General features: G+C 71.2%; 59 protein-coding genes (1 of these 59 running past the window's edge). 43 read left to right on the top strand and 16 right to left on the bottom strand.

Annotated features, from left to right (window positions below):
• Together flgK and QRN30_RS15905 are read right to left on the bottom strand one after the other, a co-directional pair.
• Positions 1–1,378 carry the 5' portion of a flagellar hook-associated protein FlgK gene (gene flgK, locus QRN30_RS15910; RefSeq protein WP_284761369.1) on the bottom strand. It extends 44 nt beyond the left edge of the window, so 1,378 of the gene's 1,422 nt are visible here — the first part of the coding sequence; the start codon lies at positions 1,376–1,378; the stop codon falls past the left edge of the window.
• Positions 1,379–1,382: 4 nt separating this feature from the next.
• Complete coding sequence (locus tag QRN30_RS15905) at positions 1,383–1,868, bottom strand: flagellar protein FlgN (RefSeq protein ID WP_017886129.1); 486 nt, start codon at positions 1,866–1,868, stop codon at positions 1,383–1,385.
• 442 nt (positions 1,869–2,310) lie between these two features.
• Between QRN30_RS15905 and QRN30_RS15900 the strand changes: the two genes are divergently transcribed.
• From QRN30_RS15900 to QRN30_RS15805, 20 genes are all read left to right on the top strand, one after another.
• On the top strand, positions 2,311–3,126 hold the full coding sequence (locus tag QRN30_RS15900; RefSeq protein WP_040419087.1) for a sigma-70 family RNA polymerase sigma factor: 816 nt from the start codon (positions 2,311–2,313) through the stop codon (positions 3,124–3,126).
• 118 nt (positions 3,127–3,244) lie between these two features.
• A complete protein-coding gene (locus QRN30_RS15895; protein WP_284761367.1) occupies positions 3,245–4,084 on the top strand; it encodes a flagellin N-terminal helical domain-containing protein in 840 nt (279 codons plus the stop codon).
• A gap of 104 nt (positions 4,085–4,188) precedes the next feature.
• On the top strand, positions 4,189–5,577 hold the full coding sequence (gene fliD, locus QRN30_RS15890) for a flagellar filament capping protein FliD (RefSeq protein WP_231564021.1): 1,389 nt from the start codon (positions 4,189–4,191) through the stop codon (positions 5,575–5,577).
• Between the two features lie 11 nt (positions 5,578–5,588).
• The gene (locus QRN30_RS15885) at positions 5,589–6,062 is read left to right on the top strand and encodes a flagellar export chaperone FliS (RefSeq protein WP_017886133.1); all 474 of its coding nucleotides are present in this window, start codon (positions 5,589–5,591) and stop codon (positions 6,060–6,062) included.
• A complete protein-coding gene (locus QRN30_RS15880) occupies positions 6,052–6,354 on the top strand; it encodes a hypothetical protein (RefSeq protein ID WP_284761365.1) in 303 nt (100 codons plus the stop codon). The genes QRN30_RS15885 and QRN30_RS15880 overlap by 11 nt, the downstream gene beginning before the upstream one ends.
• A 247-nt stretch (positions 6,355–6,601) precedes the next feature.
• Entirely contained in the window at positions 6,602–6,946 is a 345-nt protein-coding gene (locus QRN30_RS15875; RefSeq protein ID WP_017886135.1) for a flagellar basal body protein, read from the top strand.
• Complete coding sequence (locus QRN30_RS15870) at positions 6,943–7,338, top strand: flagellar basal body rod protein FlgC (RefSeq protein ID WP_017886136.1); 396 nt, start codon at positions 6,943–6,945, stop codon at positions 7,336–7,338. The genes QRN30_RS15875 and QRN30_RS15870 overlap by 4 nt, the downstream gene beginning before the upstream one ends.
• Entirely contained in the window at positions 7,338–7,673 is a 336-nt protein-coding gene (gene fliE, locus QRN30_RS15865) for a flagellar hook-basal body complex protein FliE (RefSeq protein ID WP_017886137.1), read from the top strand. Before QRN30_RS15870 ends, fliE begins: the two co-directional genes overlap by 1 nt.
• Complete coding sequence (gene fliF / locus QRN30_RS15860; RefSeq protein WP_042537076.1) at positions 7,673–9,343, top strand: flagellar basal-body MS-ring/collar protein FliF; 1,671 nt, start codon at positions 7,673–7,675, stop codon at positions 9,341–9,343. The genes fliE and fliF overlap by 1 nt, the downstream gene beginning before the upstream one ends.
• Positions 9,344–9,351: 8 nt before the next feature.
• The gene (fliG, locus tag QRN30_RS15855; RefSeq protein WP_042537259.1) at positions 9,352–10,392 is read left to right on the top strand and encodes a flagellar motor switch protein FliG; all 1,041 of its coding nucleotides are present in this window, start codon (positions 9,352–9,354) and stop codon (positions 10,390–10,392) included.
• Positions 10,385–11,050, top strand: a complete 666-nt coding sequence (locus tag QRN30_RS15850) for a FliH/SctL family protein (protein WP_042537077.1) — start codon at positions 10,385–10,387, stop codon at positions 11,048–11,050. The genes fliG and QRN30_RS15850 overlap by 8 nt, the downstream gene beginning before the upstream one ends.
• Positions 11,047–12,390 (top strand): FliI/YscN family ATPase, encoded by a 1,344-nt coding sequence (locus tag QRN30_RS15845; protein ID WP_284761363.1) that lies wholly within the window; start codon positions 11,047–11,049, stop codon positions 12,388–12,390. Before QRN30_RS15850 ends, QRN30_RS15845 begins: the two co-directional genes overlap by 4 nt.
• A complete protein-coding gene (locus tag QRN30_RS15840) occupies positions 12,390–12,821 on the top strand; it encodes a flagellar FliJ family protein (RefSeq protein ID WP_194590875.1) in 432 nt (143 codons plus the stop codon). Before QRN30_RS15845 ends, QRN30_RS15840 begins: the two co-directional genes overlap by 1 nt.
• The gene (locus tag QRN30_RS15835) at positions 12,818–13,555 is read left to right on the top strand and encodes a C40 family peptidase (protein ID WP_284761362.1); all 738 of its coding nucleotides are present in this window, start codon (positions 12,818–12,820) and stop codon (positions 13,553–13,555) included. The genes QRN30_RS15840 and QRN30_RS15835 overlap by 4 nt, the downstream gene beginning before the upstream one ends.
• The gene (locus QRN30_RS15830) at positions 13,552–14,940 is read left to right on the top strand and encodes a flagellar hook-length control protein FliK (RefSeq protein WP_056068512.1); all 1,389 of its coding nucleotides are present in this window, start codon (positions 13,552–13,554) and stop codon (positions 14,938–14,940) included. The genes QRN30_RS15835 and QRN30_RS15830 overlap by 4 nt, the downstream gene beginning before the upstream one ends.
• Positions 14,941–14,965: 25 nt before the next feature.
• Positions 14,966–15,409: a flagellar hook assembly protein FlgD gene (locus tag QRN30_RS15825; protein ID WP_042537086.1), complete on the top strand. Its 444-nt coding sequence runs from the start codon at positions 14,966–14,968 to the stop codon at positions 15,407–15,409.
• Between the two features lie 70 nt (positions 15,410–15,479).
• Positions 15,480–16,655, top strand: coding sequence for a flagellar hook protein FlgE (locus QRN30_RS15820; RefSeq protein ID WP_017887465.1), 1,176 nt, complete (start codon positions 15,480–15,482; stop codon positions 16,653–16,655).
• Positions 16,656–16,830: 175 nt separating this feature from the next.
• Complete coding sequence (locus QRN30_RS15815) at positions 16,831–17,004, top strand: hypothetical protein (protein WP_156155264.1); 174 nt, start codon at positions 16,831–16,833, stop codon at positions 17,002–17,004.
• Positions 17,005–17,082: 78 nt separating this feature from the next.
• Positions 17,083–17,442: a Cd(II)/Pb(II)-sensing metalloregulatory transcriptional regulator CmtR gene (gene cmtR, locus QRN30_RS15810; RefSeq protein WP_284761361.1), complete on the top strand. Its 360-nt coding sequence runs from the start codon at positions 17,083–17,085 to the stop codon at positions 17,440–17,442.
• Positions 17,439–18,113: a cation efflux transmembrane domain-containing protein gene (locus QRN30_RS15805; protein WP_017887462.1), complete on the top strand. Its 675-nt coding sequence runs from the start codon at positions 17,439–17,441 to the stop codon at positions 18,111–18,113. The genes cmtR and QRN30_RS15805 overlap by 4 nt, the downstream gene beginning before the upstream one ends.
• Before the next feature lie 25 nt (positions 18,114–18,138).
• Here the strand turns inward: QRN30_RS15805 and QRN30_RS15800 are convergent, their stop codons facing one another.
• From QRN30_RS15800 to QRN30_RS15765, 8 genes are all read right to left on the bottom strand, one after another.
• Entirely contained in the window at positions 18,139–18,435 is a 297-nt protein-coding gene (locus QRN30_RS15800) for an ArsR/SmtB family transcription factor (RefSeq protein WP_017887461.1), read from the bottom strand.
• Positions 18,436–18,555: 120 nt separating this feature from the next.
• Positions 18,556–18,711, bottom strand: coding sequence for a hypothetical protein (locus tag QRN30_RS15795; protein ID WP_017887460.1), 156 nt, complete (start codon positions 18,709–18,711; stop codon positions 18,556–18,558).
• Positions 18,712–18,800: 89 nt separating this feature from the next.
• Complete coding sequence (locus tag QRN30_RS15790; RefSeq protein ID WP_140448026.1) at positions 18,801–19,673, bottom strand: pentapeptide repeat-containing protein; 873 nt, start codon at positions 19,671–19,673, stop codon at positions 18,801–18,803.
• Between the two features lie 267 nt (positions 19,674–19,940).
• Positions 19,941–21,542, bottom strand: coding sequence for a Na+/H+ antiporter (locus tag QRN30_RS15785; RefSeq protein WP_262159858.1), 1,602 nt, complete (start codon positions 21,540–21,542; stop codon positions 19,941–19,943).
• Positions 21,543–21,691: 149 nt separating this feature from the next.
• Positions 21,692–22,825, bottom strand: a complete 1,134-nt coding sequence (locus tag QRN30_RS15780) for a DUF475 domain-containing protein (RefSeq protein WP_284761359.1) — start codon at positions 22,823–22,825, stop codon at positions 21,692–21,694.
• 214 nt (positions 22,826–23,039) lie between these two features.
• Positions 23,040–24,608 carry a helix-turn-helix domain-containing protein gene (locus QRN30_RS15775; protein ID WP_284761358.1) on the bottom strand — a complete coding sequence of 523 codons (1,569 nt, stop codon included), beginning with the start codon at positions 24,606–24,608 and terminating at the stop codon, positions 23,040–23,042.
• 108 nt (positions 24,609–24,716) lie between these two features.
• On the bottom strand, positions 24,717–25,391 hold the full coding sequence (locus QRN30_RS15770; RefSeq protein WP_017887455.1) for an ABC transporter ATP-binding protein: 675 nt from the start codon (positions 25,389–25,391) through the stop codon (positions 24,717–24,719).
• Positions 25,388–26,473 (bottom strand): FtsX-like permease family protein, encoded by a 1,086-nt coding sequence (locus QRN30_RS15765; protein WP_017887454.1) that lies wholly within the window; start codon positions 26,471–26,473, stop codon positions 25,388–25,390. Before QRN30_RS15765 ends, QRN30_RS15770 begins: the two co-directional genes overlap by 4 nt.
• A 151-nt stretch (positions 26,474–26,624) precedes the next feature.
• On the opposite strand from QRN30_RS15765, the gene QRN30_RS15760 reads away from it, so the two are divergent.
• A complete protein-coding gene (locus QRN30_RS15760; RefSeq protein ID WP_017887453.1) occupies positions 26,625–27,803 on the top strand; it encodes a sensor histidine kinase in 1,179 nt (392 codons plus the stop codon).
• On the top strand, positions 27,800–28,420 hold the full coding sequence (locus QRN30_RS15755) for a response regulator (RefSeq protein WP_042537093.1): 621 nt from the start codon (positions 27,800–27,802) through the stop codon (positions 28,418–28,420). The genes QRN30_RS15760 and QRN30_RS15755 overlap by 4 nt, the downstream gene beginning before the upstream one ends.
• Before the next feature lie 85 nt (positions 28,421–28,505).
• On the opposite strand, the gene QRN30_RS15750 is transcribed toward QRN30_RS15755, so the two are convergent.
• Together QRN30_RS15750 and QRN30_RS15745 are read right to left on the bottom strand one after the other, a co-directional pair.
• Positions 28,506–29,978, bottom strand: a complete 1,473-nt coding sequence (locus tag QRN30_RS15750; RefSeq protein WP_042537094.1) for a glycoside hydrolase family protein — start codon at positions 29,976–29,978, stop codon at positions 28,506–28,508.
• On the bottom strand, positions 29,979–31,022 hold the full coding sequence (locus tag QRN30_RS15745) for a LacI family DNA-binding transcriptional regulator (RefSeq protein ID WP_017887450.1): 1,044 nt from the start codon (positions 31,020–31,022) through the stop codon (positions 29,979–29,981).
• A gap of 137 nt (positions 31,023–31,159) precedes the next feature.
• Here QRN30_RS15745 and QRN30_RS15740 point away from each other — a divergent pair, with 137 nt between their 5' ends.
• The 7 genes from QRN30_RS15740 (at position 31,160) to QRN30_RS15710 (ending at position 39,344) form a co-directional block, all read left to right on the top strand.
• Entirely contained in the window at positions 31,160–32,563 is a 1,404-nt protein-coding gene (locus QRN30_RS15740) for an ABC transporter substrate-binding protein (RefSeq protein ID WP_017887449.1), read from the top strand.
• Positions 32,563–33,510, top strand: a complete 948-nt coding sequence (locus QRN30_RS15735; protein ID WP_017887448.1) for a carbohydrate ABC transporter permease — start codon at positions 32,563–32,565, stop codon at positions 33,508–33,510. Before QRN30_RS15740 ends, QRN30_RS15735 begins: the two co-directional genes overlap by 1 nt.
• Entirely contained in the window at positions 33,507–34,415 is a 909-nt protein-coding gene (locus tag QRN30_RS15730) for a carbohydrate ABC transporter permease (RefSeq protein WP_284761355.1), read from the top strand. The genes QRN30_RS15735 and QRN30_RS15730 overlap by 4 nt, the downstream gene beginning before the upstream one ends.
• A complete protein-coding gene (locus tag QRN30_RS15725) occupies positions 34,412–35,749 on the top strand; it encodes a glycoside hydrolase family 32 protein (RefSeq protein ID WP_159556344.1) in 1,338 nt (445 codons plus the stop codon). The genes QRN30_RS15730 and QRN30_RS15725 overlap by 4 nt, the downstream gene beginning before the upstream one ends.
• Positions 35,746–36,705, top strand: coding sequence for a carbohydrate kinase family protein (locus QRN30_RS15720; protein WP_274007301.1), 960 nt, complete (start codon positions 35,746–35,748; stop codon positions 36,703–36,705). The genes QRN30_RS15725 and QRN30_RS15720 overlap by 4 nt, the downstream gene beginning before the upstream one ends.
• A complete protein-coding gene (locus tag QRN30_RS15715; RefSeq protein ID WP_284761353.1) occupies positions 36,695–38,299 on the top strand; it encodes a glycoside hydrolase family 32 protein in 1,605 nt (534 codons plus the stop codon). The genes QRN30_RS15720 and QRN30_RS15715 overlap by 11 nt, the downstream gene beginning before the upstream one ends.
• Positions 38,300–38,501: 202 nt before the next feature.
• A complete protein-coding gene (locus QRN30_RS15710) occupies positions 38,502–39,344 on the top strand; it encodes an alpha/beta hydrolase (RefSeq protein WP_284761351.1) in 843 nt (280 codons plus the stop codon).
• A 13-nt stretch (positions 39,345–39,357) separates the two neighbouring features.
• On the opposite strand, the gene QRN30_RS15705 is transcribed toward QRN30_RS15710, so the two are convergent.
• Together QRN30_RS15705 and QRN30_RS15700 are read right to left on the bottom strand one after the other, a co-directional pair.
• Entirely contained in the window at positions 39,358–39,555 is a 198-nt protein-coding gene (locus tag QRN30_RS15705) for a hypothetical protein (RefSeq protein ID WP_139179668.1), read from the bottom strand.
• 560 nt (positions 39,556–40,115) lie between these two features.
• A complete protein-coding gene (locus QRN30_RS15700) occupies positions 40,116–41,195 on the bottom strand; it encodes a hypothetical protein (RefSeq protein ID WP_284761350.1) in 1,080 nt (359 codons plus the stop codon).
• Between the two features lie 167 nt (positions 41,196–41,362).
• On the opposite strand from QRN30_RS15700, the gene QRN30_RS15695 reads away from it, so the two are divergent.
• From QRN30_RS15695 to csrA, 13 genes are all read left to right on the top strand, one after another.
• Positions 41,363–41,626, top strand: a complete 264-nt coding sequence (locus QRN30_RS15695; RefSeq protein WP_411512259.1) for a flagellar FlbD family protein — start codon at positions 41,363–41,365, stop codon at positions 41,624–41,626.
• Position 41,627: 1 nt separating this feature from the next.
• On the top strand, positions 41,628–42,461 hold the full coding sequence (locus tag QRN30_RS15690; protein WP_263137427.1) for a motility protein A: 834 nt from the start codon (positions 41,628–41,630) through the stop codon (positions 42,459–42,461).
• 2 nt (positions 42,462–42,463) lie between these two features.
• A complete protein-coding gene (locus tag QRN30_RS15685) occupies positions 42,464–43,393 on the top strand; it encodes an OmpA/MotB family protein (protein ID WP_017887438.1) in 930 nt (309 codons plus the stop codon).
• A 161-nt stretch (positions 43,394–43,554) separates the two neighbouring features.
• Positions 43,555–44,433, top strand: coding sequence for a flagellar motor switch protein FliM (locus QRN30_RS15680; RefSeq protein ID WP_017887437.1), 879 nt, complete (start codon positions 43,555–43,557; stop codon positions 44,431–44,433).
• A complete protein-coding gene (gene fliN / locus QRN30_RS15675) occupies positions 44,433–45,137 on the top strand; it encodes a flagellar motor switch protein FliN (protein ID WP_017887436.1) in 705 nt (234 codons plus the stop codon). The genes QRN30_RS15680 and fliN overlap by 1 nt, the downstream gene beginning before the upstream one ends.
• A gap of 7 nt (positions 45,138–45,144) precedes the next feature.
• Positions 45,145–45,765, top strand: coding sequence for a FliO/MopB family protein (locus QRN30_RS15670; protein WP_017887435.1), 621 nt, complete (start codon positions 45,145–45,147; stop codon positions 45,763–45,765).
• The gene (fliP, locus tag QRN30_RS15665) at positions 45,762–46,598 is read left to right on the top strand and encodes a flagellar type III secretion system pore protein FliP (RefSeq protein WP_017887434.1); all 837 of its coding nucleotides are present in this window, start codon (positions 45,762–45,764) and stop codon (positions 46,596–46,598) included. Before QRN30_RS15670 ends, fliP begins: the two co-directional genes overlap by 4 nt.
• Positions 46,599–46,607: 9 nt before the next feature.
• Complete coding sequence (locus QRN30_RS15660; protein ID WP_284761348.1) at positions 46,608–46,883, top strand: flagellar biosynthetic protein FliQ; 276 nt, start codon at positions 46,608–46,610, stop codon at positions 46,881–46,883.
• Positions 46,883–47,641, top strand: coding sequence for a flagellar biosynthetic protein FliR (locus QRN30_RS15655; RefSeq protein WP_042537113.1), 759 nt, complete (start codon positions 46,883–46,885; stop codon positions 47,639–47,641). The genes QRN30_RS15660 and QRN30_RS15655 overlap by 1 nt, the downstream gene beginning before the upstream one ends.
• 4 nt (positions 47,642–47,645) lie before the next feature.
• The gene (locus tag QRN30_RS15650; protein ID WP_017887431.1) at positions 47,646–48,839 is read left to right on the top strand and encodes an EscU/YscU/HrcU family type III secretion system export apparatus switch protein; all 1,194 of its coding nucleotides are present in this window, start codon (positions 47,646–47,648) and stop codon (positions 48,837–48,839) included.
• A complete protein-coding gene (locus QRN30_RS15645) occupies positions 48,836–50,890 on the top strand; it encodes a flagellar biosynthesis protein FlhA (protein WP_284761347.1) in 2,055 nt (684 codons plus the stop codon). The genes QRN30_RS15650 and QRN30_RS15645 overlap by 4 nt, the downstream gene beginning before the upstream one ends.
• A complete protein-coding gene (locus QRN30_RS15640) occupies positions 50,865–51,788 on the top strand; it encodes a hypothetical protein (protein ID WP_214562088.1) in 924 nt (307 codons plus the stop codon). Before QRN30_RS15645 ends, QRN30_RS15640 begins: the two co-directional genes overlap by 26 nt.
• Before the next feature lie 4 nt (positions 51,789–51,792).
• Complete coding sequence (gene csrA, locus QRN30_RS15635; protein ID WP_056068561.1) at positions 51,793–52,086, top strand: carbon storage regulator CsrA; 294 nt, start codon at positions 51,793–51,795, stop codon at positions 52,084–52,086.
• A 68-nt stretch (positions 52,087–52,154) separates the two neighbouring features.
• On the opposite strand, the gene QRN30_RS15630 is transcribed toward csrA, so the two are convergent.
• Entirely contained in the window at positions 52,155–54,305 is a 2,151-nt protein-coding gene (locus QRN30_RS15630; protein WP_017887428.1) for an acyl-CoA dehydrogenase family protein, read from the bottom strand.
• 198 nt (positions 54,306–54,503) lie between these two features.
• On the opposite strand from QRN30_RS15630, the gene QRN30_RS15625 reads away from it, so the two are divergent.
• Positions 54,504–55,970 carry a peptide MFS transporter gene (locus QRN30_RS15625; protein ID WP_017887427.1) on the top strand — a complete coding sequence of 489 codons (1,467 nt, stop codon included), beginning with the start codon at positions 54,504–54,506 and terminating at the stop codon, positions 55,968–55,970.
• Between the two features lie 166 nt (positions 55,971–56,136).
• Here QRN30_RS15625 and QRN30_RS15620 read toward each other — a convergent pair whose 3' ends face one another.
• Positions 56,137–56,424 (bottom strand): hypothetical protein, encoded by a 288-nt coding sequence (locus tag QRN30_RS15620; RefSeq protein ID WP_052481620.1) that lies wholly within the window; start codon positions 56,422–56,424, stop codon positions 56,137–56,139.
• Positions 56,425–56,729 lie beyond the last annotated feature (305 nt).

Genomic DNA, 56,729 nt, shown 5'->3' with positions numbered 1-56,729 from the left:
GCATCTCGTCGACGGCGGTCAGGACGCGCGCGGCGCCCTGGTACGCGTGCTGGTAGCTCAGCAGGTTCACGTTCTCCTCGTCGAGGTCGACGCCGGCGCTCGACTGCTGCTGGGTGCGTGCGTTGGTGAGCGCGAGTCCGGTCAGCGTCGATTCCGACGTCGCCGACCTGGAGGCGGTGCCCACCCCCGTCACGAACGTCGCCCAGACCTGGTCGGCACCGTCGGACGACGCCCCGAGTCGCGCGAGCGCGTCGGCGAACGAGTCGTCGAGTTCGCCCGCCGCGTTCCGCGTCGCCAGGCCGCCGGCGTCCGTGGGGACGACGCCGAGCGCCTGGGCGGCGGGCACACCGGTCGCGAGTGAGAAGAACGGTGCGCCCGTGGCGCCGGCCGGGGTGGTCCCGGTGGCGTGCAGGGCGTTCACGGTGGTGGCGAGTCGGGTGGCCACGGCGTCGTAGGACGCGGACGCCTCGGCGAGTGCCCCGCCGGTGCCGGTGCCGGACGCGGGCGCCAGGACGGCGAGGGCTCCGCCGATCGACCCGCCGCTCAGCCCGACGGCCCCGGCCGTGCCGGTGGTCCAGGTCAGGGTGACCGCGGTGCCGTCGGCCAGACGCTCGCCGCCGCCGAGGGCGACCGAGCGGGCGTCGGTGCCCTGCACGAGCGGGTTGCCACCGAGGAGCACGTCGACCGTGCCGTCGGCGTTGGTCCGGGTGGTGCCGCCGGCGAGCGTGGCGATCTGCTGCGTGAGCTGGTCGCGCTGGTCGAGCAGCTCGTTGGCGGTGCCGCCCGACGCCAGTGCGGTGCGGATCCGGCCGTTCAGGTCCGCGACCTGCTCCGCGGCGCCGTTCAGCTGGGCGACCTGGCCGGTCAGGGAGCCGCGCACCGACGACCACTGCGCATCGACGGCCTTCGATCCGGCGGCCAGGGCGGAGACGACGGTGCCCGCGGCCCCGAGCACCGCGCTCGCGGCACCGGGGTCGTCGGGGTGGCTGGCGAGCTCGCTCCAGGACGACCAGAACGCATCCAGCTTGGCGCTCAGACCGTCCTTGCCGGGCTCGTGCAATCCGGTCTCGAGGGCGGAGAGTGCGCTGGCGCGGGCGTCGGCGTACGCCGACGAACCGGCGGCGACGCGGACGCCGGCGTCGAGCGTCAGGGACGCCAGGCGGGCGATGCCGTCGACGGAGACGCCCTGGCCGGCGAGGGCCGCGGTGCCCCGCATGAAGCCGGTCTGGGTCGCGGGGACCGAGTTCTGCATGACGCGCTGCCGCGTGTACCCGGCGGTGCCGGCGTTGGCGATGTTCTGGCCGGTGACGTCGATGCCGGCCCGGGCCGCGGCGAGGCCGGAGTACGCCGTCGCGAGGGATCCGAAGGTGCTGACCACGGTGTTACAGCGTCCCCTCGAACAGGCGGGCGCCGTCCGCGCCGGCACCCGACGTGCCGGTGGCGTCGTAGGTGGCGGCGCCGGTGACGGTCCCGGCCAGGGTCTCCTCGGTGGCCTGGGCGGCGGCACGGAGGAACCGGTCGTTCTCGTCGCGCAGCGCGCCGATCTGGGTGGTCAGCTCGACCATCGCGGTGAGGTGCGACGACAGGATCTCGCCCCACGGGCCGTTCGGCGCCGCGGCGACGACGTCCCGCAGGGGAGCGTCGGCGGGCACGCCCCACTCCTCGGCGACCTCGGCACTCTGCGCGGCGCGCTCGAGTCCGGTGCTGCGGAGCCGGTCGAGGACCTGCTCGACCTCGCGGCTGGCGTGCGACACCCAGCGGGAGCGGCCCGCGGTGAGCAGGAGCTGCTCCTCCTCGAGCTTGAAGGTGAGCAGTTCGAGCAGCTCGCGTTCGCGCCAGAGCACGGCGGACAGGTCGTTCACGCTCATCAGCTCCTCCCAGGTGGTGGTTCGTCGGGGTGGCCCCCGGTCCGTCATCCTGCGGACACCGGGACCTATCGACTCGGTGGTCGCGACCGTAAGCCCCGGCGGCCGAGTGCCGACTCAGTACTCGCCGAGACTGTGACCCGATGAGCCCTGTCGGGGGACAAGAACGGTCGTTCCCCACCCGGAGTCCCCAGAAATGCCGACCGGATCCGGGCCCTGACACCCCCGCACTGGGGACGCATGTGGACCCACTCAGCCCATTGCCAGCCGATACATTCAGAACGCACCCCGGGGGACGCCCGGAACTGCTCGGGAACGACACGGGGTGCTCCGCTCGGAGGGACCCGGGCGGTTCTTCGGCGTACGCACCGGCCATCCGAGGCCGGCGCTCGTCGCGCCCACGGACGGGTGAGCCGACACACGTCAGGTCGACCAGGGGATGAGCATGGACCGCACCGAACGCAACGCGATGATCGTGGAGCACCTCCCGCTCGTGGGCTACATCGTGGCCGACGTCCGCTCCCGGGCGACGCACCTGGACCGCGACGACCTCGCCGCCGTCGGGTCCCTCGCCCTCGTCGCCGCGGCCGATGCGTTCGACCCCACCCTCGGCGTCCCGTTCGGCGCCTACGCCCGCACCCGGATCACCGGGGCACTGGCCGACGACATGCGCTCGGCCGACTGGGCCTCCCGCGGCACCCGCAAGCGCATCCGCGAGACCCTGGCCACGCAGGAGGCCCTGTCGGCGCGACTCGGCCGGACCGTCGGTGCGCAGGAGATCGCCGACGCGATGGGCGTCGACAAGCAGACCGCGGTGGACGCGATGAGCGACGCCGCCCGCACCGTCGCGCCCCTCGACGAGACCGTGCACGACCTGGTCGCGGCCGACCTGCCGCTCCCGGGGGACGACCTGCTCGAGACCGAGAAACGCCGGTACCTCCGCGCCGCGGTCGAGGCCCTGCCCGAGCGGATGCGCTTCATCGTCGAGGCCGTGTACTTCGGCGACCGATCGGTCACCGACGTCGCCGCCGAGCTCGGCATCACGCACTCCGCCGTCTCGCAGCAGCGCTCCGAGGCGATGCGCCTGCTCCACGACGGTCTCGCCGCCCACTACGGCGACGGCACCACCGTCGAGCCCGCCAGCCGCACCACCGCGGCCCGTCGCAGTGCGTACCTGGCCCGTGTCGCCACGAACGCCGCCGCCGGTGTCGCCCGCGCGGTGCACGACGCTGCAGCAGGACCGGCCGTCGCGGCGAGTTGAGACGTCGGCGGAAACTTCTCCGCCGATCCCCTAACGACTCCCGGCGACCGGCCGAGAGTCATCCATGTCAGCCCACGGACGGGCAGACGCACGACCCACGTTCACGGAGGAAACCACCATGGGTATGTCCATCAACACCAACCTCTCGGCACTCAACACGTACCGGAACCTGAACTCGACGCAGAACGACCTGTCGAAGTCCCTCGAGAAGCTCTCGAGCGGCCTCCGCATCAACCGTGCTGCCGACGACGCTTCCGGTCTGACGATCTCCGAGGGGCTGAAGTCCCAGGTCGGTGGCCTCACGGTCGCCGCCCGCAACGCGCAGGACGGCATCTCCGTCGTGCAGACCGCTGAAGGTGGCCTCACCGAGACCCACTCGATCCTCCAGCGCATGCGCGACCTGGCCGTCCAGGCCGGCAACGACTCGAACAACGAGGACTCGCGGAAGGCGATCACCACCGAGGTCGGCGAGCTCACCAAGGAGCTCACCCGCATCTCGGCGTCGACCAACTTCAACGGCTTCAAGCTGCTCGACGGCTCCGCCGGCGCCGCAGGGGTGCTGAAGTTCCAGGTCGGCGCGAACGGTGACGCGGCGAGCCAGATCGACGTGGACCTGTCGAAGTCGAACGTGGAGTCCGTGTCGACCGCGGTCGGCGCGCTCACCTTCGACTCGGCCACGAACGCTCAGGCTGCCATCACCGCGATCGACGAGCAGATCAAGTACGTCTCCTCCGCTCGTTCGACCATCGGTGCCATCCAGAACCGCTTCGACCACGCCATCAACGTGACGAACGTGGCCAAGGAGAACCTGACGGCTGCCGGTTCGCGCATCACCGACGTCGACATGGCACAGGAGATGGTCAAGTACACGCGCGACAACATCCTGAGCCAGGCCGGCACCTCGATGCTCGCGCAGGCGAACCAGAGCACCCAGGGCGTGCTCTCGCTCCTGCGCTAGCCATCACGCGGTCCGCCCTCCGGGCCCCCTGCGGGCACGGAGGGCGGACCTCGCCGTCCTGACCACCTCCACGACGCCAGGGAGTGTCGACGATGTCCTCGTCCGTGTCCTCGAGCACCAGCCTCGCGATCGACGGTCTGGTCAGCGGTCTCAAGACGACCGACCTCATCAACTCGCTGATGAGCGTCGAGGGCGTCCCGCAGACCCTGCTCAAGAACAAGCTCACCACCACCAACTCGTTCATCTCGTCACTGCAGACGCTCAACGGGTTGATCCAGGGGCTCGCCACCAAGGCCGCGGACGCCGCGAAGGCCTCGTCGCTGGACCTCTTCGCCGCGACGAGCAGCGCTGCCGGCGTCACGGCCCTCACCGGCACCGGCGCGACCGCCGGGTCCATCAGCTTCACCGTCGGATCGACCGCCTCGGCCCAGGTCGGTGTCACGGCTGCGATGTCGACGTGGTCCAGCGATGCGCAGCCGATCACGATCGTCGGCGCGGACGGCAAGTCGACCACGGTGACGCCGACGTCCGGCTCCCTCGACGACGTCGTGTCCGCCCTGAACAAGTCCGGTGCGGGCGTCACCGCGACGAAGGTCTCCGCCGGTACCGACGCCGACGGCACCAAGCTCTCCCGCCTGCAGCTCACGTCCGCGAAGACCGGGGCGGCCGGCGGGTTCCAGGTGTACCGGGGTGGCGCGGACGCCGTGGCAGCAGGCACCGCGACGAACGTCCTGACCGAGACCGGTGCCGCGGTCGTGACCGCGGCGACCGATGCCAGTGTCACCCTCTGGGCCGGCACCGCCGCCGCGCAGACGGTCACGAGCGCCACCAACACCTTCACGGGCCTCGTCCCCGGGGTCGACGTCACGGTGTCGAAGACCACCGCCGAGCCGGTCACCGTCACCGTCGCGCAGGACACCACGAAGGCCCAGTCCGTGGCCTCCGGGCTCGTCGACGCGATGAACGCGATCGCGGCCTACTACAAGACGAACACCACGGTCTCGAGCACGACCAGTGCCACGTCCGGCACCACGACGACCAAGGCCGGTGTCCTGACCGGCGACGGCGCCTCCCGCGACGCGGTGCAGCGCCTGACGAGCACGATGTCCGCCCCCGTCGACGGCAAGTCGCCGTCGACCATCGGCATCGTGATCATGAAGGACGGCACTTTCACCTTCGACCCCGAGGTCTTCCAGAAAGCCCTCGCGACCGACCCGAAGGCCACCCAGGCGATGCTCTCCGGCGTGGCCGCCAACGTCGGCGCCGCAGCCACCGCCGCGTCCGACAAGTACGACGGCTCCGTCACGACCTCCATCACCGGCCAGCAGGCCGTCGCGAAGGACCTGACCACCCAGATCGACAGCTGGACCGACCGGTTGGCGATGCGCCGGGCCTCGCTGCAGACCCTCTACGCATCACTCGAGACCAGCCTCAGCAAGCTCCAGTCGCAGTCGAGCTGGCTCGCCAGCCAGCTCGCCTCGACGTCGAGCTGACGGGAACGACCATGACCTTCGACTTCCAGGCCGCCGCCTTCCGCCAGGCCGCCCAGCCCCGCACCGTCACCGACCAGCGACGTGCCCAGTACACGAACGAGGCCGTGCTCTCGGCGACCCCGGCCCAGCTCGTGACGATGCTCTACGACCGACTGCTGCTCGACCTGCACCGGGCCGAGGCTGCGCAGGTCGCCGCCGACTGGGCGGCGGCACGCGAACAGCTCCTGCACGCCCAGGCCATCGTGGGGGAGCTGTCCAGCACGCTCCGGATCGACGTCTGGGACGGCGGCGAGGGCCTGCTCGCCGTGTACAACTACGCGTCCACCTCGCTCATCACCGCCAACGTGCACCGCGACGTGCAGGCGACCCGCGACTGCATCCGGATCCTCGAGCCGCTGCGTCAGTCGTGGCACGAGGCGGCCGCGTCGCTGCCAGCGACGCCCGCCACGCAGCAGCCGACCGGGGGAGCCCTCGGTGTCGCCTGAGCAGCCCGACGGGCGAGCCGTCTGGGAGGCCCTGCTCACGTCCCTGGAACGCGACGCCGCCGGGCAGGCGGCCGGTTCCACGGCCGTGGCCGGGTGGTCGGAGCCAGCCGGGCTGGGACCGCTGCCGCGCGACCTGGTGGGACGGGCCTCCCGGCTGCTCGCCGCGCAGCGGGACCGCATGACGACGCTCGAGGCGGACCGCCGCTCGACGCTGGAGCACCTCGGTGCCCTGCGCGCCGTCGACGCCACGCGCGAGCCCCGCGGGTCCGTGTACCTCGACGCGTCCGCCTGACCCGCGCCCCCGCACCAGTTCTGCGACAGAGCACCCGTCGACCGACGGGTGCTCTGTCGCATCTCGGGTGCTCCGCCCCGTGCAGCGCCGCCCGCCCCCCGTTCGGGGCGACGCCTAACGCGGCCGACGACGGGCTCCGATAGCGCCCCACGAGCACGGATCGCTCACCAGTTCGGCCAGGGATCGGCCACCACCGCACGGCGACGTCGTCAGCACGACGACACGCCCTGACGAGGGGGACCCTTCCGTGTTCGATTCCGTGACGAGCGTCGCGCTGCAGAGTGCACTCGACGGCCTGTCGATGCGCCAGAAGGTGATCGCGAACAACATCGCGAACATCAACACGACGAACTACCACGCCGAGAAGGTCCAGTTCGAGGACGCCCTGGCGAAGTCGATCGTGGACGGCGACGGCGCCACCACGCCGACGATGGCGCGCAGCCTCGAGCCGACGAACACGAACGGCAACAACGTCAACCTCGACGAGGAGACGCTGTCGAACATCGACACGGTGCTGCGGTACCAGTTCGCGACGCAGGCGATGAACTCCGAACTCACCAGCGTCCGTGCGGCGATGCGGACGAACTCGTGACGACCTTCGACGCGATCGGCATCGCGAGCACCGGTCTGACCGTGCACCGGAAGTGGCTCGACGCCGTCTCGGACAACATCGCCAACGCGAACACCGTGAAGTCGATGGACGACACCGCGTTCCAGGCGCGGTACGTCGAGGTGCAGGAAGGCGCCGGCGTCTCCGGTGCCTACGTCAAGGGCGCCGCGTTCGGCAGCGCCGCCGGCCGTGTCACCTACGACCCGGACAACCCGCTCGCGAACGAGGAGGGCTACGTCCGCATGCCCGACATCGACCTCGGCACGCAGATGGCGGACCTCATCATGGCCCAGCGCGGCTACCAGGCGAACGCCGCCGTGGTCGACCGTGCCAAGACCGCCTACGAGGCGGCACTGCAGATCGGGAAGAACTGATGCCCATCGACGCCGTCAACGGTGTGACCACCAACGCGATGACGAACGCACTGACCGGTGTGTCCGGCACGTCCGGCGACGTCGCCGGCGCTGCGGGCGCGACGAGCACCGACGGCAGCGGGTTCGCCGCGAGCCTCGGCAACGCCGTCGACGGGCTGCAGTCGCTGCAGAGCGATTCGAAGACCCTCGCGCTCAAGGCCGTCACCGGCAACCTCGACGACATCCACGACGCCACGATCGCCGCCACCCGCGCGCAGGTCACGCTCGAGCTCGTCTCCGCCGTCCGCAACAAGGGCGTCGACGCCTTCAACGAGATCATGAGGATGCAGGCCTGATGCCCGTCGCCGTCAAGAACGTCCTCGCGCGCCTGTCCGCGTACGTCAAGGGCTTCTCCGCCGCCCAGCGCACCATCGCGATCCTGGCGATCGCGGCACTCGTGCTCGGCGGGATCGCCCTGGCGTCCTGGCTCGGCAAGGCGTCCTACGCGCCGCTCTTCACCGGGCTCGCCGCGGCCGACGCGAGCTCCATCACAGACCAGCTGCAGACCGACGGCGTGCCGTTCCAGCTCACCGACGGCGGTGCGACGATCCTCGTGCCGCAGGCGCAGGTGTACTCCGAGCGGCTCAAGGCGGCGTCGAACGGCCTGCCGTCGTCGAACGAGGGCGGCTACTCGCTGCTCGACAAGATGGGCGTGACGAGCTCGGAGTTCCAGCAGGACGTCACGTACAAGCGTGCGATGGAGGGCGAGCTCGCCAAGACCATCGGCGCGATGGACGGCGTGCAGACCGCCACCGTGCAGCTCGCGATCCCGGAGAAGTCCGTGTTCGTGTCCGAGGAGAAGGACCCGACCGCGTCGGTGTTCATCGCGACCGAGAACGGCACGCAGCTCAGCACCGACCAGGTGCAGGCCGTCGTGCACCTGACGAGCGCCTCGGTCGAGGGCATGCAGCCCACCGACGTCTCCGTCGTCGACGCGAAGGGCCAGACCCTGTCGGCGGTGGGCACCGGTGCGACCGGCAGCGGCGCGGACCAGGCCGCCGACTACGACGCGGCGACGAGCAAGAAGATCCAGGACCTCCTCGACACCACGCTCGGGGCCGGCAACGCGACCGTCGTGGTCTCGGGGACGATGAACCAGGAGTCCGGCACCCGGACGTCGGAGAGCTACACGAGCCCGACCTCGGGCCCGGTCGCGCTGAACGAGTCGAGCACCACCGAGGAGTACGGCGCCGGTGCCGGCGCAGGGAAGGGTGCCACCGGCGTCCTCGGCCCGGACAACATCGCCGTCCCGAACGGCACCGCCACGAGCGGCGCCGGCGACGACGGGTACAAGAACGAGTCGGCGACGAAGAACAACGCCGTCGACCACACCACCGAGACCACGCAGATCCCCTCGGGCGGGCTCGACCGGCAGACCATCTCGGTCGCGCTGAACTCGAAGGCCGACGCCGTGCAGAACGCGAACCTGCAGAGCATCAACGACCTGGTGTCCGCCGCTGCAGGAGTCGACCAGGCCCGTGGCGACCAGGTCAAGGTGGCGATGATGGACTTCGACACGAGTGCTTCCGACCAGGCCGCGAAGGCGCTCGAGGAGCAGCAGAAGGCCGACCAGCAGGAAGCACTGTGGTCGTCGATCCGCACCGCCGGCATCGTGATCGGCATCGTCCTGGCCGTCATCGCGATCATGTTCTTCGTCGCCCGCCGCAACCGCAAGCAGGAGCGCGAGGCCGTCGACCTCGGCGAGCTCGACGCCTTCGCCGGCGAGACGTTCCAGCTGCCCCTCGCGATGGACGGGCTCGACGACCGGGCGACGCTCGGTGCCGGTGACGCCCCGACCGCCGTGCTCTCGGCGATGCCTGCCGGGGACGCCCCGACCGAGGTGCTGACCACCGAGGAGATCACGGCAGAGCGCCGCCGTCAGGACATCTCCGCCCTGGCCGAGCGCGACCCGAAGCGCACCGCCGAGCTCCTGCGCGGGCTGCTGGACGACCGGGCGCCGGTGTGAGCGCGCTGATGCCGAGCCCCGGCGGCGGAACCGGCCCGAGCGACCGTGCCCTGACCGGCGCGCAGAAGGTCGCGCTCATCCTCATGCAGATGGAGACCGAGCGCGCGAGCGCGGTGATGAAGCAGTTCACCGAGATGGAGGCCGAGGAGATCTCCGCCGAGATCGTCCGGATGCGCCGCCTCGAGGACACCGTCGTCGACCAGACCATGAGCGAGTTCCACCGCCTCACGATGAGCGGCCGCACGCAGAAGCGCGGCGGCAAGGAGACCGCCCTCGGGCTGCTCGAGGCGTCGTTCGGCGCCGAGCGGGCCGCCGGCGTGATGGACCGTCTGGCCTCGAACCTCGCCGGGCAGTCGTTCGACTTCCTCGACGACGCCGAACCCGGCCAGGTCGTCACCCTGCTCGAGGGCGAGCTGCCGCAGACCATCGCCCTCGTGCTGGCGCACCTGGGCCCGGGGCAGGCCAGCGCCGTGCTCGCCGGCGTCGACGAGCGTGTCCGCACCGACGTCGCCCAGGCGTTCGCCACCATGGGCAGCGCGACGCCCGAGGCCGTCGGCATCGTGGCCGGGGTGCTGCGCCAGCGTGCCGGTGCGGTCGTCTCGCCGCGCGAGAGCGTCGAGGTCGTCGGCGGCATCGCACCCCTGGTCGACATCATCAACCGCTCCGACGTCGCGACCGAGAAGGCCGTGCTCGAGGGACTCGAGGCCCGCGACCCGGAGCTCGCCGAGGACATCCGCTCCCGCATGCTCACCTTCGAGGACATCGTGAAGCTCGAGTCCCGCGACATCCAGCAGGTGCTGCGCGGCATCGACTCCAAGATCCTCGCGACCGCCATGAAGGGCGCCGCCGGGCCGGTCGTCGAGACCATCCGCGCGAACGTGTCCGAGCGCAACCGCGAACTGCTCGACGACGAGCTGCAGGCCATGGGCCCGGTGCGGGTCTCGCAGGTCGAGGAAGCGCGTGCCGAGGTCGTCCGTTCCGTGCGGGAACTCGAGGCCCAGGGCATCGTCACCGTGCACCGCGCCGAGGAGGACGAGCTCGTTGACTGACACCGTCGTGCACCGCGTCGCCTTCCCGGCGATCACCGCCACCGCCGGACGCGACCGCGCGTCGAGCGCCGACGTCCGCGGGCACGCGGCCGGCTACACCGCCGGGCTGCGTGCTGCGCAGGCCGAGACCGAGGCCCTGCGCGCCCGGCTCGAAGCCGAGCACGCCGCCCGGGTCACCGCGTTGCAGGCCGACACGGCACGTCGCATCGCGGTCCTCGACGCCGCCACGAACGCCCTGCTGTCCGCGGTCGCACCCGTCCTGGCGGACGCCGAGGCGTCGGTCGCGAGCGCGGCAGTCGACCTGGCCGAGGCGATCGTCGGCAACGTGGTCCGCGCCTCCAGGCCCGCGCACGACGCGACCGTCCTCGACGGACCGGGCAGCCGGGAGGCCCGGATCACCTCCGGCGCCGAGGCCACCGTCCGGCGGGCGCTCGCGTCCGTCGACCGCACGGTCCCGGTGGCCGTCCGGCTCAGCCCGGCGGACGCTGCGCGCGTCGCCGGGCTCGACCTGCCGGTCCCGGTGATGGCGGACGGCACGCTGCGCGACGGCGACGCCGTCGTCGACCTGCCGGACGGCATCCTCGACGCGCGCATCGCGACGGCGCTCGACCGCGCACGCACCGCGCTCGGTGTCGACGCGACGGGAGCCGACCGGTGACCGCCACCCTGCTCCGCCCGCGCGGCCTCGACGAGGCGCTGCTGCGCGCCGCACCCCAGCGGGTGGGCGTCGTGACGAGCGCCGTCGGCCTGGGGCTGACGATCGCCGGGCTCGACGCCCGCGTCGGCGACGTCGTCACGGTGGGCGCCGAGGACGGCGAACAGACCGCGGTCGAGGTCGTCGCCACCGATGCCTCGGGCATCCGCTGCATGCCGCTCGGACGTCTGATCGGGGTCACCGCCGGCACACCGGCGCGTCCGACCGGCCGCCCGGTGCTCGTGCCGACCGGTTCCGGACTGTTCGGCCGGGTGCTCGACGGGCTCGGCCGGCCGATCGACGACCGCGGCCCGCTCGAAGGCCCCCGGGGCGAACCCGTCACCTGGGTCCCGCTCGACCACGACACCCCGAGCGCGATGGCGCGGACCCGCATCGACACGCCCATGCAGCTCGGCGTGCGGGTCCTCGACACCCTGACCACGGTCGGCCGTGGGCAGCGCATGGGCCTGTTCGCCGGGTCCGGCGTGGGCAAGTCCTCGCTGCTCTCGATGATCGCGCGGGGCAGCGACGCGGCCGTCAACGTCATCGCCCTGGTGGGGGAGCGCGGCCGCGAGGTCCGGGAGTTCCTGGAGGACGACCTGGGACCCGAGGGGCTCGCCCGCTCGATCGTCGTCGTGTCGACCTCGGACGAACCCGCGCTCATGCGCCTGCGTGCCGCGTTCGTGGCCACCCGCATCGCGGAGTCGTTCCGCGACGCCGGCCAGGACGTCGTGCTCATGATGGACTCACTCACGCGCGTCGCCATGGCGCAGCGCGAGATCGGCCTGTCGGTGGGGGAGCCGCCGGCCACCCGGGGCTACCCGCCGTCGACGTTCTCGGTGCTCGCCGGCCTGCTCGAGCGCGCCGGGACCGACCGCATCGGCAGCATCACCGGCATGTACACCGTGCTGGTCGACGGCGACGACCACAACGAGCCGATCGCGGACGCCGCCCGCAGCATCCTGGACGGTCACGTCGTGCTCGACCGCAAGCTCGCGATCACCGGGCACTTCCCGTCGGTCGACGCCCTCGGCTCGGTCTCCCGTGTCGCCTCGAAGGTCACCCGACCGGAGCAGCGAGCCGCGGCCACCGTGCTGCGGAAGGTGATGGCCGCGCGCGCCGGTGCCCAGGACCTGCTCGACGTCGGCGCCTACCAGCGCGGGTCGAACCCCCTGGTGGACGCCGCGGTCGACCACCAGGGATCGATCGACGCCTTCCTGCGCCAGGGCATGGACGAGCGCGCCACCGCAGATGCGTCCTGGCAGCGCCTCGGCGGCCTCGTGCAGCAGCTGGGGGTGTCGTGATGGCCCGCCGTTTCCCGCTCGCCGGGCTCCTGCGCCTGCGGCACACCCAGCAGGACCGTGCCGCCGCCACGCTCGCCACCGCGAACGAGCGTGTGCGTGACGCGGCCGACGCCCGGATCGCCGCACGCCGGAGCCTCGCCGACAGCGAGGACGCCCGGCCGATCCAGGACGCCGCCACCCTGAGCGCCGTCGCCGCAGCACGTGCCGCGACGCGCGGGATGCTCGAGGAGCTCGACGCCGTCGTGCAGAACCGCCGCGCGGACGCCGACCGGGCGCAGCAGGACTACACCGCCGCCCGCCGTGCCGCCGTCGGACTCGAGAAGCTCGAGGGCAAGCACACCGAGCAGCAGGCGGCCGAGGAACTCCGGACCGAACAGAACGCCCTCGACGAGATCGCGGCACGACGCCGCACGGAAGGTGGTGCCCGATGAGTGTCGAAGCGGTGCTCTCCCGGATCTCGGAGATCCGGTCCCAGATCGACACGCTGCGCGGCGGGACGGCCACGGCTGCCCCGAGCGCCTCCGCCGCCAGCGGTGCCGCGGGGTCCGCGGCCTTCGCGGACGCCCTCGCCACCACCGACGGCACGACCGGCGCCGCGACCGCTGCCGGTGCGACGGCCTCGGCCACCCCGACGGCCACCCGTGCCCCCGCGACCTCGGTCGACGCCGGGGCCGGCACCCTCGCCACCGGCAGCGGTGCCACCGGGGCTGACGTCGTGGCCGACGCGAAGAAGTACCTCGGCGTGCCGTACGTGTTCGGCGGGGAGACGACCGCGGGCATGGACTGCTCGGGCCTGGTGCAGACGGTCTTCAAGGACCTCGGGGTCACGATGCCCCGGGTTGTGCCGGACCAGGCGAAGATGGGCGTCGAGGTCGGCTCCCTCAAGGACGCCCAGCCCGGGGACCTGATCATCCCGAAGGGCGAGGGCCACGTCGTCATCTACGTCGGCGACGGCAAGGTGCTGCACGCGCCGCGCCCCGGCAAGGACGTCCGGATCGTCGACAACTGGTACTCCGACGGCGACATCGCGACGATCCGGCGGATCGTCCCCGCGCAGGCGGCCCCGGCGGCCGTCACCGCGCCGAGCGCCTCGGTTGCGCGTTCCGCGACCGACCTGCAGACCGCCGCGCTGCTGTCCATGATGCAGTCCGGGAGCGCCGCATGAGCCTGACCATCGCCACCCAGCCGTCCGTGCCCACCGCACCGAGCCCCACCCGGGGTGCAGCGTCCGACCCTGCGGCTGCCGGGTCCTTCGGTGCGGCACTGACCGCCGCCGTCGCGACCGAGCGGCGAGCCGGCGACGGTGCTGCCGAGCGGGACGACACCGAGGGCCGCACAGCGGACGGTTCGGCCGCGACGCCGAGCACCGCTGTCACGCCGTCCGCGTCGACCTCGACCTCGACGTCGGACCGGTCGGTGCCGGCGACCGATCCCACGTCCGTCGACGCGCAGTCGCTGCTCGCCGTCGGGCTCACGGCCACGCCAGCCGCACCGGCCGCTCCGGCTGCCGTCGCCACGAGCACGACGGCGGGCCAGGCCGCCGTCCGCACGGGGGAGCCGTCCGTGGCTGGCCCGCACGCAACCGACGGGACCGCTGCGATCCCGACGACCACACCGAAGCCGGTGCCGGTGCCGGCCGCGGACACGGCGTCACAGACCTCGTCCGCCCCGACGCCGACGAGCGGAACCGCTTCCGTCGCCCCGCAGCAGGCACCGGCGACGGCGCCGGCCGTGCCCGCGGTGACGGCGACCGCTCCGTCGGCGCCCGCGGTGCCGCCGAGGGGCACCGCGTCGCCGGCAGCTGCCTCCGAGGCCGCTCCGGGCACCGCCCCCGCGCCGACCGCGGTCGCCGGCGCCACCGTCGCTGTCCCGGCGGCGGCGATCCCGGCCGCGGCACCGACGCGGACCGACGAAGCCACCTCCACCGGCACCCCGGCCCCGCTGCCGGCCGTCGCAGCGGGTGCCGCCCCGGCAGCCGGCACCGGCTCCCGAGCCGGCCACGGGACCCAGCAGCAGGCGTCGACGCCGGGCGATCCGGGCCTCCCGGCCGTCGTCCCCAGCCGCGGTGGCGAGACCCCGTTCGTCATGTCGACGACGCCGACCGCCGCGCCCGCCGCGGCGACCGCGCCGGCCCCGGCGCCGCTCGCCCAGCAGCTGGCGCGACCGGTGTTCACGCTCGCACAGGCCGGCCCCGGCGAGCACGTCGTCACCGTGCAGGTCGTGCCGGACAGCCTCGGCCCGGTCACGGTGCGCGCGCACGTCACCGCGCACGGCATGCACGTCGAGCTGTTCGCCGCGTCGGACGCCGGCCGCGAGGCCGTCCGCCAGGTGCTGCCGGACCTGCGACGCGACGCCGGCGGCACCGGTGTGAGCACCACGCTCGACCTGTCGTCGCAGAACCAGCCGCAGGACGCGCCGGGTCGCGACGAGCGCCCGGCCGCACGTGTGCTGCCTGGCGACCCCGGACTGGAGGCGCGGGGCACCCCGCGCACGCAGCCCGCCACCCACACGCCCTCCATCCGCACCGCGGGACTCGACGTCCTCGCCTGATCCGGCTCACGAACAGGAACGCACCATGCCCATCGACGGCATCACCGGCAGCGTGGACCCGACCGCGCAGGCCGCGGCCCTCGCCGCGAACTCCACCGCACAGAAGTCCCAGACGATGGACTCCGAGGTCTTCATGAAGCTGCTCGTCACGCAGCTGCGCAACCAGGACCCGTCGTCGCCGATGGACACCAACCAGATGATCGGCCAGCAGACGCAGCTCGCGATGATGGAGCAGATCACCAACCAGACCACGACGGGGAACGAGAACTTCTCGCTCCAGATGCGCATCGCCGCGGCGAACCTCGTCGGCAAGCAGGTCAGTTACACCGACGCCGACTCGGGCGGGTCCGTCACCGGGACCGCCTCGGCCGTGTCGTACGCGAAGAGCGTGCCCACGGTCACCGTGAACGGGAAGGAGGTCGCTCTCGACGTGATCTCCGGCATCACCACCACCGCTCCGGCGTCCTGACGCCCGCTGCTCCGTTCTTCGCTGTTCCTCGTTCTCCCTCGATCTCCCTGCCTCTCCGAAAGGACGCACCATGCTCCGCTCGCTCTACTCCGGGATCTCCGGCCTCCGCTCCCACCAGCAGATGCTCGACGTCACCGGCAACAACATCGCCAACGTCAACACCGTCGGCTTCAAGTCGTCGACCACCGTGTTCCAGGACACCCTGTCGCAGATGACCCAGGGTGCCGGCGGACCGCAGACCGGCATCGGCGGCACGAACCCGGCCCAGATCGGCCTGGGCGTGCAGGTCGCCGGGGTCTCCACGAACTTCTCGCAGGGGTCGGCGCAGGCCACCGGCAAGGCCACCGACCTGATGATCTCGGGCGACGGGTTCTTCGTCACCCGCCTGGGCAACGACACCGTCTACACCCGCGCCGGGGCGTTCGACTTCGACGCGAACGGCCGCCTGGTCACCGCCGACGGCAAGATCGTGCAGGGCTACCCGGCCACGAACGGCGTCGTCAACGAGAACGGGCAGCTGTCCGACATCACGCTGCCGCTCGAAGCAGCAGCCCCGGCGGTCCGCACCACCGCGGCCACCGTCGCGGGCAACCTGCCGTCCGAGACCGCCGTCGGCCAGACCATCACGCGCGAGGCCACCGTGTACGACGCCTCCGGTGCCAAGCACACGATGTCGCTCGCCTACACGCGCACCGCCGGCGGCTGGGACGTCACCGGGCGCAACGGACAGGGCACCACGGCGACCACCTCGCTGACCTTCGGCACCGACGGCAAGCTGACCGCCGGCGGCACCCTCGCCGTCGGCGGCATCCGGGTCGACATGGGTGACCTGACCGGGTTCGCCTCGCTCAACACCGCGGCGATCGGCTCGCAGAACGGCCGCGAGGCCGGGGCGCTGCAGGGCTACTCGATCTCGAAGGACGGCACCGTGACCGGCACGTTCTCGAACGGTGCGTCGCTCGCGCTCGGCCGCATCGCGCTGGCCACCTTCGCCAACCCCGCCGGCCTGGAGAAGACCGGGGCGTCGGGCTACCGCGCGACCGCGAACTCGGGCGGTGCGACGGTCGGGGGCCCCGGTTCGGCCGGCGTCGGTTCGCTCGCGGCAGGGACGCTCGAGATGTCGAACGTCGACCTGTCGCAGGAGTTCACGAACCTGATCGTGGCGCAGCGTGGGTTCCAGGCGAACGCCCGCATCATCACGACCTCGGACGAGGTGCTGCAGGAGCTCACGAACCTCAAGCGCTAGGCGCTAGGCGCGGGGTCGCGGGCGCGGGCTTCGCTCGCGTCGCGAGCGGTTGGTGAGCAGGAACGGTCGGGTGCTGAAGGGGGACTCGACCGTTCCTGCTCACCATCGTTCGTGGTGCAGGGAGTTCGGCGCCGGTTCGTGACGAAACGCTGCGTCGTGACGTCTCATCGGTGCGATGCACGAGAACCACGACACCGACCACCGACCCGACCACCGCTGCTGCAGCGTCTTCGACCGCTGGCGCTGCGATCGACCGAGCGGCCACGACGGCGTGCACGAGTCGCGTGCTCCCGGCGGACGCACGAGCTGGAACGACGGGCTGACCGGGCGGCGGCTCGGGGACGTCTGAGCTCGCGCGATGTCCGAGGGCGAGACGTGTCGTCCGGACTTGTGGCGGTCTGGGCGCGGCCCGATGTATGGTCAGCGCATGCTGACCATTGCCCCGCGGCTCGATGTCCTGAACCGGCTCGGACGGGCACTGTCCGACCCGACCCGAGCGCGGATCCTGCTCCGACTGCTCGACGACCCCGGCTACCCGGCGCGGCTGTCCGAGGAACTCGAGCTGACCCGGACCAATGTGTCGAACCACCTGGCGTGCCTGCGCGGCTGCGGGATCGTCGTCGCCGTGCCCGAGGGACGGCGGACCCGCTACGAGATCGCGGACGGCAACATCACCCGCGCGCTCGAGTCCCTGGTCGACGTGGTGCTGGCAGTCGACGTCGACGGCGACGGCGATGGTGACGGTGACGGCTGCGCCGTGGACGTCGGCTGCGGGGCAGAGCGGTGACCGCCGCCGTGGTTTCGCTCACGCCGGTCCGTGCTGGCGTCCTCCGGCGACGGATCCGCTGGATCGTCGCGGCGACCATCGCCTACAACGTGCTCGAGGCCGTCGTGGCGATCGCCGCCGGTTCGGTGGCGTCGTCCACCGCGCTGATCGGCTTCGGGCTCGACTCGATCGTCGAGGTCCTGTCGGCAGCGGCCGTCGCGTGGCAGTTCGCCGCGCGGGACCCGGAGGCGCGGGAGCGGACGGCGCTCCGGGTGATCGCGGTCTCGTTCTTCGGGCTCGCTGCCGTGGTCAGCATCGACGCCGTCCTGACGTTCACGGGTGTCCGCTCACCGGAGCACAGCCCGGTCGGCATCGTCCTCGCCGCGGTGAGCCTGGCGGTCATGCCGTTCCTGAGCCTCGTCGAACGGCGGACCGGACGTGAGCTCGGTTCGGCCTCCGCGATCGCCGACTCGAAGCAGACGCTGATCTGCAGTTACCTGTCGGCGGCGGTGCTGCTCGGCCTGCTGGCGAACACGCTGTTCGGCTGGTGGTGGGCCGATCCGCTCGCCGGCCTCGTCGTGGTCGGGTTCGCCGTGCGTGAGGGGCTCGAAGCCTGGCGCGGCGACGCGTGCAAGCAGCCCGTCGCCGCGCTGACGGGGGAGCGTGCAGCTGTCGGTTGCGAGTGCTGCTGAGCGGTGTCTGGCAGCAGCAGCCGGTTCAGTCGGTGTCGGTTCCGGCTTCGCTGACGTGACTGACCGCGTCGCCGACGATGTGGGCGATGTGCTCGTCGTGGAGCGAGTAGACGGCGTTCCGCCCGATGCGCTCGACCTGCACGATGCCTGCGAGCCGCAGCGTGCGCAGGTGCTGGGAGACGAGCGGCTGCGAGAGCTCGGTCGCGTCGGCGAGCGAGCCGACGTCGGACGGTCCGGCGATCAACGCGGAGAGGATCCGCAGTCGCGCCGGCGAGGAGAGCGCCTTGAAGAGGTCCGCCGCTGCTTCGATCCCGTCTGACATGGACTCATGTAAGCGCACGCGCATACGTGCATGCAACACGACGGCCCCGGCGCGGTGCGTCGGGGCCGTCGTGCAGGTCCGTTGATCGGTGCTGATCACGGGCCTGCGCTGATCAGGAGATCAGTGCTCGTCGTAGTGGTCGCCGTGCTGGGCGTGCTTGTGGCCGTCGTGGACGAAGTCCACGTGGTCCTCGTGCTGGACCGTCTCGTGGCCGCAGCCGTCCTGGTGGGTGTGCTCGGCGACGGTGTGCTCTGCGCTGTTCTCGTGCTCGGCCATGGTGACCTCCTGCTGATCGACGGTTGGGATGCCCTCAGCGTAGGCCACGCATGCAGAAGTTGCAATACATTTATAGATGAGAACGGATGTCAGTTCCGGGGGATCCGGTGCACGGTCCGCTCGACCACCTCCGATACCCAGTGCGACGGTCGGTCGATCCCGTCGGGCAGCATCGTGGCGGTGTCACCGCCTGCCGCGTTCACCTGCGCCTGCGTGAGGAACAGCGCGGTGGACAGATCCGCTCCGTCGAGCCGGGCGTCCCGCAGATCGACCCCGAGCAAGTCGACGCCGGACAGGTCCACGCCGCGCAGGTCCGCCCCGATCGCGGTGGCACCCCGCAGGTCGGCGCCGGCCATCGGCCGGCCCCGCAGATCACGACCGGCGAGGTCGGCCCCCGGTCGCAGCAATCCGGCCCGTGAATCGTCCTGGCCGGCGCGGTACCTGGCCCGGACCTCGCCGCTCAGCTCGACCAGGACGTCCCGGACGCGTTCGTGCAGCGGCTCGACGTCGAGCGCCAGGAGCGTCGGGCGACCTGCGACGAGCACGCGCCGGATCTCCCGCGTCAGGAGCCCGGCGTCCTCCGCCGAGTCGGGCGTGACCGCACGGTCCTGCGCCTCGGCGAGGTGCCAGAGCATCTCGTGCAGCAGGCGGACGATCGGGAACACCCGGAACATCTCCGCGCGGGAGTCAGGGTGGTCACGCCAACTGACCCCGTCGTAGAGGGTCTGCGACACGTACTGGCCCGCACCGGAGCAGTCGAAGACGGTGCACCCCCGGAACCCCCGCGGCCGGAGCGTCTGGTGGATGGTGCAGGAGAAGTCGTCAGCGAGGTTCCCGCACGGGGTGCCGGCGGGCTTGTCGATCGGGAAGTCGGCGGAACGCTGGAACCCGAAGGCGGTGCAGCAGAGCGCGAAGCAGTTGCCGCAGTCCGCGCGCAGGGCGGACCGGTCGGTGGTCGTCATGGAGTGGTCTTCCTCTGGTGGTCTGGATGGTGTGCCGGGTGTGGGGGAGCTCCTGATGGAGTTCCCCGTCCGGGCGCACGAGACCACCCCCGCGCGTCGGCGGGGCGAACCGGTGGTGCTGGGCGACCAGTGGGTCACCGAGAGAGACGGAGGATCACTGTGGCCAGGCTAGCGTTCCCGCTGCGACGGGAACCGGAAACGGGCGTCCCTGGTGAGCACAACAGACCGGGTACGCCGGCTTCGACCAGGTGTGCCCGGGAGGGCGCCCTACGACGACGTGGGCGGTGACGCCACCGACTCGATGCCGTCCAACCGCGCCTCCTCCGCGTCGTACCCGGCGCGCACCTGCCGCAGCACCAGGTCGTCGATCTCGTCGGCGTCGCGCAGGCGCAGCAGGGTCTTCGCCTTGTGCTGCACCAGTGCGAGCTCGAGGGCGACCGCGTTGTCGTGCCGCTGGAGTGCGGGGTGGTCGTCGTCGTCCCCCTCGCGGGCCTCGATCACGTCGAGGTGGGCCTCGTAGTCCTTCCGCAGACGAGCGACCGTCGCACGGTCGGCGCCTGTCGACCGTGCGAGGCGGGGGAGTGCGTCGAGGGCCTCCTCGATCGCGGTGCGTTCGGCGTAGCGACGTTCGTCGCTGACCGACTCGTCCTCGGGCAGCGCGGCGCGGCGCAGGACGGCCGGCAGCACCAGGGCCTGCCCGACGATCGTGACGATGACCACCCCCGCGGTGACGAAGACGATGAGGTCGCGCTCGGGGAAGCCCCCGCCGGACTCGAGGGTGCGCGGCACGGCGACGGCCATGGCGAGCGACACGGCGCCGCGGAACCCGGCGAAGCCGCTGACCAGCCGGTCACGGTGTCCCTCACGGGGTTCTCCGCCGGTGCGTCGGGTGACGAGCCAGATCGTCCCACCCGCAGCGTTCAGGAACGCGAAGCGCACGATCACCAGCAGCACCGCGACCGCGAAGACGATCCCCGTCCCGCGCAGCAGGTCCGCGGGGTCGAGCGCGCGTGCGGCGACCATCGCCTCGATGCCGACCAGGACGAACAGTGCCCCGTTGAGCAGGAAGGTCAGGAACGACCAGAAGGCCCGGACCTGCTGCCGGGTCTCGGCGCGGTCGAGCTTCGGCCCGACCTGGCTGACGACGATGCCCGCGGCGACGACGGCGAGCACGCCGGAGGCGCCGATCGCCTCGGCGGCCAGGAAGGCCGCGAACGGCACGAGCAGGGTGACGAGGTTCTCGAGCACGACGGTGTCGACCCGGCGCAGCACCATCGTGCCGATCCAGGCGGCGGCGAGCCCGGCGGCGACCCCGCCGACGTACGACAGCGCGAGCATGCCGGAAACACCCCAGAACGTGAGTTCCTGCGTGCCGACGGTGACGGCCACCGCGATGCCGTAGACCACCAGCGTCGTGCCGTCGTTCACCAGGCTCTCGGCGCGGAGCACCGTGACGTTCCGGCGCGGCAGCATCTTGGTGAGCACGCCGACCGCGGTCGCGTCGGTCGGCGCGACCGCGGCGCCGAGCACCCATGCGGGGCCCCAGGGCATGCCGAGCAGGTGCAGCAGGGTGGCGACGGCACCGGCGGTGACCACGACGAGCAGGGTGCCCATCAGGACGATGCCGCGCAGGTTCTTCCGGATCTCGCGGAGCGACGTCGTCAGGCTCTCCCAGTACAGCAGCGCCGGCAGGAACAGCAGCAGGACCGCCTCGGCGGGGAGCTCGACGTCCGCGAACTCGGGGACGAGCCCCAGCAGTGCGCCGAAGACCAGGAGCAGCACGGGCGGCGCGATCCGGATCCGGTCGGCGACCGCCGCCGTCAGCGCGATGGCGAGGCCGAGCACGACCACCAGTTCCGGTCCCAGCACGTGCACTCCGATCGTCGTCCGACCCGCAAGTCAACGCCGATCCACGGTGGATCCTTCCAGAACAGCCGAACGACGCGCCGCACCGCTGCGCGGTACCGATCGCACCGGGACGGGACGGGACGACGCGCTCAGAGCCAGCCGCTTCCGCGTCAGACCGTCCGCGGCCGACGCACCACCCGTCGCCACCACGCGCGCCACGGCAGGCTGCTCACCAGCGCGGACCCGATCACGACGGTCCCGAACCACCCGACGACCACGCCCGGGATCGGCACGAGCAGGCTCGCCCAGAGCAGGACCGACAGCACCCCGAGCACGTACGCCGCCCCGGCCTTCAGGTACCGCAACCGCTTCAGCCCCGCGGCCTGGTCGACCCGCGAGGTCAGGCGGGCCAGGAACACCGCGCCGACCCCGATCGCCCCGACCGCGACGGCGGCCTGCTCGAGCGCCCCGAGCCCGTCCGACCCGAGCGGCCCGGACCCCGACAGGCTGTACACGCCGTCGAGGATCTCGAAGAGCATGAACACCACGAGCCCCCGCTCGAACACGACGGTCGACGCGTACAGGTGGATCCGCCAGGCACCGCGGCCGATCCCGATCGACTCCGTGTCCGACGGGCCACCCCCGGACCCGGGGCGCAGCGCCCACGTCGCGGTCCACTTCGACACGAGGTACGCGGCGATCCCGGCAGCCCCGCCGATCGCGACCGGCAGCAGCACACCGGGCGCCCACCCGGCACGCGACCCGACGAGGACGGACGTGACGACGACCCCCGTCGTGGCGGTGACCAGCGACCAGACGCGCGGTCGCGCGACGGAGGCGAGTCGCGCCTCCAGGCTGCCCAGCCACGACCTGCGGGACGCGCGGTCGGTGTTGAACAGGTACTCGGCGAAGACCTGCCAGATGAACGCGGCGCCGAAGGCGGCCAGGGCGGGACGCACCTCGGCCAGGTGCGCGGAGAACGAGCCGGGTGCGAAGACGGCCTCCTCGACGGAGCTCGCCGGGTCGGTCGCGTCACCGACCGCGACGGCGGCCGGCGGCAGCAGCAGCCGCATCGCGAGCACGCCCGCGACGATCCCGAGTGACAGGAACAGCCGGCGGGCGGGGGAGTGCAGGCGTCCGGCGATGCCGGCCATCGGCACGGACGAGTCCGCAGCCATCGCGATCTCGAGGAACGCGAGGGCGACGAAGGCGAGCGCTGCGGCGGGGCCGAGCACGAGCCAGGCCGCCGCGGCGGCCGCGACGGTGATGAGCAGGGGGACGGTCAGGAGCGATCTCGTGGCCATCTGCCCATCCAGCCCGTCCGGGCTGGGCGGCACATGGAGCGTTCCTGGGCATCGGCCTGGAGGCCCGTGGGGACCCCGTCAGACGGGTGACGGCCCGTCCCCACTTGCGGGGACGGCGCGTCAGGTCGGGCTCGCAAAACACCGGTGTTCGCGTGCCGAACCGCGTTCTGCGCGTGTTCGACCGGCGAACACCGGTGTCTTGCGGGGGCCCGCGTCAGTCGTGGAACGTCTCGATGGACGCACCGAGCGAGTTGAGGCGCTCCTGCAGCTGCTCGTAGCCACGGGCGATGATGCCCACGTTGCGCAGGACGCTCTCACCCTTGGCCGCGAGCATCGCCAGCAGGATCACGACGGCGGGCCGCAGTGCCGGCGGGCAGCTGATCTCGGCGCCGGAGAAGTGCGTCGGACCGGTCACGTCGAGGCGGTGCGGGTCACGCAGGGTGACGCTGGCGCCCAGGCGGGTGAGGTCGAGCAGGTGGATCGCCCGGCCCTCGTACACCCAGTCGTGCACGAGCGTGGTGCCCTCGGCCATGGCCGCGATCACGACGAAGAAGGGCAGGTTGTCGATGTTCAGGCCCGGGAACGGCATCGCGTGGATCTTGTCGATCGGCGCGTGCAGTTCGGACGGGTGGACCGTGATGTCGACGAGGCGGGTGCGACCGTTGGCGGCGGCGTACTCCTCGGTGACGTCGAAGCGCAGGCCCATCTCGGCCAGGGTCGCGAGCTCGATCTCGAGGAACTCGATCGGCGCCCGGGTCACGGTGAGGGTCGAGGCGGTGACGATGCCGGCGGTCAGCAGGCTCATGGCCTCGACCGGGTCCTCGCTCGGCCAGTAGTCCACGACCTCGTCGATGCGGCTCTTGCCCGTGATGCGGAGCGTGGTGGTGCCGATGCCCTCGATCTGCACCCCGAGCAGCGCGAGGAAGAAGCAGAGGTCCTGCACCATGTAGTTGGGGCTGGCGTTCCGGATGACGGTCTCACCGTCGCGGGCGGCGGCGGCGAGGATCGCGTTCTCGGTCACGGTGTCGCCGCGCTCGGTCAGCACGACCGACTTGGTGGGGACGGCCTGGTTGGCGACGTCGACCTCGTACCAGCCGGACGTCGCTTCGACGTCGACGCCGAACGGACGCAGCGCGATGAGGTGCGGCTCGACCGTGCGGGTGCCGAGGTCACAACCGCCGGCGTAGGGCAGGCGGAAGGACTCGAACCGGCCGCTGAGCGGGCCGAGGAACATGAGCACGCTGCGGGTGCGACGGGCGGCGTCGGCGTCGATCGCGTCGAGGCGCAGGTCCTCGGGGGCGACGATCTCGAGGGTCTCACCGTCCTCGGACCACGTGACGCTCGCGCCGAGGCTGCGGAGCACGTCGATGATGCGGTCGACCTCGACGATCCGGGCGACCTTGTGCAGACGGGTCACGCCGCGGTTCAGCAGCGAGGCGCAGAGCAGTGCCACGGCGGCGTTCTTGCTCGAGTTCACCGCGATGGAGCCACTGAGCTTCCGGCCGCCCTGCACCCGAAGGTGGGCACGCTGCGGAGCGCCGCCGATCGAGACGATCTGCTGGTCGAGGGCGTCGCTGATGCGGGTGAGCATCTCGAGGGACAGGTTCTGCCCACCCTGCTCGATGCGGTTGATCGCGCTCTGGCTGGTGCCGACGCGTTCGGCGAGCTGGGCCTGCGTCATGCTGCGGCCCTTGCGGGCGCCCCGGATCAGGGCGCCGACCTCACGGAGGGGTGCTGCGGTCGCCGGAGATGCCGGCGAGACGACGGTGGTGGTGTCGGTCATGTGCGCCACGCTAACACGCTCATGAGATAAACCAGTGGAAGATCGGCACCCTTTGCGCGCCTCGAGGTCTCGAATACGTCACAGTTGGGAATTTCGGGGGACGAACGCTCAGGCATCGGTCAGGCGGCCGTCGACGACGGTGACCAGGCGGTCGAGCGCGTCGCGGTGGACGAGGTCGTGCGTGACGAGCATCGTCGCCGTGCCCTGCTCGTGCGTGAGACGCGCGATCAGCGCCATGATCTCGGCGCCCCGCTCCTGGTCGAGTGCGCTGGTGGGTTCGTCGACCAGCAGGACGGACGGGGTGTTCACCAGGGCGCGGGCGATGGCGACCCGTTGCCGCTGGCCACCGGAGAGCTGCGCGGGACGTTTGCCGCGGTGCTCGGCGAGACCGACCGCTGCCAGCAGCGCATCGGCACGGGTGTGCACCGCGGTCCGGTCTCGGCGGCCGCCACCGAGCTCCGCCATGACGAGCAGCTGTTCCCGCGCGGTGAGCGACTCGATGAGGTTCGACTGCTGGAACACGATGCCGACCTGGTCGCGGCGGAGCGTCGTCGCCTCGTTCCGGCTCAGGGTCGCTGCGTCGACGTCGTCGATCCACACGTGCCCGGAGTCCGGGCGGATCAGGGTCGCAGCGACGGCGAGGAGCGAGGACTTCCCGGAGCCGGAGGGCCCGGTGATGCCCGTGACCACGCCGTTCGGAGCGGTCAGGGACACGCGGTCCACCGCCGTGATGCGGGAGTCGCCGTCGGGGAAGGTGAGGGTGACGTCGTCGAGGGTGATCATCGGTTGCTCCCGAGTGCGGTGAGGGGGTCGGCCTTGGTGACGGTGCGGAGTGCGACAGCGGCACCGGCGAGGCCGAGGACGACCATCACGGCGGCCGGCAGCAGGGTGGTGAGCGGGCTGAGCAGGAACGGCAGGACATCGTTCGCGAGCGTCCCCAGGACCGACACGAGACCGATCCCGACCCCGACGCCCACGGCCAGGACGACGAGTGCCTGGCCGAGGGCATCGCCGACGAGCGACGCGTCGGAGGCCCCGAGGGCCTTCAGGACGGCGATGTCGTCGGCACGCTGCAGCGTCCACACGGTGAAGAACGCCCCGACGACGAGTGCGGAGACTCCGAAGAGCATCACGATCATGAGTCCGAGCGACCCGACCTCCGACTTGAACGTGTCGAGCGCGGTGAGGCTGGCGAGCGGCGACGCGGCGACGGTGTGCGTGCGGTCCGCCGTGCTGCCCCAGTCCGGCGCACCGGAGACGGCGAGCACGGTCGCTTCGCCGTCCCCGCCGAGGCGCCGGTCGGTCGACGCCCACGCCGTCGGGGAGAGCGCGACGACGGGGGTGTGGCTGTACCAGGCGTCTCCGCCGACGGTGGCGACCCGGTAGGTCCTTGCGGCGATCGTGACGGCGTCCCCGACGGCGACGTCGAGGTCCTTCGCTGCGCCGGCGGACAGGCCCACCGTGTCGTCGGACCGCGGAGCCAGGTCGGTGACCGTCGACGCGGGGGCTCCCCGCGGCACGCCGAACAGGGCGACGGCCACCGCTGGTGCGGTCTCGGCGTGCGCTTCGGCCCGCCCCTGTGCGATCCCGATCGGCGTGACGTGCTCGACGCCCGAGGACTGCCGCCACGCGGAGACCGTCGCGGCGTCGATCGTCGACTGCGAGAACGACGGCTGTCCGGTCGAGGGCTCCTGCAGGACGAGGCGGTTCCCGGGGAGGCCGAGGACCGCGGACACGTCCTGTGCGCCGAGCCCTCCGGTCAGACCGGCGAGGAAACCGACGAGCAGGGTGATCAACGACACCACGGACCCGATCAGCACGAACCTGCCACGGGCGGCTCGGAGGTCACGCCAAGCGACGAACACGATGGTTCCTTCCCGACAGCAGGGACGCTCCCCGCCGTCCAGACGAGCCTCGCCGTCGCCGGTCGCGGTGCCATCGCCGGGAGGTTGACTGCTCTCGTCCGACTTCTGGTTGATGCCAGGTGGGCCGTGGCCGCCGTACGCTGCAACGGACATGGCACACAGCACCCTCACGCCCGTGTTCGTCGGGCTCCGCACCGGACTGCACGTGCTGTTCGCCGCGCTCGTGGCGCTCGTGGTCGTCCGCGTCCTCGTCGTCCGCGACCCGACCATGTGGGCGGCGATCGCCCTGGTGGTCGGGTTCGCGGTCCTCTACCTGCTCGGTGCCGGTGTCGCCGCCGCGCCGGAGACACGCCGAGCCGTGGTGGGTGCGGCTTGGATCACCGCCTTGACCGCCGTGTGGGTGGCCTTGCTCGTCCTGGTGCCGGAAGCGGCGTACCTGGTGTTCCCGCTGTTCTTCCTCTACCTGCACGTCCTGCCAAGGATCGTCGGGCCGGCCGCAGTGGTCGCAGCCACCCTGATCGCGGTCCTCGCCCTGGGCCTGCACGGCGGATTCACCGTGGGCGGGGTGATCGGCCCCCTCGTCGGTGCCGGGGTCGCGTTGCTCATCGGCCTCGGCTACCGCGCGCTCGCCCGTGAGTCCGTCGAGCGGGAGGCACTCCTGGCGGAACTGCTCGCCACCCGCGACCGACTCGCCGCGACCGAACGGCAGCAGGGTGTCCTCACCGAACGCGCCCGCCTGGCACGCGAGATCCACGACACCGTCGCGCAGGACCTCTCGAGCATCCAGATGCTCCTCCACGCCGCCGAAGCAGCCGACAGCGACCGCCCGGGCATCGAGCACATCCGCCTCGCACGCGCCACCGCGGCCGACGGTCTCGCAGACACCCGGCGGTTCATCCGGGAGCTCGCACCGCCGTCCCTCGACGCGGGACTCCCCGCGGCGCTGCGCCGCCTCAGCGACCAGTGGCACCGCGAGGGACTCGGCATCACCGTGACCGCAGCACCCGAATCGTCGGAGTTGACGATGGACGTGCAGACCGCTCTGCTGCGCATCGCCCAGGGTGCCGTGGCGAACGTCGCCCAGCACGCCGGCGCCACGACCGTCGACATCACCCTCGACGTCACCGCGACGCACGCGTCCCTGCGGGTGCAGGACGACGGCACCGGGTTCGACCCCGACCACACCGGCACCCGCTCCGGCACGTCCGACGCGTTCGGGCTCCGCGCGATGGGTGAACGCGTCGACCAGCTCGGTGGCCGTCTCACCATCGACAGCGCACCCGGGCACGGCACCACCATCACCGCGACCGTGGAGGTCGGTGAGCCGTGATCCGACTCCTCATCGCCGATGACCACCCCGTCGTCCGCGCCGGCCTGCGCGCACTCCTCGACGGGGCCGTCGACATCGACGTCGTCGGGGAGGCCGCGACCCCCGACGAAGCCGCCGCCCTCGTGGCGTCCGTGGACCCGGACCTCGTGCTCATGGACCTGCAGTTCGGGCAGGACCGCACCGGTGCCGACGCCACCCGGCAGATCCGGTCGACCGACGCCGCGCCGTACGTCCTGGTCCTCACCAACTACGACAGCGACGGCGACATCCTGGGCGCCGTCGAAGCGGGGGCCAGCGGGTACCTGCTCAAGGACACGCCACCCGACGAGTTGCTCGCCGCGATCCGCGCCGCAGCCGCCGGTGAGAGCGCCCTCGCACCGGCGGTCGCGAGCCGCCTGATGGCACGGATGCGTGCGCCAAGGGTCAGCCTGTCCGCTCGCGAGATCGAGGTCCTCGGGCTCGTCGCCGAGGGCGCCTCGAACGTCGATGTTGCGGCACGCCTGCACATCACCGACGCCACCGTGAAGTCACACCTGGTGCACGTGTTCTCCAAGCTCGGCGTCGGTTCCCGCACCGCCGCGGTGTCCGAGGCCCGGGCGCTCGGCATCCTGCGCTGACGGCCCGTGCTGGTGCTGGTGCTGGTGCTGGTGCCGGTGCCCGCTGGTTCCGGTGCTGGTGCGCGCTCCGGTGCTCGTGCCGGGGTCAGCGCGTCCGGATCGTCAACCGCTCGAGGGTGAAGGCGCCGTCCTGCACGAACAGCCCCACCCGACCGGCGGGCCGGTCGTAGAGCCGCGTGCTCAGAGCGACGCTGCCGTCCACCACGGCCACGCAGACGTCGCCGTCGAGGTGGACGTCGACCCGGTGCGTGCCCGGGGCGAGCTGCACGGCACGTTCCAGTTCCACGGCGTGCGGCACGTCACCGAGGATCTGCCACTGCTCGGTGCCGGTGCTGCCGCGCGGCCACCGGTCCAGGACGAGCCGGTTCCGATCGGGTTCGAGACGCAGTGCGTAGCCGTCCTCGGTGTCGTCGCTGGTGCGCAGGAGCAGTCCGAGCGACTTCGTGTCCGCCGCGAGGTCGATGTCCATGCTGACCAGCGCCTCCGTGGGGAGTTCCGGACCGACCCACGACGCGTACCGCGTGGCGGCGCCGGCACCGACCGTCGGATCTGCGCCGTTGCGCGGTTGGAAGGCCGAGGTCACGTCGACCTCGTCGGAGTACGCGGCCTTCACGGCTTCGGGCAGGTCGAAGCGCAACGACCCGTCCACCCGCTGGTGTGCCTGGAGGGTGGCCATGGTCCCGGCCCACTGCCAGGCCCCGTCGTCGCGGTCGCCCTCCTTCGACGCGATCCAACCGACGAAGTACCGCTCGCCGTCGAGCGCCAGCGTCTTCGAGGCGTAGAACGCGCGCCCGTCGACGGTGTCGTCCGCCGGAGCGAGCCACGGCCCGTCCGGGGACGTCGCGATGCGGTAGCGCGTGCAGAACGCGTCCGAGAACTCCGAGTACACGAGGTACCACCATCCGCCCCACTGGAAGACGTCGGGGCACTCCTGGGTGATGAAGCGGTGGGGTTCCCAGAGCGGTGACGCGTCGCGCCAGGTCACGAGGTCGTCGGACTCGAGTCGCGCGACCAGACCGGATCGTCGGTACGGTTCGTCGCGTCGACGCGCTGCCAGGAGCATCTGCCACGGCCCCTCGGCAGACGGACGGAACACGAAGGGGTCGCGCCAGTCCTCGGGCGAGTACCCGGCGAGTGCGGGGAGATCCCATCCGGGGTGCTTCGTCCAGTCCGTGAGATCACCCGAGGACGTCGCGTGGCAGACGACCTGGGCATCCTTGGTGACGCCGTCGACCTCGGTCGTGATCCGCGGGTTGTGCCCGGTGTAGAACAGGTGCAGGGTGCCGGAGTCGTCCTGCACGACGCTTCCGGTGTAGCAGTCGAAGTCGCCGGCATCGGCGCCGCCCGAAGGCAGGACCACGCCCTTGCTCTCGAACCCGACGAAGTCGGTCGTGGTCACGGCTCCCCACGGCATCCCGGTCGCTCGCTCGAGCGGGGGGACACCCGGACGCTCGTCGAGCAGGTAGAACAGCCACGCCGTGCCGTCGTGCTCGAACGGGATCACGTCCCCGACGAAGCCGTTCGGGGGCCGGAAGTGGGTGCTGGGTGTGGCGGCCAATCAGGTTCCTTCGGGTCGGGGAGCTGCGAGTGAGCTCCGGGGGACGTACCCGCACGGCACGAGGTGCCGACCGGGCTGCTCCGTCTCCGCCAACAGCAGGGTTCCGGCGTCGAAACCCATCTGCTGGTGGGGGAGCGCGACGGTGGTCAACGGTGGGTGCATCTGATCGGCGAGGTCCGGCTGGTCGTCGAACCCCACGATGCTGACGTCCTCGGGACAGCGCATGCCGAGCGACTGCGCCGCCATCAGTGCGCCGACCGCCATGCGGTCGTTCCCGCAGATGATCCCGGTCGGCCGCTCGGTCGTCAGGACCTCCATCGCGAGGTCGTAGCCCGAACCCACCTGGAAGGTCCCGAACTCGACGCGGATGGAGTCCGGAGCGATCCCTGCATCCGCGGCGGCGCGCTCGAGGCCACGCTTGCGCTCCTGGCAGGCGTAGTCGTCCTCGGGGCCTCCGAGGAACGCGACCCTGGTGTGGCCGGCGGCGAAGACCGCGGCGGCGACGTCACGGCCGCCTTGGAACTCGTCGGCCAGGACGGTCACGGCGTCGGTGTCGCCGGGCGGGAAGCAGTTGACGAACACGGTGGGCACACGGTCGAGCCCTGCGACCGGGGTGACGTACTCCGGTCCGGGCGCCGCGTAGACGAGGCCGGCGACACCCTGCCGGACGAGGTTCTCGACCGCTGCCTTGCCGCCGTCGGTGGTCTGGGCGGTCTCGACCACGAAGCAGACGTACCCGGCCTCCTGCACCGCCTGCTGCACACCGAGCACGATGTGCCCGGCGTACGGCTGGGACACGAGCCGGTCAGCGATGACGCCGACCGTGTACGAGCGGTTCGAGCGCAACGACTGCGCAGCCCGGTTCGGTTGGAAGTCCAGTTCCTTCGCAGCCTGGAGCACACGGGCACGGGTCTCGTCAGCGATCGAGACGTCCCGACGGTCGTTGAGCACGAACGACACGGTCGGCTGCGACACCCCTGCACGGCGTGCGACGTCCTTCATCGTGACGCGGTGCGACTGCGCTGTGCGTTCTCGGCTCGCCATCGGATCTCCTTCGTCCCGCTCATCATGCCAGAAGCAAATACGTATTGCCTCCCCGGTGCCCGCTGTGTACGATCGCCTCACAAATACGTATTGGCCCGGCGTGGAGCGGGGTCATCATCGCTCAGAGAGGAGCGACCGTGACGAATGGATTCAGCACTCCCATCAACCGGCGCACGCTGTTCAAGTTCGGTGGGGCCGGGCTCGCGCTGGCCGGCATCGGGTCGTTGGCGGCGTGCTCGACGGCTGGCGGAGGCAGCGACACGGGGACGGTGAAGATGCTCTACTTCGGGGAGCAGAGCGCCGCCACAGCGCTGCAGAAGGCGATCGAGCCGAAGATCAAGCAACTGGACAAGAAGGCGAGTCTCGAGGTCACGGCGATCAACGGCACGGACTGGAACGACTTCCTCGCCAAGGTGCTGACGCAGGTCGCGTCGGGCGACGTCCCGGACATCGTCAGCGTGGCGACCGAAGGCCAGCAGCTCCTGGCGTCGAAGAACCTGCTCGCCCCGCTCGACGACCTCGTCACGAAGAACCTGTCGGATCTGCACGCGTACTTCAGCGGTGCCCATCCGGCGCTGATCGAGTCGACGATGTACCAGGGCCACCTCTACACGCTCCCCGACAGTTTCAACGCGGGCAGCATGTTCTACTCGACCGAACTCTTCGACAAGGCCGGCCTCGCGCGCCCCGCGGCCGACTGGTCGATGGACGACTTCCACTCCTCCGCAGAACGGCTCGCGAAGATCGGTTCCGGCACGTACGCGTTCGACTGGGTCGTGCGCCTCTGGGGCAGCTGGACCTCGTTCCTGTACGCCAACGACGGCAACCTGCTGCAGGAGGGCAAGTACTCCGGTGGCGACTGGTTGTGGAAGAGCAAGGCGTTCGCCGACAACCCGCTCGGCGTCACCGGTCGCAAGGGCGGCTGGAAGTGGGGTGACCCGACCGCCAACTCCGACGCAGCGGTCGAAGCACTCGAGTACGTCATCGAGCTGCAGAAGTCCGGCGCGTCCCCTTCGCCGGACGTCGGCGGTGGTGCCACCCTCCAGGGCCTGATGTCCTCCGGCCGGATCGGCATGACGATCGGCGGCGGCTTCTGGGCCGGCGGTCTCCACAACGCAGGGATGCGGAACGGCAGCTTCGACGTCGTCGAGTTCCCGACCTGGAAGAGCAACAAGTCGCTCTTCGGCGCCGGTGGGTACGGCATCTTCAACTCGTCGAAGCAGAAGGACCTCGCGTTCGAGGTCATCAAGCTCATGGTGCAGCCGGAGAGCTTCGACGCGCTGTGGCCGGGCAACGTGACCACACCCGCGCAGAAGTCGCTGATGACCGCGGAGCGGTACTCCACGACGGGGCCGGAGCACTGGTCGGTGTTCTACGACCAGCTCGACAACTCGGTGCCCATCTCCGCACCGCCGTACTACAACGCCCTCGCGACGGCCCTCAACCAGCGGACCACGCAGGCCATCTCGTCGGGGAACGCGAAGAAGGCGCTCGACGGTCTACAGGCTGACATCGAGCAGGCCGCAGCGCAGGCATCGTGATGACCGCAACGACAGAACGACGCACCCAGCGCGCGGCCGAGGTCGCAGCCCGCCGGCCGGCGGCGAAACGTGCCCGTCGGCGTGAGTCCACGTTCGGCTTCCTCATGATCGGGCTCGCGGTGGTGTTCGTCGCCGTGTTCACCCTCGTCCCGATCCTCGCCTCACTCGGCCTGTCGTTCACCTCGTGGGACGTGATCAGCAGTCCCGAGTGGGTCGGCCTGGACAACTACGTCCGACTGTTCACCGACGGGCCGGTCCTGGCGTCCTTCGGGGTCACCATCGGACTCGCTCTCGCCATCGTCGTCCTGCAGATCTCGCTCGGCTTGCTGCTGGCGGTGCTGGCGAACAACCGGAAGCGCAACACCACCCGTGTGTTCTTCCGCACCGCGTTCTACCTGCCGCTGCTGGCGTCCACAGCAGCCGTGTCGATCTTCATGGGCTACATCTTCGACACGAAGTTCGGCCTCATCAACTACTACCTCAACGAGATCGGCCTCCCCGGGGCGCACTGGCTGAACGACCCGTTCTGGGCCAAGGTCACGATCGTGATGGTCGTGGTCTGGCAACAGGTCGGCTTCACGTTCGTGTTGTTCGTCGCCGCGCTGCTGGCGGTCCCGGTGGACGTCCAGGAAGCCGCCTCGATCGACGGCGCCGGCCCGTGGCGGACACTCTTCCAGATCAAGATCCCCCTGATCAGCCCGACGATCCTGTTCGCGACCGTCATCGCGATGATCAACGCCATGCAGCTGTTCGACCAACCGTTCATCATGACCAAGGGCGGGCCCGGTACAGCGACGACGACGGCCACCATCTCGATGTACCAGGCCGGGTTCCAGAACCTGCAGTTCGGATTCGCCTCCGCCATCGCGATCCTGCTGCTGGTCATCATCGGGATCATCACCGCCGTCCAGTTCATCGCCGCACGAAAGCTGGTGTTCTACCAATGACGACCACACAGACGTTCGATCCACTGCACAGCCCGGAAACCGTGGCACAACCGAGCATCGACCACATCGTGCGCCGGCGACGTCCGGTCGCCACCGTCGGGAGCATCGTCGGCCTGGTCATCCTGATCGTCGCTGCCGTGTTCGCCCTCGGGCCGCTGCTGTGGACGCTCACGACGTCCCTCCGAACGCCGGCTGAGTCCTTCGACAACCCGCCGCAGTGGCTCCCGCTGTCGTGGGACTTCAGCAACTACGCGGCCGTCTTCGACCAGATCCCGATCGGCCAGTTCTTCCTCAACAGCGTCGTCGTCACACTGTTGATCGTCGTCGGCCAGACCGTCACCTGCACCCTGTCCGGCTACGCGTTCGCCATGATCAGCTTCCCGGGGAAGAACACCGTCTTCGGGATCTTCCTCGCCACGATGATGGTCCCGATCCAGACGATCATCATCCCGGTCTTCGTCATCCTCAAGGACATCGGGCTGACGGGGTCGATCGCGTCCCTGATCGTCCCCGCCCTCGGGAGCGCGTTCGGCACGTTCCTGATGCGGCAGTACTTCATGCAGATGCCCAAGGAGCTCGGCGAAGCAGCGCGCATCGACGGTGCCAGCCAGTTCGGCGTGTTCTGGCACGTCTACTCCAGGATGGCCAGCCCCGCGATCGCGACGCTCGCGATCCTGAACTTCTCCGGCTTCTGGGCCGAGTACTACCGGCCGTTGATCTTCCTCAACCAGCAGGACAGGTTCACCCTGCCGCTGGGGTTGGTCGGTCTGCAGGGCAACCTCGGGACCGGGTCCATCTCGGTCGTCCTCGCGGGCGTGGTGCTGACGATGATCCCGAGTGTCCTGCTCTTCGTCTTCGCCCAGCGGTACTTCATCGAGGGCGTCACGGCTGGATCCTCCCGATGACCGACCACCACCTCCCGCAGTTCCACGTCCGGCTGCCCCGTGGCTACCTCAACGACCCGAACGGACCGATCGACATCGGCGGACGGGCGCACCTGTACTTCCAGTCGAGGCCGCTCGTCGACCTCGAGATCCCGGTCGAGTGGGGACACGCCACCAGCGAGGACCTGGTGCACTGGAGCCTGCACCGGCCCGCGATCGTCCCCGTCCCCGGGGGCGCGGACTCCGGGGGCGCGTGGTCGGGCAACACGGTGCTCCACGACGACGTCGTCCGCGCGTACTACTCCGGCAAGGTCGACCACAGCCCGTTCCAGTCGGTGCTCCTCGCCGAGTCCTCCGACGGCGGCACCAGCTTCGGTCCACCCGTCCAGGTCGTGGCAGACCCGGCGGCCGACGAGGGGATCACGATGTTCCGCGACCCGTTCGTCTGGCAGGACGAGGACGGCTGGTCGATGGTTGTCGGAGCAGCGGCTGCGAACCAGACCGCGGCGGTCCGTCACTACCGATCCGCCGACGGCGTCACCTGGGCGTCCGCCGGCGACCTGGTCGCGATGACCCGTGCCACGGTCGAGGGCATCGACACCGGCGCAGGCTGGGAGTGCCCGCAGATCCTCACGGTCGACGGCACCGACGTCGCCCTCATGGCGTCCTGGTCACACGAGGACGGACCGGGCGAGGTCATCGCGGTCCCGTTGACCGGCACGCTGCACCCCGACCGGGTCGACCACGGGCAGCACTTCTACGCGCCGTCCGTGATGCGGACCGGGTCGTGGGGTGCGGTGCTCTTCGGGTGGGTCACGGAAGGTCGTCCTCTGGAGGCGACCGCGCAGGCGGGCTGGTCCGGTGCCGTCTCCCTGCCCAGGAGGGTGTGGCTCACCGACGGACGACTCGCGAGTGCACCGCACCCCGCGGTGGAGTCACTGCGAGCAGGCACGTCGCGTCCGGGCCACGGGGCGACGATCGGCGCGCAGGTGGAGATCGTGCTCCCGACCCCGGTCACCGGCGTCGTCCGTCTCCGGTTCTCGGAGGCCGAGTACCTCGACGTCCGTGTCGACCTGGAGGCCGACACCCTCACCGTCGATCGGAGTCGTGCCAGTGGGGACACTCGCGCGGACACGAGCCCTGCCGTGGTCCGGGCGCCGTTCGGACCGCGGAGCGAGCTGCCGGCGGTGCGGGTGTTCGTGGACGGGTCCGTCGTCGAGGTCTTCACCAGCGCCGGCCGATCCGTCACGACGCGCGTCTACCCCGAGCAGGCACCACCCTGGACTGTGGAAGCTCCTCCCGAGGCGTCGGTCTGGGACCTGCGGAGCGCTGTGACGGTGGCGGGTCCGAGATGACCCGGCCCCTGATCACCGTTGCCGGCGAGTCGTTGGTCGACGTCGTGCACGACGGATCACAGCGTGAGGTACCCGGTGGGAGCCCGGCGAACGTGGCACTCGGGTTGGGGAGGCTCGGTGCACCGGTCGAGTTCGCGACGTGGCTCGGGGACGACGTCCGAGGACACCGCATCGCCGATCACCTCCGGGCCTCCGGCGTCCGACTCGTCGACGGGACGTTCCGAGCCAGCCGGACGTCCTCCGCCTCTGTCCGGCTCGACGCGGACGGCCAGCCGACGTACGAGTTCGACGTCGAGTGGGACCTGCCGGAGCTGCCACGCACGCCGAGCTGGCTGCACGTCGGATCGATCGGCGTCTTCCTCGAACCCGGGGCGAGCAAGGTGTCGGAACTCGCGCGACGCACCGCGGCGGCCGGGGGAGTCGTCTCGTTCGACCCGAACATCCGTCCCGCGCTCCTCGGCGCGGCTGCCGACGAGCGACTCACCTTCGAGCACCGTGCAGCGACGGCGAACGTCGTGAAGCTCTCCGACGAAGACGGTGCGTGGCTCTACCCGGGGCTGTCCGAGGACGCCGTCCTCGATCGCGTGCTCGGCTGCGGCGCCCAGCTCGCGGTCCTCACCACGGGCGCCACCGGCTCGCTCCTGGCGACCGCGACCGAGCGGGTACGGGTCCCCGGTGAACGCGTCGACGTCGTCGACACCGTCGGAGCGGGCGACACCTACATGGCAACGCTCGTCTGGCAGCTGCGGGACCACGCCACCGTTCTCGACTCGCTCGGCGAACCGATCCTCACGGAACTCGGACGTGTCTGCACCCGTGCCGCGGCGATCACCGTCGCCCGGCGGGGAGCCGATCTGCCGAGTGCCACCGACCTGATCCCCGTGCGGGGAGCGACTCCCGAAGAGCACGATCCGACGCAATCCCGACCTCGAACCGGAGTGGACCATGACCTCTGAATTCCGACGACGCGCACTCCTCCAGGGTGCAGGCATCAGTGCGCTCGCACTGTTCGCCGCGACCGCGCCAGGCGAAGCAGCACGCGCCGCATCACTGTCCCGACCCGGGGCTCCGTCCGCAGCATCCGCAGTGACCGGCACCTCGCTCCGTGCCAGTTACCACATGACACCGCCTGCCGGATGGCTGTCCGATCCGCAGCGTCCGGTGTTCACCAGGGGCGCGTACCAGCTGTACTACCTGCACTCCGACGTGGACAACGGCGACGGCGGCTGGGACCACGTCTCCACCACCGACGGTGTCGACTTCACCTTCGAGGGAACGGTCATCCCGCTGCAGACCAACCTGCCCACGTGGACGGGGTGCACCCTGATCGACACCGACGACACCGCCGGCTACGGTGCCGGTGCCGTCATCGCCCTCGCGACCCGCCCGACAGGGGGCGTGCGGAAGTACCAGGAGCAGTACCTGTTCTTCTCCACCGACGGCGGCTTCACCTTCACCGCCCGACCGGATCCCGTCATCGTCAACACCGACGGCCGCGCAGCGACCACCGACGCAGAGGTCTCGAACGCCGAGTGGTTCCGTGACCCGAAGGTCGCCTGGGACGCCGCCCGCAGCGAATGGGTCTGCGTCATCGGGCGGCAGCGGTACGCCGCGTTCTACACGTCGAAGAACCTCGTCGACTGGACCCTGCAACGGAACTTCGACTACCCCGACCACGACCTCGGAGGCATCGAGTGCCCCGACCTGTTCCAGATCACCGCCGACGACGGGACGACGCACTGGGTCCTGGCCGGCAGCATGGACGCCTACAACGTGGGTCTGCCCTGCACCTACGCCTACTGGACCGGCTCGTGGGACGGCACCTTCTTCACCGCTGACGACCTCACACCGCAGTGGCTCGACTGGGGCTGGGACTGGTACGCGGCCGTCACCTGGCCTGCGGTCGAAGCGCCGGACACGAAGCGCTACGGCATCGGTTGGATGAACAACTGGAAGTACGCCGACCGGCAGGTCCCGACCGACGCCTCGGACGGGTACAACGGTCAGAACTCGATCGTCCGCGAGATCACGCTGCGCCGTCGGTCCGCTGGCGGCTACGCGCTCATCAGCGAGCCCGTCGCAGCGCTCCGGAGCGCGGCGACCCGGACCGTCCCGATCGCTGACCAGTCGGTCAACGGATCCACGGTCCTGCCCTACGACGGGCGGGCCTACGAGATCGAACTCGACGTGACGTGGTCCGACGCCACGAACGTCGGGGTGTCGGTCGGACGCTCCGCTGACGCCACTCGGTCCACGAACATCGGCAAGGCCGGTGGCGACCTCTACGTCGACCGCGCGCGCTCCGATCGTGCCGGGTTCGCGCTCTCGCCGTACACCCGCGCCGCGGCTCCCGTCGATCCTGCGACACGGTCCTCGCACCTGCGGATCCTCGTGGACACGCAGAGCGTGGAGGTGTTCGTCGACGACGGCGCGACGGTCCTCTCGAACCAGGTGAACTTCGACACGGGCGACACGGGCATCTCGTTGTTCTCCGACGGCGGCACCGCGACCTTCTCCGGCATCACCATCCGCGAGTACGGGGGCGAGTAGAGACGCAGGTCCGGGAGCTGCGACGGTGCCGGGGCGTCGGTGCGGACCGCGGGCGAACAGAGGGCGAACAGAGGGTGGTCGGACGGTGGTCGGACGGCGGTCGGAGGTTCGTCCGAGGGAGATGGTGTGTCCTGGCACCCGGACCGGACGACCGAGCAGCCAGCGGTCGCCGCGGTTCTCCGACTCGACCCGAACGGACCGCATGACACACTCCTCCACCGTCGCGCTCGGCAGTCCCACGCACTGCTTCGTGGAGCAGTACACGGACCTCGTGTACTCGCAGTTCCGCGACGGAGCCCTGTTCGCGGGCGGACGACAGCTGCACTTCGACCTCCTGAAGCCCGTGACCGCGACACCGACGCCCCTGGTCGTCTTCATCAAGGGCGGCGGGTTCCGGAACGTCCACCGAGCCCGGTACGTCCCCGCGCTGGTGGCCCTGGCCGAGCGCGGGGTCGCCGTCGCCAGTGTCGAGTACCGGACCAGCAACGAGGCGCGGTTCCCTGCCCCGGTCGACGACGTGCGGGAAGCGCTCCGTTTCCTCCGCGCACACGCGGACGAGTTCAACCTGGATCCGGGTGCGGTCGCGCTCTGGGGCAACTCCGCCGGCGCGACCATCGCGACGATCGTCGGCGCCTCCGCTCCCTCGGAACCGGAGCGGGTGTGCGCGGTCGCCAGCTGGTACGGCATGCACGATCCGCTCCGCTCACCGGAGCTCCGTGCCCCCGGGTCGCCCCTGTACACCGCGTTCGGGGCACCCGGTGCGGACGGCAGTCGGTGGTTCCGACCCGCAGACCACATCACGGCCGAGTCTGCGCCGACGTTCCTCCTCCACGGGACCGACGACCGGGTCGTGCCCGTCGAGCAGAGCGTGTCCCTCGCCGCGACGCTCGCAGAACAGGGTGTTCCCCACGAGTTCATGCTCGTCGACGGTGGCCACCACGACTTCGCCGAGATGAGCACGCGGACCGATGCCCTCACCAGGACCTACGACTTCCTCCACGGGCACCTGCTCGCGCGCGTCGAGCGACACGGCACGTCCGAGTGACCGCACGGTCCGGTCAGGTCAGGGATCGCTGAGGGTGCCACGGACGATCGAGTCGCCGGAGCGCGCATTCGAGTTCGGCGCGGCCGGTCGTCCCGGACGAGCGGGGCGGCGCGGCGACGGTCTCGGCGTCACCGCGGGGGAGTCCGGGCACGACACCGGTCGCCACACCGACGCCGAGGACCACGGCGAGCACGCCGACGCCAGCGAGCACGACCGCGATCGGACGGCGACGACGCGGACGGCGAGGCACCGCACGGCGCTGCGCCTGGGACCCTGGCGCGCCGCTCGTGTGCCCCCGGCGCTCGCCCTGCTCCGGGTCCGGGTTCGGTGGCCCGCGCTGCCTGTTGCGGCGTCCGTGCGATCTCGGCCGCGATCCACTCCCACACGTGCTCCGGGGGCGCGATCAGCCCGACGCCCTCGGACGCCCGGGTCACCGCGGCGACCCGCTGCAGCGCGGCCACCTCGTCGCGGCACCGGTCGCAGGACGCCAGGTGCTCGGCGACCCCGTCCGAGGCCACCTGATCGGAGACCGCGAGCATCGCCAGCGTCTCGTCGTCGACGTGCTTCATTCGATCACCTCGAGACGTGTTCGGAGCCGAGCGAGGCTTCGGTGGATGTGGCTCTCGAGCCGTTCGGCGATCTCACGATGGTTGAGGTCGTCGGAGGACGGCAGTCGTGCGACCGCGGTGGAGTTGCCACCGGCGTCGTCCTCGACGTCGCACCCCCACTACCGGTGGAGCACCTCGATCGGATGCAGCGGTTTGCTGGGGATCAGCTGAGACGGCGCCAGACCCCGGCGTTGCCGGGACGCGACCAGGTCTCCGGATCGCCCGTGACGGCGTCGTCCCCGGCGCCCCGGTCGGTGAGCCGGTACGCGGAGTCCGGCGTCCACCCGGCGACGACACTCGCCCGGTCGTCGTCGACCCGCACCGCGAGCCCGGACGTGCGGAACCAACCAGCGACGGTCAGGTGCACGACGTCGAACTCGGTGGCCACCGCGGACCAGTCCGGCAGCACCCAGTCGCCCTGCCGTCCGGTCGCCAGGGCCCAGTCGTTCCGCCGGGTGGTCCGTGTCACGTCGAGCGGCCAGCGGCGGCACAGCGCAGCCCAGTCGTCGGGCCCGTCGACGGTGCACACCCGCGCGGCGACATCTGCGGGCACGGCCGAGACGACGGCGCGTTCCTGCCCGAAGGAGTCCTCGACTGCCCAGAGCGCCAGCGGCCCGGCGGACGGGAACGGCGCTCGCGTGTGCTGCGCGAGCGGCCACGGCGGAGTCGTCCACCACACCCCGCTGGTCACCCCCGGGTTCCCCTCGGCGTCCTCGCGGCGCAGCTCCCGGGACCAGTCGGCGAGCGCCTCTGCCGCTCCCGGGCGTCGGGGCTGCTCGTCCTGGTCGAACTCGACGGTCCATGCTCCGCCCTGCGGGTCGAAGAGCCGGCGCACGACCGGGCTGTCGACCGCCCACCGAGCGAGCCGCCGGAGCGCGGCCTGCAGTTCCGTCCGAGCGAGGAGCGCGTCCAGCGCATCGGGTTGCTGCCACCACAGCGCGCTGTCCGCAGTCGACTCGAGCGCGACCACGACGTCGTCCTCGCCCACGGACGGCAGGGGCACCGCCGCGAGTGCGCTCGCCACCGCTGCCAGGTCCGGAGCCGGCTCGGGTTCGATCGCGGCACCGATGCCGAAGAGCGTTCGGTCGTCGCCACGTTCGACGCCGAGGTGGTAGTCCGCCCAGAAGAGCAGGTGGCCGAGCTGCACGGCGGCCGGGTCGTCGGAGTCCTGGACACCGCTGACGAGCTCGAGGCAGAAACGCCGGCCACGCGGGTGCGCGAGCAGGTCCGAGGCATCGATCACGGAACCAGGCTACTGACGGCCACTAACGCACGCGCCGCATCCGCCGATAGCCCTGGGTGCAGGCCCACGGACGGGCCCGCATCCCGCCCCACGGACGGCGGCGGGACGATCGAGAACCAGGACGGGCCATGATCGTCGTCACACGACTGAACGGCAGCGGATTCGCTGTGAACCCCGATCTCGTGGAGCGCATCCAGGAGACGCCGGACACGACGCTGATCATGGTCGACGGTGCGAAGTACATCGTGCGGGAGTCGATGGCCGACGTCATCGACCTGATCGCCGCGTACCGCGCACGCATCGTGGGCATGGCCTACGGCACCGACCAGGCCCCGCGCGCGAGCACGAACACCGGTTCGCAGCCGACGCTCGCCCCGGTCGCCGCCATCCGCTCGACGCAGCACGGCCGCGCGCTGGACGGGGGTCGCTGACGTGGACATCGCAACGATCGTCGGGATCCTGCTCGCCTTCGGCGCCCTGTTCGGCATGGTCCAGATGGAGCACGTCGAGCTCGGTGGGCTCTTCCTGCCCGCTCCGATGCTGCTCGTGTTCGGTGCCACCATCGGCTGCGGCATCGCCAGCACCACCCTGAAGGACGCGATCGCCAGCTTCAAGGCCGTGCCGAAGGCGTTCACCGGCAAGGTCACCCCGCCGGCGTCGGTCATCGACGACGTCGTGGGGCTCGCCGAGACGGCGCGTTCGAACGGCCTGCTCGCCCTCGAGCAGGAGGCCGACAAGCACGACGACCCGTTCATGAAGAAGGCGCTGCAGAACATCGCGGACGGCACCGACGGTGACGAGCTGCGGATCCTGCTCGAGGACGAGATCGAGTCGAACGCGGCCCCGACGCGCAGCGCGAGCGCGTTCTTCATGGGCCTGGGCGGCTTCGCTCCGACGGTCGGCATCATCGGCACCGTCGTCTCGCTGACCCACGTGCTCGCGAACCTCGGCAAGCCCGACGAGCTCGGACCCCTGATCGCCAGCGCGTTCGTCGCCACCCTGTGGGGCCTGCTCACCGCGAACTTCATGTGGTTGCCGATCGGCGGGAAGCTCCGCAAGCTCGCCCAGCTCGAGTCGGACCGCCAGACGCTCCTGATGGAGGGGCTGCTCGCGGTGCAGGCGGGCAGCCAGCCTCGTCTGCTCGGTGAGCGCCTGAAGGCCATGGTGCCGCCCGGCGCCCGCGCCGACACCGGCGGCAAGGGCGGCAAGGGCACCAAGGCCGGTGGCAAGGCCGACGCGGCCGACGACCAGCAGCTGGCGGCCTGACGGTGAGCGCCAACCCCCGTGGCCGCGGCCGAGGTCGCGCGAAGAAGTCCCACGACGAGGCTGAGCACCCCGACGAGCGCTGGATGGCGTCGTACATGGACATGATCACGGTGCTGATGTGCATGTTCCTCGTGCTGTTCGCGATGTCCACCGTCGACCAGCAGAAGTACATCCAGCTGAAGCAGTCGCTCGCCACCGGCTTCGGCGAGGTCGACTCGCAGAAGATCGACACCGCGAGCGGCACCGTCGTGACGAAGGACCAGGTCGAGGACGGCTCCGGCTACTCGACCGACAAGTCGCAGGCCGACCACTCCACCGCCTCGTCGGGCACGAAGGACACGAACGTCGATCCCGCGTCGACCGTGGTGCCGACGACCGCGTCGAAGCGGGACCTCACCGAGGCGAAGCGTGAGCTCGACGACCTGACGGCGATCAAGAGCGCGATCCAGGAGAACCTGACCGAGGCCGGCCAGACCGCCAACGTGCAGTTCACCGTCGATGCCCGCGGTCTGATCGTCCGGCTGGTCGGCAGCGAGACCTACTTCGGGACGAACAGCGCCGACCTGTCCGACCAGGCGCGCCGGATCATGGACGCGATCGCCCCGGTCCTGCGGACGAGCCACCACGACGTCAGCGTCGAGGGGCACGCCGACCAGCGGAACTCGACCGCCCCGTACGCGACGAACTGGGAGCTCAGCGCGGCACGGGCGACCGGGGTCCTGCGCGACCTGGTCGAGCGGGGCGGGATGCCCGGCGACCACGTGCAGAGCGTCGGGTTCGGGTCGAGCCGGCCGCTGGCGAAGGGCGGCACCGACCAGGACCTCGCCCTGAACCGGCGGGTCGACATCGTGGTCCTGTCGAACGCCGACCAGGACGTCAGCGCCCTGATGCCGGCGCTGGCGAAGGCGCAGGACGGAGCGCAGCAGGGCTGAGACACACACCGCACGGAGCGCAGCAGGGCTGAGACACACACCGCACGGAGCGCAGCAGGACTGAGAAACACACCGCGCGGAGCGCACCAGCGCTGCCCCCACCGCCCCACTACGGGGTACAGCACTGACGGGTGCCCCACAGGTGACCGATAGACGCACCCGTGACCGAGACCCTGCCAGCGCCCGAGGTGTACGACTTCGCGCGCCCGTCGACGCTGGCCCGTGAGCACGCCCGGGTGCTCGAGCTCGCTTTCGAGACCTTCGCGCGCCAGTGGGGCACGCAGCTGACGGCGAAGGTCCGTGCGGTCAGCCAGGTCACCTGCGAGCAGGTGCAGATGACGACGTACGACGAGTACGCCGCGTCGCTGCCCGCGCTCACCGGCATGGTGCTGCTGCCGATCACCGAGCTCACCTCGAAGGGCGTGCTGCAGCTCCCGCTCGACGCCGCCCTGACGTGGGTGTCGCACGCGCTGGGCGCCTCGAAGCCGCTGCCGACCCCGGACCGCACCTTCACGCCCATCGAGCAGGCCCTGGTGCGCAAGATCGTCGAGGACGCCCTCGACGACCTGCGGTACTCGTTCGGCGGGCTGCTCGCGCAGGACGTCACGGTCGGCGGGTTCCAGTTCAACAGCCAGTTCGCCCAGGCCGCCCAGAAGGGCGACCTGATGATCGTCGCCTCGTTCTCGATCCGGGTCGGCGACCGCATCGCTCCGGGCACGCTGGCCCTGCCGGCCGAGGCCGTCCTGCCGCAGCTCGGCGAGGCCGCCGCGCACGTGTCGCCCGCCGACGCCCGCGCCCTGCTCGACGCGCAGCTCGAGAGCGTGCCGGTCGGCGTCAGCCTGCGCTTCGCCCCGGCCGCGGTCCTGCCGACGCAGGTCCTGCGGCTCGCCGTCGGCGACGTCCTGCCGCTGCCGCACCCGCAGCACCGGCCCCTCACCATCGCGGTCGACGGCGAACCCGTCGGCACCGCCGCGGTCGGCGCGAACGGCTCGCGCCTCGCCGGCATCGTCGTCACCACCACGAGCACGGAGCAGCACTGATGACCGAAACGACCACCCTCCACACCGCAGCGGCCGAGTCGCTCGCGGCGCAGCTCCCGACGGCCGCCCCCTTGACCGCGGTGCTCCTGCCTGGAGGCGCGACACCGGTCGTGCTCGACGCGGCGACCGACGCCGTGGTCGCGTCGTTCGTCGGCGGCCTGTCGGCCGACCTGGCACTCGTGCTCACCGACCTCGAGGCGATCACGGCCGCAGGCGGCACCGACCACGGGATCGTGGCCGTCACGGACGTGTTGCGTCCGTCGCTCGAGGCCGCGGCCGGGGTCCTCGGCGTCGGGGTGCTCGGCGAGGCGGGCCGCGAGTCGGCGGCGTCGCTGCTGGCCGACCCGGACACCGTCGTGTTCGAACTGACCGCCGGTGGGCTGCCCGCCGGGTGGTTCGGCATCCGGATCCGCGAGAACGGCACGGTGTCGGCGCCCGTCGTGGCGAACCTGCCCGCGGGCAACCTCGGCCGGATCAACAACGTCGAGATGACCCTGACGGTCGAGATCGGCCGCACCCGGATGTCGGTCCGTGACGTGCTCGGCATGGAGCCCGGCGCCGTCGTCGAGCTCGACCGCAGTGCCGGTGCCCCCGCCGACGTCCTGCTGAACGGCCGCCTCATCGCGCACGGCGAGGTCGTCGTCGTCGACCAGGACTACGCGGTCCGGATCACCCGCATCCTCGACGTCGCCGAAACGGTCTGACCCGCACGTGGACACCCTCGTCGTCACCCTCCGCGTCGCGCTCTCGCTCGGCGTCGTGCTCGCCCTGATGTGGGTGCTGCACCGCGCGAGCCGCAAGCGCTTCTCGGGCAAGCCGTCGGGCCGTCGCGCCGCGACCGTCGAGGTCGTCGGTCGGCAGGGCATCGGCGGCAAGGCGAGCGTCGTCGTGGTCGACGTCGAAGGGGAGCGGCTCGTGCTCGGCGTCTCCGAGCACGGGGTCGCCCTGCTCACCAGCGGGCAGGCGCCCGCGCCGGAACTCACGATCGTGACCGGACCGGTCGCGCTGCCGGTGCGCCCCGCACCGTCGGCCGACGTGTTCGGTCAGGAACTCGCGCTGCAGTCGGACGCCACCACGTCCCTCCAGGCACGGCCGGAGCGCCGCGGGCGCGTCGATCCGGAACCGGCTGGTGGGGCCGGCCTCCCGGCAGCCGCTGCCGACGCGACCGACGCGCCCGCGGTGGCCGGCGCCGTCGCGCCGTTGCCGATGCGCCCGCGCAACCGTCGTCCGCAGCGTGCCGTGCCGAGCGCGCAACAGCTGCAGGGCTCGATCCTGTCGGTCGACACCTGGCGCCAGGCCGCGGCCGCGCTGCGGAACCGGCGGGCCGGGTGACGGCGGCAGGGCAGCACCGGCTGGCACGGTCGGGTCGACTCGTCGCCCTCGTCCTGCTCGGCCTGGCGGTCGTCGCCGGGTTCTTGATGCTCACGACCACCGGTGCGCACGCCGCCGGCGTCGTCGAACCCACCGCCCCGGCGACCCCGACAGCCCCCGCGACCGGTGACTTCAGCGTCAGCGTGAACGGCCCGGACGGCACGCCGTCGTCCGCCGTGGTGACCCTCATCGGCATCACGCTGCTGAGCGTCGCGCCCGCGCTGATGCTCATGATGACGTCGTTCACCAAGATCTTCGTCGTGCTCGCGATGACCCGGAACGCGCTCGGGCTGCAGTCGATCCCGCCGAACCAGGTCATCGCCGGACTGGCACTGTTCCTGTCGCTGTTCGTGATGGCACCGGTGCTCGGGCACATCAACGACGACGCCCTGCAGCCCTACCTGGCCGGCCACCTCGACTTCAACCAGGCCGTCGAGATCGGCACGAAGCCGCTGCGGACCTTCATGCTCCACCAGACCCGCGACGAGGACGTCGCCCTGATCACCCGCGCCGCCGGGCTCGACAACCCGAAGTCGATGGCGGACGTGCCGATGACGACGGTGATCCCGGCGTTCATCATCTCGGAGCTGCGCAGCGCGTTCATCATCGGGTTCGTCATCTTCATCCCGTTCCTGGTGATCGACCTCGTCGTCTCCGCGGCCCTGATGTCGATGGGCATGATGATGCTCCCGCCGGTCATGATCTCGCTGCCGTTCAAGATCCTGCTCTTCGTGCTGGTCGACGGCTGGGGCCTCATCATCACGTCGCTCATCGAGAGCTACCACGTTGTCTAGGGGGCACGCATGAACCAGCAGGCCGTCATCGACCTCGTGCTCCAGGCGCTCCTGGTGTCCGGCAAGCTCGCCGCCCCGGTCCTGGTGACCTCGCTCGTCGTCGGCTTCGCGATCTCGCTGTTCCAGTCGGTGACCCAGATCCAGGAGGTCACCCTGTCGTTCGTGCCGAAGGCCGTCGCCGTCGCGATCGCCCTGGTGGTCTGCGGCAACTGGATGATCTCGGAGATGGTCGCCTTCACGCACGTCGCCTTCGACATGATCCCGAAGCTGCTCGGGGCCGGTTGATGGAGCTCGCCATCGACGCCGACCGTCTGGAGGCGACCATGCTCGCCGGCGTCCGGCTCGTCGCGTTCTTCGTCATCGCGCCGCCGTTCTCGTACCGGGCGTTCCCGGGCACCGTGAAGGTGATCCTCGGCCTGGGGCTCGCCATCGGCGTCGCGCCGCGCGTCGCCGTCGGCTACGAAGCGCTCGACACGGGGCCGTTCCTGCTCGCCCTGCTCACCCAGCTCGTGGTCGGGCTGTCCCTCGGGTTCCTGGTGTTCCTGGTGTTCGCCGCCGTGCAGTCGGCGGGTGCGCTCATCGACCTGTTCGGCGGGTTCACGCTCGCGCAGGCGTTCGACCCGCAGTCGCAGGTCAACGGCGCCCAGTTCACCCGCCTGTTCCAGATGACCGCACTCGCACTGCTCTTCACCTCGGGCGGCTACCAGCTCATCGTCGGTGGGCTGGTGCGGTCGTTCGACGCCGTGCCGCTCACCGGCACGTTCGCGGTCGACGGGCTCGCCTCGATGCTCGTCGCCGCGATGTCCCAGATGTTCCTCGCCACCCTGCAGATCGCCGGGCCGCTCGTCGTCGTGCTGTTCCTGGCGGACGTCGGCCTCGGGCTGCTCACCCGCGTCGCACCGGCCCTCAACGCGTTCCAGATGGGGTTCCCGATCAAGATCGGGCTGACCGTCCTGTTCGCCGGCGCGCTCTTCATGGCCCTGCCGTCGGTGGTGTCGTCGTTGACCGGCGACGCCGTCGAGGCGATCACCGGACGGGGGTGACGACGTGTCCGACAGCGGAGAACGCTCCGAACAGGCGACCCAACAGCGGATGCGCGAGGTCCACGAGAAGGGCCAGGTCGGCCGCTCGCAGGACCTCGGCGCGTGGATCGGCATCGCCGTCGCGGCGCTCATGATCCCCGCCGCGATCGGCAACGCCGCCGCCGCCGGGCAAGACCAGCTGCTCGCCGTGCAGCGGGTCATCGAAGACCCAGAGATCGGTGCCGTGCGGGCCCTGCTCGCGGACGCCCTCGGTTCGATGGGTGCGACCCTCGGCCCGATGCTCGCCGTGGTCGCGGTCGCCGTGCTGGCCGCCGCCGTCACCCAGGGCGGGGTGCACTTCCGGAAGATGACACCGCAGCCCGACCACTTCGATCCCGTGGCCGGACTGAAGCGCGTGTTCGGTACCCAGGCGCTCTGGAACGGCGCGAAGGCGCTGCTGAAGACCGCCGTCGTCGGGCTCGTCCTCTGGTTCGCGGTGCAGGGACTCATGCCGGTCCTGATGTCGAGCGGCTCGCTGCCGCTGTCGGCCGTGCTCGAGGCCGCCGCAGCCGGTTCGGGCACCCTGCTGCGCGCCGCGATCGTCGCCGGGCTCGTCCTCGCGGCACTCGACGTGTTCGTCGTCATCCGCCGCAACCGGAAGCGCACGATGATGACCAAGCGCGAGGTCAAGGACGAGAACAAGCGGAGCGACGGCGACCCCCTGGTGAAGTCGCAGCGCCGCTCCCGCCAGCTCGCGATGAGCCGCAACCGGATGATCCAGGCCATCGGCACCGCGGACGTCGTGATGACGAACCCGACCCACTACGCCGTCGCGATCAAGTACGAGCCGGGCAAGTCCGCGCCCCGGGTGGTCGCGAAGGGCGCCGGCCCGGTCGCCGACGTCATCCGTGCGCGTGCCGAGGAAGAGCGGGTGCCGATCGTCCGCGACGTCCCGCTCACCCGAGCGCTGCACGCCGCCTGCGAGCTCGGACACGAGATCCCCGTCGACCTGTACACCCCGGTGGCCCGCGTCCTGTCCTTCGTGATGGCGCTCAAGGCCCGCGGCACCGCCGCCGGCACGCACGCACCGCCGCGGCCGACCACCCCGGACGAGGTCGCGAGCGTCATCGACCCGGCCACCCTGACCGGTGACCTCCGCCCCCGCAAGCTCCGCCCACCGCGCATCGCAGAGAACCAGACCGAAGGACTCCCCGCATGAACCGCAAGGACCTGCCGAAGCTCGTCGTCCCGGTGTTCATCGTCGGCATCATCCTGCTGCTGATCCTGCCGGTGCCGTCGTTCCTGCTCGACTTCCTGATCATCATCAACATCCTGCTGGCGCTGGTGATCCTGCTCACGACGCTGTTCGTGAAGAAGCCGCTCGACTTCTCGGTGTTCCCGTCGCTGCTGCTCGTCGCGACGCTGTTCCGACTCGGCCTCAACGTCGCGTCGACCCGGCTGGTGCTCGGCGAGGGCTTCGCCGGCGACGTCATCCAGGCGTTCGGCCACGTCGCCGTCTCCGGGTCGATCATCATCGGCGCGGTCATCTTCCTGATCCTCATCGTCATCCAGTTCGTCGTCGTGACGAAGGGCGCGGAACGCGTCGCCGAGGTCGGGGCACGGTTCACCCTCGACGCGATGCCGGGCAAGCAGATGGCGATCGACGCCGACCTCAACGCCGGGCTGATCACCGACCAGGAAGCCAAGGAGCGCCGCGCCGCTGTCTCCGCCGAGGCCGACTTCTACGGCGCGATGGACGGTGCGTCGAAGTTCGTCAAGGGCGACGCGATCGCCGGCATCCTCATCATCATCATCAACCTGATCGGCGGCATCGCGATCGGCATGCTGCAGAACGGACTGTCCGCCACCGACGCCCTGTCGAAGTACGGCATCCTGACGATCGGCGACGGCCTGGTCACGCAGATCCCGGCGCTGCTCATGGCGGTCTCGACGGGCATGATCGTCACCCGTTCCGGCGCGGAGTCCGAGATGGGGTCCTCGGCCGCGACCCAGCTGTCGCAGTCGCGGAACGCCCTGATGATCGCCGGTGTCGCCGCGATCGCGATGGGCTTCATCCCCGGCATGCCGATCCTGCCCTTCCTGCTCGTCGGCGCCACCCTGCTGTTCACGGGCTGGCGCATCGGCCGGAACGCCGCCCGCGCCGAGGCCGACGCCGCCCAGCAGCAGGCGCTCGAGGCGGCGGCACCGACCGGTGACACCCCCGAGGACCTGCTCGAGCAGATGCGCGTCCACGCCCTCGAGATCCTGCTCGCCCCCGACCTGGTCGACATGGTGTCCGGCGCGTCCGACGACCTGCTCGGCCGCGTGCGGGCACTCCGCCGCAAGATCGCGATCGACATGGGCATCGTCGTTCCGCCGGTCCGGACCCGCGACTCGATCGACCTGCCGCCGTCGACCTACGCCATCCGCATCGCCGGTGTCGAGGCTGGTCGGGGCACCGCCCCCGCCCGCAGCGTCCTGGCGCTCGGCGACCACCTGGACGGCCTGCCCGGCACATCGACCGTCGAGCCGGTGTTCGGTCTGACCGGCAAGTGGGTGCCCGCCGAACTCCGGCACGCCGCCGAGATGACCGGCGCGACCGTGATCGACCGTGTCTCCGTGCTCGTCACCCACCTGCAGGCCGTCATCGGCGACAACGCCGCACGCCTGCTCACCCGCGAGGACGTCAAGGTCCTGACCGAGGGCGTCAAGCAGGTCAACCCCGCGGCCGTCGAGGAACTTGTCCCCGGCATGCTCTCGATGGCCGAACTGCAGCGGGTGCTGCAGGGCCTGCTCGCCGAGCGCGTGCCGATCAACGACCTCGGCCGGATCTGCGAAGCCCTCACGCTCCGCGCCAAGGTGTCGACCGACCCCGAGGGGCTCGTCGAGTCCGCCCGCGCGGCCCTCGGACCGGCTCTCGCCGCCCGCCACACCGACGCCGGCACGCTGCGCGTCATCATGATCGACCCGATGCTCGAGCAGTCGATGCTCGAGGGGCTCCGGCCGTCCGAGCAGGGCAGCCAGATCGTCCTCGACGCCCACCGCATCGAGCAGGTCCTGGGCTCCGTCCGCGACGCCGTGCGCTCGGTGGAGGACCAGGGGATCTCCGCCGTCCTGGTCTGCGCCCCGCAGCTCCGCCCGGCCGTGCACCGCATGGTCGCCGCCCAGTCGAACGGGCTCCCGGTGCTGTCGTACCAGGAGGCCACCTCCGCGGGCTCCACCATCGAGACCGTGGGAGTGGTCCGTGCCGCCGACCCGATTGCAGCGTAGCGGCGCCACGCTCGAGTCCCTCCGCGACGCGGTCCGGACCGAGTTCGGCGCGGGTGCACGGATCGTCGCGGCCGAACGGGTGACCTCGCCGGGCTTCGGCGGGCTGTTCCGCAAGGCACACGTCGAGGCCACCGTCGAGGTGCCGGAACTGGGGGACCAGCCCACCGCCCGGGTGGTCATCGCCGACTCGCCCGAGCAGCGCGTCGGCATCGCCGCGCTGCTCGCCGACGCCGAGGCGGCCGAGGCACGCATCGCCGGCACCGACGGCACCAGGGCGACGCGGGCCGACGCGTTCGCGTCGGTGCTCGACGGGTTCCAGGCGGACGGCATCACGACGAGCGCCCCGCGCCCGACGCGCGCCCCGTCCGAGCCGGACGTGCCCGCGGGGGTCGACCCGCGCCTCCAGGCCGCCGTCGACGCGGTCACCGAGACCCGGTCGGGAGGCCCGTCCCGCGTCCTCGACACGCCCTCGCCGGCACCGGTGGCCCGGCCCACCGCACCGGCGGTGCGGTCCGCGGACGGCGACCTGGTGCTCCTGGTCGGGCGGCCGAACGACGTCGACGCGGCCGCCGGACTCTTCGCGGTGCGGCACGCGCTCCGGCCGACGGACGCCGCCGACCGCCGGGCAGCCATCTTGGCCCGGGCGGACGGCGTCCGTGACGGGCACGCCGTGCTCGCGGTCGCCGCGTGGGACGACCTCGCGACGAGCGATGGGCTGCAGGCCGACCAGGTGTGGGTCGTGGTCGACGTCGGGCGGAAGCCCGAGGACTCGGCCGCGATGGTGTCCGCGGTGGCGTCGCGGCTGCCCGTGGTCGGGGTGGTCGCGATCGGTGCGGGGGAGACCGCCACGCCCGGGTCGGCGGACCTGCTGGGGCTCCCCGTCGTGTCGCTAGGCTGAACGGGTGCTGGTACTCACGCGGAAGGTCGGCGAGCGGATCCTCGTCGGCGACGACATCGTCATCACGGTGCTCGACTCCCGGGGCGACGGCGTCCGGATCGGCATCGACGCCCCGCGCGGCGTGAAGATCCAGCGGGAAGAGGTCGTGCGTGCGGTCGCCGAGGCGAACGCCGAGGCCGCTGCCGCCGGCGACGACGCCGAGGCGCAGCTGCGCGCGGCGCTCGGGGCACGTGGCGGGGCTGCCGCGGACGGCCCGGCCTCGTCCGCGCCGTCCGACTCCGCGCCGACCGACTCCTAGTCGTCCGGAGCAGCCACGCCCGTCACGGGCGCGGCCGCTCCTCCGATACGGGCGCGGCTGCGCGTCCGTCACGGACGGGGCTTCTTCTCCTGCTCCGGCAGGCGGCCGGCCGCGGCCTCGGCGGCGAACCAGGCACGAGCCTCGTCCTGTCGGGCCTGCTCGGCGCCGAGCGCGATCGGCGCACGGACGTGGCCCGGCTCGTAGCCGAAGGTCTCGAGCAGCTGCGGCACGATCGGACGCACCCGGGCGACGAGCCGGTCGACGTACGCCGACACCGCACGGGCACGCTGCGCCGACAGCCGGCCGTGCAGCAGGTACCAGTCCAGGTGCTGCTCGAGCAGGCCGAGCGCGAACAGGTCCCGCAGCCAGACGAGCACGCGGCGGGTGTCGCCCTCGGTCACCTCGTCGAGCGCCTCGGTGAAGGCGTCCCACTGCATGAGTTCGGCGTGGGCCTTGGACGCCTCGATGAGCTCGTGCTGCGAGCGGTTGAGCAGTCTGGCCGCGCGGGCGCGGTCCTTGCCGGCCGACGCCAGGCGCATCCCGATCTCGGCGACCATGGTGTCGACCCGACCGGCGAGCAGTTCGCGCTGCGTCCGGGGGTCCTGCAGGTCGGCGACGCTCGCGGCCAGCGAGCCGCGGTCGGCCACGGTCTGGCCGAGCCGACGGATGCCCGACGCGTCGGCGAGCTTCGACGCGGCGACGGCCGCCACGAACTTCGCGGTGGACGCCGGGTCCTTCGGGGCCTTCGCGCGGAACTCGGTGAGCAGGCGCTTGCCGACGAGCTGCAGCAGCACGGTGTTGTCGCCCTCGAACGTCACGTAGACGTCGAGGTCGGCGCGGAGCCCGGTCAGACGGTTCTCGGCGAGGAACCCGGCACCGCCGCAGGCCTCACGGGCTTCCTGCAGGGTGTCGAGCGCCGACCAGGTCGACATCGACTTGAACGCGGCCGCCTGGGTCTCCAGGTCCTCGCGTCGCTCCGGGGTGTCCTTCCGCCCGCTGAAGACGTCGTCGAAGGTGCGCAGGAGCTTCTCGTGCGCGAACGACTGCGCGAACACCGTCGCCAGGCGCGGGATCAGACGACGCTGGTGTCGGCCGTAGTCGAGCAGGACGCCCTCGGTGCCGTCGCCGGTCGGGAACTGGCGGCGCTGCATCGCGTAGGTCAGGGCGATCTGCAGCGCGATCTTCTGCGCGACGACCGCGGCGCCGTCGAGCGACACCCGTCCCTGCACCAGGGTGCCGAGCATCGTGAAGAACCGGCGGCCGGGCGAGGCGATCGGTGACGAGTAGGTGCCGTCCGCGGCGACGTCGCCGTAGCGGTTCAGCAGGTTCGTGCGGGGGACACGAACGTGGTCGAACGCGAGCCGACCGTTGTCGATGCCGTTCAGGCCGCCCTTCGGCCCGTCGTCCTCACCGCTCACACCGGGCAGGAACGCCCCCTCAGCGTCGCGGAGCGGCACGTAGAACGCGTGCACGCCGTGGTCGACACCCGCGGTCACGAGCTTCGCGAACACGACGGCGGCGTGACCGTGCAGGGCCGCGTTGCCGATGTAGTCCTTCCACGCGCCACGGAACGGCGTGTGGATCTCGAACTCCTGGGTCGCGGGGTCGTACGTGGCCGTCGTCGCGATGCTCTGGACGTCCGAGCCGTGGCCGGTCTCGGTCATCGCGAAGCAGCCGGGGACCTCGAACGAGACGATGCCCGGCAGGAACTCACGGTGGTTCGCCTCGGTGCCCAGGTGGTGCACGGCGGAGCCGAACAGCCCCCACTGCACCCCGGCCTTGATCTGCATCGACGGGTCGGCGACGACGAGTTCCTCGAATGCCGCGATGTTGCCGCCGTGGTTGTCCTGGCCGCCGAACTCGGCGGGGTAGGGGCGCTGGATGGCACCGGCGTCGACCAGGGTGCGGAGCTGCTCGAGCACGCGTGCCCGGTGCTCGGGGATCGGCTGGCCCTCGATCTTCTGCATCGCGGGGTCGAGCGCCAGGCGGCGGGAGATCCGGCGGTCCTCGGCCCAGCGTCCGAGCAGGAGCTCCTGCACCAGTTCGACGTCGATGTGGACATCGGTGTCGGTGCCGGCGGTCGGGGTGCCCGCTGCCGGGTCGCCGGCGGCGTCGGCGTTCGGCGCGGCGTGCTGCGCGGCGTTCTTCGCGTCGACGTCCGGCGCGGTGTCGCTGCCGCTGGCGGGGGTGGTGCGCTGGGCGGGTGCGGTGTCGACCATGGGCGGAGTCCTCCTGAACTGCGGTGTCCGTGTTGCACCGTCCACGCTAGACACCCCTGCCGACAGTGGCGGGAACGCCGTGCGGGCCGCACAACCCCGTGTCGTCGGTGCCGTCACGGCGTCGTGGGAACCCTCCAAAGAGATGAGGCGTGTTCGACGATTGGGCGCGCCCGGCCGCCCGGGGGCAGACTTGCCGCCATGTCACGTACCACCCCCGCGGACCGCGAAGCCCGTCCCGGACGCACCTTCTTCGGGCAACCGTTCGAGCTGTCGACACCGTTCGCGGTGGAACTCTGGGAGCGGTTCTCGTTCTACGGGATGCAGGGCATCGTCCTCATTTACATGTACTACTCCCTGACGCAGGGCGGCCTGGGGATCGACAAGGGCATCGCCACCGGCATCATGGGTGCCTACGGCGGCGCGGTCTACCTGTTCACGATCATCGGGGCGTGGATCGCCGACCGGCTGATCGGCGCGGACCGCACGCTGTTCGGCAGCGCGATCGTCGTGATGCTCGGACACATCGCCCTCGCGCTCATCCCCGGGGTGGCCGGGGTCGGGGTCGGCCTCGTCCTGATCGCGCTCGGCTCCGGCGGGCTCAAGGCCACCGCCACCACGATCGTCGGCGGTCTGTACAGCCGCGAGGACCCCCGACGCGACGCCGGCTTCTCGCTCTACTACCTCGGCGTGAACCTCGGCGCGTTCTTCGGGCCGCTGCTCACCGGGCTGCTGCAGAGCTCGCTCGGCTTCCACTGGGGCTTCGGCCTGGCCGCGGTCGGCATGGCCGCCGGCCTGGTGCAGTACGCGATCCGGCGGAGGAAGCTGCCCGAGGTGGTCCGGCACGTCGCCAACCCCGTCGACCGTCGCCGGCTGCCCCTGATCGGTGCGGGCGTCATCGTCGCACTCGTCGTCATCGTCATCGCCGTGCTGACCGGCCTGCTGAACGTCGGCAACCTGCCCACCGTCGTCGTGGTCGTCGTCGTGCTGGCCACCATCGGGTACTTCGTCGTCATCCTGTCGAGCGGCATCACCCGCGACGAGCGGTCGCGCGTCTTCGCGTTCATCCCGCTGTTCATCGGCAGCGCCGTGTTCTGGTCGCTGTACCAGCAGCAGTTCACCGTCGTGACGGTCTACTCCGACCAGCGGCTCGACCGCTCCCTGTTCGGCTGGGAGATGCCGGTGTCCTGGGTGCAGTCGATCAACCCGATCTTCATCATCGTGCTGTCCGGCGTCTTCGCGGCCCTGTGGACCAAGCTCGGCGACCGCCAGCCGTCCACCCCGACGAAGTTCGCGCTCGGCACCGGGATCATGGGGCTCGCGTTCCTGCTGTTCCTGCCGTTCGTCGGCTCGGGCGAGAACGGCACGCCACTGCTCGCACTCGTCGGCATCCTGCTGGTGTTCACCCTCGCCGAACTGCTGCTCTCGCCCGTCGGTCAGTCCGTCGCCACGAAGCTCGCGCCGCCGAAGTTCCAGACCCAGATGGTCGCGCTGTTCTTCCTGTCGGTGTCGCTCGGCACTGCCGTCACCGGGGTGCTGTCCCGGTACTACGACCCGTCGAACGAGGCCCCGTACTTCACGATCCTCGGCCTGGTCGCCGTCGCGGTGGGCGTGGTCCTGCTGATCCTGGCCAAGCCGGTGCTGCGGCTCATGCGCGGCATCCGGTAACCTGAGCGGAGCCACACGCCGAAGCAACCAAGGAGTCACCACCCATGCTCGAACTCATCGCAGGGATCATCATCGGCGTCGGCGTCCTCGGCGGCGTCGGGTGCTGCATGGCCGTCGCAGCCATGATGAAGAGCGGCTCCGAAGAGTACTGAGTCCCTGACCCGGACTACTCGCCGCTGTCGGTCGTGACCGGCACCAGCTGACGACTCAGGACGGTCGCGCGCTCGAAGGGGCCGCGGCCGTCCTTCGTGTACACGGGCTCCTCGAACGCGACAGTCCACGTGCGCTGTGTCCCGCCGATCTGGCTCCCACCGGGAGCCACGATCACCCCGATCGGCTCGTCGGCCCACTGCTCGCCACCTTTATCGGTGTCGATGACCTGCACGAGGGCACCGATGCCGAGACCGGCAGCGTCGTCGGGGCGGGGATTGGGGGAGCGGTGGCGTCCGAACACGCCATCACCGTAGCGTCGGGCGGTCAAGGAACGTCTGTGCGGCGCCTGCCGACACGCTGACGGCCCCGCTGCCGGGTGGTCAGGACACCCCGCCGTGCGAGCGCCGAGCGGTCGCAGACCGTCGGCGACGCGGCCTCCATCCGACGGTATGTGACCAGCGGGCGAAGGTGAGCGGGGTGTTGCGACCGGCCCACCAGCGGCCGGGAGGTGCGTGGCGGGCCCGCGCCGCGCCTCCCGTCGGTCGGCGGTCACCCCAGGACACCCCGCCGGGTGGTCAGGACACCCCGTCGGCATCGCGGCGATTG

It is taken from the genome of Curtobacterium sp. MEB011, from assembly GCF_030209655.1.
Lineage (GTDB): Bacteria > Actinomycetota > Actinomycetes > Actinomycetales > Microbacteriaceae > Curtobacterium > Curtobacterium poinsettiae.
Note: the sequence above shows the minus strand (reverse complement) of the source record. Positions and strands in the feature narration are given on the sequence as shown.

Excerpts from the sequence above, each read along its gene's own strand:
- QRN30_RS15905 (WP_017886129.1), bottom strand. The coding sequence starts at position 1,868 with ATGAGCGTGAACGACCTGTCCGCCGTGCTCTGGCGCGAACGCGAGCTG.
- QRN30_RS15900 (WP_040419087.1), top strand. The coding sequence starts at position 2,311 with ATGGACCGCACCGAACGCAACGCGATGATCGTGGAGCACCTCCCGCTC.
- QRN30_RS15895 (WP_284761367.1), top strand. The coding sequence starts at position 3,245 with ATGGGTATGTCCATCAACACCAACCTCTCGGCACTCAACACGTACCGG.
- QRN30_RS15885 (WP_017886133.1), top strand. The coding sequence starts at position 5,589 with ATGACCTTCGACTTCCAGGCCGCCGCCTTCCGCCAGGCCGCCCAGCCC.
- fliE (WP_017886137.1), top strand. The coding sequence starts at position 7,338 with ATGCCCATCGACGCCGTCAACGGTGTGACCACCAACGCGATGACGAAC.
- fliF (WP_042537076.1), top strand. The coding sequence starts at position 7,673 with ATGCCCGTCGCCGTCAAGAACGTCCTCGCGCGCCTGTCCGCGTACGTC.
- fliG (WP_042537259.1), top strand. The coding sequence starts at position 9,352 with ATGCCGAGCCCCGGCGGCGGAACCGGCCCGAGCGACCGTGCCCTGACC.
- QRN30_RS15840 (WP_194590875.1), top strand. The coding sequence starts at position 12,390 with ATGGCCCGCCGTTTCCCGCTCGCCGGGCTCCTGCGCCTGCGGCACACC.
- QRN30_RS15835 (WP_284761362.1), top strand. The coding sequence starts at position 12,818 with ATGAGTGTCGAAGCGGTGCTCTCCCGGATCTCGGAGATCCGGTCCCAG.
- QRN30_RS15830 (WP_056068512.1), top strand. The coding sequence starts at position 13,552 with ATGAGCCTGACCATCGCCACCCAGCCGTCCGTGCCCACCGCACCGAGC.
- QRN30_RS15825 (WP_042537086.1), top strand. The coding sequence starts at position 14,966 with ATGCCCATCGACGGCATCACCGGCAGCGTGGACCCGACCGCGCAGGCC.
- QRN30_RS15820 (WP_017887465.1), top strand. The coding sequence starts at position 15,480 with ATGCTCCGCTCGCTCTACTCCGGGATCTCCGGCCTCCGCTCCCACCAG.
- QRN30_RS15815 (WP_156155264.1), top strand. The coding sequence starts at position 16,831 with ATGCACGAGAACCACGACACCGACCACCGACCCGACCACCGCTGCTGC.
- cmtR (WP_284761361.1), top strand. The coding sequence starts at position 17,083 with ATGCTGACCATTGCCCCGCGGCTCGATGTCCTGAACCGGCTCGGACGG.
- QRN30_RS15800 (WP_017887461.1), bottom strand. The coding sequence starts at position 18,435 with ATGTCAGACGGGATCGAAGCAGCGGCGGACCTCTTCAAGGCGCTCTCC.
- QRN30_RS15795 (WP_017887460.1), bottom strand. The coding sequence starts at position 18,711 with ATGGCCGAGCACGAGAACAGCGCAGAGCACACCGTCGCCGAGCACACC.
- QRN30_RS15790 (WP_140448026.1), bottom strand. The coding sequence starts at position 19,673 with ATGACGACCACCGACCGGTCCGCCCTGCGCGCGGACTGCGGCAACTGC.
- QRN30_RS15780 (WP_284761359.1), bottom strand. The coding sequence starts at position 22,825 with ATGGCCACGAGATCGCTCCTGACCGTCCCCCTGCTCATCACCGTCGCG.
- QRN30_RS15775 (WP_284761358.1), bottom strand. The coding sequence starts at position 24,608 with ATGACCGACACCACCACCGTCGTCTCGCCGGCATCTCCGGCGACCGCA.
- QRN30_RS15770 (WP_017887455.1), bottom strand. The coding sequence starts at position 25,391 with ATGATCACCCTCGACGACGTCACCCTCACCTTCCCCGACGGCGACTCC.
- QRN30_RS15760 (WP_017887453.1), top strand. The coding sequence starts at position 26,625 with ATGGCACACAGCACCCTCACGCCCGTGTTCGTCGGGCTCCGCACCGGA.
- QRN30_RS15745 (WP_017887450.1), bottom strand. The coding sequence starts at position 31,022 with ATGGCGAGCCGAGAACGCACAGCGCAGTCGCACCGCGTCACGATGAAG.
- QRN30_RS15735 (WP_017887448.1), top strand. The coding sequence starts at position 32,563 with ATGACCGCAACGACAGAACGACGCACCCAGCGCGCGGCCGAGGTCGCA.
- QRN30_RS15730 (WP_284761355.1), top strand. The coding sequence starts at position 33,507 with ATGACGACCACACAGACGTTCGATCCACTGCACAGCCCGGAAACCGTG.
- QRN30_RS15725 (WP_159556344.1), top strand. The coding sequence starts at position 34,412 with ATGACCGACCACCACCTCCCGCAGTTCCACGTCCGGCTGCCCCGTGGC.
- QRN30_RS15720 (WP_274007301.1), top strand. The coding sequence starts at position 35,746 with ATGACCCGGCCCCTGATCACCGTTGCCGGCGAGTCGTTGGTCGACGTC.
- QRN30_RS15715 (WP_284761353.1), top strand. The coding sequence starts at position 36,695 with ATGACCTCTGAATTCCGACGACGCGCACTCCTCCAGGGTGCAGGCATC.
- QRN30_RS15710 (WP_284761351.1), top strand. The coding sequence starts at position 38,502 with ATGACACACTCCTCCACCGTCGCGCTCGGCAGTCCCACGCACTGCTTC.
- fliN (WP_017887436.1), top strand. The coding sequence starts at position 44,433 with ATGACCGAAACGACCACCCTCCACACCGCAGCGGCCGAGTCGCTCGCG.
- QRN30_RS15660 (WP_284761348.1), top strand. The coding sequence starts at position 46,608 with ATGAACCAGCAGGCCGTCATCGACCTCGTGCTCCAGGCGCTCCTGGTG.
- QRN30_RS15655 (WP_042537113.1), top strand. The coding sequence starts at position 46,883 with ATGGAGCTCGCCATCGACGCCGACCGTCTGGAGGCGACCATGCTCGCC.
- QRN30_RS15645 (WP_284761347.1), top strand. The coding sequence starts at position 48,836 with ATGAACCGCAAGGACCTGCCGAAGCTCGTCGTCCCGGTGTTCATCGTC.
- QRN30_RS15630 (WP_017887428.1), bottom strand. The coding sequence starts at position 54,305 with ATGGTCGACACCGCACCCGCCCAGCGCACCACCCCCGCCAGCGGCAGC.
- QRN30_RS15625 (WP_017887427.1), top strand. The coding sequence starts at position 54,504 with ATGTCACGTACCACCCCCGCGGACCGCGAAGCCCGTCCCGGACGCACC.